The sequence below is a fragment of the Falsiroseomonas ponticola genome (genome assembly GCF_016805305.1).
Taxonomy (GTDB): Bacteria; Pseudomonadota; Alphaproteobacteria; order Acetobacterales; family Acetobacteraceae; genus Falsiroseomonas; species Falsiroseomonas ponticola.
Map to the genome: position 1 here is coordinate 1,049,864 of NZ_JAERQN010000001.1, position 55,288 is coordinate 1,105,151.

The window sequence follows — 55,288 nt, forward strand, 5'->3', positions numbered from 1 at the left end:
CTGCTCGCGACCCTGTTGTCCTTCGCCCTCTACGCCATCGTCCACCAGATCGGCCGGCGCCTCGATTGGCGCGAGGCCGCGACCCGACGCAAGGCATCCCCCAAGGAGAACGCCGCATGAGTGCCGCCATCAAGGTCGAGGCCCCGGCCTCCATCCCCGTCATCGACGTCTCGGGCCTCTATTCGCCGGACATCGCGGAGCGTCGCCGCGTGGCCGATGAGATCGGCCGCGCCTGCGATGAGATCGGCTTCTTCTACGCCGTCGGCCACCATGTGAAGCTGGAGACGATCGAGGCCGCCTGGAAGAAGGCGCTGGAATTCTTCGCCCAGCCCATGGAGGCGAAGCTCGCGGTGGAATGCGACCGCAACAATCGCGGCTATCGCAAGATGGGCGACACCATCCATGCCAGCGGCCTGAAATTCGCGCGCGACAGCTTCGACCTCGGCTTCCCCTGCAAGCCGGACGATCCGGAGGTGCTGGCCGGCACGCCGCTCTACGCCCCCAACAACTGGCCCGCTCTGCCGGGCTTCGAGGAAGCGCTCTCCGCCTACTACCAGGGCAGCCTGGAAGTGGGCACGACCATCCTGAAGGGCTTCGCGCTGTATCTGGGGCAGGAGGAGGATTTCTTCTCCCGCCACTTCACCCGGCCGGTCGCCGACATGGTGATCAACCACTACTACCCCTACGCCACCGCGATCGGCCTCGGCGCGACGGAAACGGCCTCCGGCGCCCATACCGACCACGGCATCATCACCATCCTCTGGCAGGATTATTCCGGCGGGCTGCAGGTGATGGGCAAGGATGGCGTGTATCTCGACGTGCCGCCGATCCCGGGCGGCTATGTCATCAATGTGGGCGAGCTGATGAAGCGTTGGACCAATGGGCGCTTCAAGGCGACGGTGCATCGCGTGATCCACACCAAGAACGCGCCGCGCATCTCCATGCCGCTGTTCTGCAATCCCGACTTCAATACCACCGTCGATCCCGCGCAGCTCGGCGTGGCGGAGCCCGCCTATTCGCCCGTGACGTCCGGCGAATTCCTGATCTCCCGCTTCCAGAAGACCCGCAAGCTCTGGGGCGCCGCGAACAAGGACGCGACCGTGAAGGCGGAGGCGATCGAGGCACCGGTGGAGGCGTGAGGCGCCCTCTGGCATAACGCGCCACGGCCGCGCCATGCGGCCCTATGCGCGGGATGCCTGACGGATGGATGTCGAACTGAAGGTGCTGGATGCGCGGCTCGCGGAGTGGGGCCTGCCGCGCTACCAGAGCGAGATGGCGGCCGCGGTGGATTTGATGGCCTGCCTCGACGCGCCGCTGACCATCATGCCGGGGTCGGCGCCGGTGCTCGTCTCCTCCGGCATCGCGGTGCACATGGCGGATTCGGGCATGGCGGCGCTGGTGCTGCCGCGGTCGGGCATGGGGCACAAGCGCGGCCTGGTGCTCGGCAACCTCGTCGGCCTGATCGACCCCGACTATATGGGCCCCATCATGGTCAGCTGCTGGAACCGCAACGGGCCGGGCAGCGAGCCGATCGTGCTGGAGCCCGGCGAGCGTTTCGCGCAGATGGTCTTCGTGCCGGTGCTGCGGCCGAGTTTCCGCGTGGTGGAGGATTTCTCCAGCGTCTCCGCGCGCGGTGCGGGCGGCTTCGGATCAACGGGCGGGTAGATGCGAAACACCCCCGGGGGTTGCCCCCAGGGGGTTCGCCTGCCGGCCTCGTTCAGGCCCGGGCTTCGACCGTGCCGCGGCCGATCAGCCGGGCCGGGTCGAGGGCGAAGGCCCCGGCACCGAGGCCCGCCTGCACCACCAGCAGCACCGTCCACATGGCCGGGAATTCCCAGCCGCCGCCCGGCGCGTTGAACAGCCAGCCCTGGCCGGCATGCTGGATGGTGGCGCCGATCATGATCGGCAGCGCCGCGATGCTGACCAGGCGGGTCCAGACGCCGGCGATCAGCGCGATGCCCGCGGCCGTTTCCGCGATGGCGACGACGGCGCCCAGGATCGGCGGATACCCGATGGAGCCGAAATAGCCCATCGTGCCGGCCAGGCCGAAGGTCATGATCTTCAGCAGCAGGCCATGGGCCAGGAAGGCCACGCCCAGCGTCACGCGCAGCAGCGCGGCGGCATAGGGGGTGGTGGTGCGGGTGTCGGTGAACATCGTCTTGGTCTCCGGGCGGGGCGCGTCAGGCGCCCCTCTTGGCGCCCTGTATGGTCCCGCAACGGCCCGCCCTTCCAACAGCGGGACGGAACACCCATCATCACCAGGACGAATGATGGGGTGGCGACTTGGCCGATCTGCAGAACCTCGACCTGAACCTGCTGCGCGTCTTCGACGCGGTGGCGCGGGAGAGGCATGTGACGCGCGCGGCGGAGAAGCTGAACCTCTCCCAGCCCGCCGTCTCCAACGCGCTGTCGCGGCTGCGCGCGGCGCTGAAGGATGAGTTGTTCCTGCGCCGTCCCGGCGGCGTGGAGCCCACGGCCCTGGCCCTGTCGCTGGAAGGCCCCGTGGCGCAGGTGCTGGACACGCTGCGCACCACGCTGGCGGACCATGCGCCCTTCGACCCCGCGACGACGGATCGCGTCTTCACCCTGGCGATGAGCGAGTATGCGGAGAGCGTGCTGGTGCCGCCGCTGCTGGAACTGATGGCGAAGGACGCGCCGCGCGCGCTGGTCGCGGTACGGCACGCCGACCGCACCAATGCGATGGAGATCCTGGAGGCCGGCACGGCGGAGATGGCGATCGCCGTGCTGCCGGAACCGCCCGCCCTCTACACCCGCGTGCGCCTGCTGCCGGAGGGCTTTCTCACACTGGTGCGGCCCGGCCATCCGCTGGCGGAAGGGCCGATGACGCTGGAGCGCTTCACCGCCTTCCCGCACCTGCTGCATTCCGCCAACGGCTCGCGCGACGGCGCGCTGGACGGGCCGTTGACGGAGGCCGGGCACCCCCGCCGGCTCGGCGCCGTCGTCGCGCATCTCGGCGCGGTGCCGGACATCCTGATGCGGACGGACATGGTGATGTCGCTGTCGGGCCGCCTCGCGCAGCGTCTGGCGGAGACGCATGGCCTCGTGCTGCGCCCCTGCCCGGTGGAGCTGAACCACACGCGCCTCAGCCTCGTCTTCCACCGCCGCTTCGAGGCCGATCCCGGCCATGCCTGGCTCCGCCGCCTGCTGCTGAGCGTGGCGCGGGAGGTGGGGCCGGTGCCGGGCGTGGGGGCGTGACGCCCCCCCTTTTCGACTTCGTGGTGGTGGGCGCCGGCAGCGCGGGCTGCCTGCTGGCGGACCGGCTTTCGGCGGGGGGCGCTTCGGTCGCGGTGATCGAGGCCGGCGGCCAGGACCGGCATCCCTGGCTGCACATCCCGGCCGGCTATGCCCGCATCCTGACGCATCCAACCCTCACCTGGGGATTCGCCACCGCGCCGGACGCCGCCACGGGCAACCGGGCGCTCGACTACCCGCGCGGGCGGGTGCTCGGCGGGTCCTCCGCCATCAACGGGCTCGGCCATGTCTGGGGCGATCCCTCGGATTACGACCTCTGGGCGCAGAAGGGCTGCACGGGCTGGTCCTGGGCGGACCTCGCGCCCCATTTCGCCGCCTATGAACGGGCGGAGGAGCAGGCGCCGCATCGCGGCCGGGATGGCGCGCTTGCTGTCGAGCACCTCGCGGAAGTGCCGCCGCTGGTGGCGAAGCTGCGGGAGGCCGCCGCCGCCATCGGCCTGCCCACGCCGCGCGACATGAACGGCCCGGTGCGGGAGGGATTTTCCACCTTCCAGCAGACGCGGCGCGGGCGGCGGCGGCATTCCGCCGCCAGCGCCTTCCTGCGGCCGGCGCTGGCGCGCGGTGTCGCGCTGTTCGACAACGCGCTCGCCTTGCGGATCGTGGTGCAGGATGGCCGCGCCACGGGCGTCGCCATCCGGCGCGGCGGCGTGGAAAGCATCGTCGCGGCGCGGCGGGAGGTGATCCTGAGCGCGGGCGCGATCGGCTCGCCCCACCTGCTGATGCTGTCGGGCCTCGGCCCCGCGGAGCATCTGCGGGACCACGGGATCGACGTGCTGCGGGACATCCCCGGCATCGGCCGGAACCTGCAGGACCACTACATCGCCCGCATGACCTGGCGGCTGACCGACCATCGCTGGTCCGCCAACCGCCGCATCGCCTGGCCGCGACTGGCGCTGGAACTCGCCCGCTGGGCGCTGCGCGGCGATGGCGTGCTGACCTGGTCCCCCGGCATGGTCGGCGTCTTCGCCAGGACGCTGCCGGGGCTGGAGGCGCCGGACATCCAGCTGAATGGCGGCCCCGTCTCCTGGGCCGAGGGAAGGATCGGCGTGCCGGACCCGGAGCCCGGGCTGACGCTCGGCGCCTGGCAATGCCGGCCGCTGTCGCGGGGCAGCGTGACGCTCGCCTCGGCCGATCCCGCCCGCGCCCCCGTCATCGCGCCGCGCTTCCTGACGGCGGAGGAGGATCGCGCCGCGGTGGTGCGGGGCATCCGCCTGGCGCGGCGCTGGATGGCGGCGGAACCGCTGCGCGGGATCGTCGCCGGTGAACTCCGCCCCGGCGCCGCCCTGCAATCCGATGAGGAACTGGCCGCCTTCGCCGCGGAGACCGGCGGCACCGTCTATCACCCCTCCTGCACGGTTCGCATGGGGGGCGAGGGCACGGGCGCGCCGCTCGACCCCGCGCTCCGGCTGCGCGGCGTCGACGGGCTGCGGGTGGTGGATGCCTCCGTCTTCCCGGACATCCCGGTCTGCAACATCAACGCGACGGTGCTGGCGGTGGCGCAGAAGGCCTCGGGGATGATCCTGGCAGGTTGAGGGCGATGGCCGGGTGGCGGTCCAATACCGATGTGCGGAAATGCTGGCGCATTTCCGCCCTCAGACGCCGGCGCGGCCATCCGGCCGCTTGGCTTCGCCGCATAAGCGGCGGGCCGCATTCGCGGCCTCGGCCGACGGTGTCGGCCGCAGGTCACGACATATGCTCGGCGGTGTAATGCCCGCCATCCGCGCCATCGCCGCCGGGCCTCAGCCTTCCTCGAAGCGCAGGCCGCGGGCGCGGATCAGCGTGCCCCACTTCTCCGTCTCGCTGCGCTTGTGGGCCTCCGCCCCCGCCATGTCGGTGCCATGCAGCAGGAAGCCCACTTCCGCCGCGCGGGTGCGGACATCGGGCTGCGCCAGGCCGTGCAGCGCGGCGGCGGACAGGCGGCGCGCCACGGGATCCGGCGTGGCGGCGGGAACCCACCACATCACCCAGCTATTGGCCTCGAAGCCCGGCGCCACCGTCTCCGCCATGGTCGGCACATCGGGCAGGGCCGGCACGCGGGACGGCGTGCACACCGCCAGCGCCTGCAGCCCGCCCTGGCGGATCTGGCCGAGCGCGGCCGGCATGTCGGCGAACATGAAGTCCACCACGCCGGCGCGCAGGTCCGTCAGCGCCGGCGCCGTGCCGCGATAGCCCACCAGCGTGAAGTCGCCCCCGCTGGCGCCGCGATAGAGCTCCGCCGCCAGCTGGTGCGGCGTGCCGGACCCGCCGGTGGCGCCGGAGAGGCGGCCGGGATTGGCCTTCAGGTGGCGGTCGAACTCGCCCACATCCGCCCAGCGCCCGCTGCGCACCACCAGCACGAAGGGCGTCGTCGCCAGCCAGGTCAGCGCCTTGAACTCGCCCAGCTCATAGCCGGGCTCCCGCATCATGAAGGGCGCGATGACGGAGGAGATGGGCGCCAGCAGCACCGTGGTGCCATCCGCCGCGGCGCGGGCCACGCTGCGGGTGCCGACGGCGGCGCCGGCGCCCGGGCGGTTCTCCACCACCATGGGCTGGCCGAGGAAGCCCTGCATGTGCGGCGCCATGGCGCGGGCCAGGATGTCCGGGCTGCCGCCGGGGGCGAAGGGGTTGATCAGCCGCACCGGGCCGGGCGGCGTCCAGTCCTGCGCCAGGGCAGGGGTGGCAAGGCCGGCCAGGCTGCCGGCGGCGGCAAGGCGCAGCGCCGCGCGCCGCGAAAGATCGGTCATGGAGGAGGTCCCTGTTCGAGGAGTCGGGCGGCCTTCTGCGGGCTGCCATCGCGGTCGCAGATGGACGTTCCGTCACTGAAAGGCAAGGAATCACTGCGCCGCTGGGGCGCCCGGGGGCGGCCATGCTACAGCCGCGATGGATGGCCCGAATCGCCCGCAAGCCGGAACCGCCTGCCGCCCGGGCCAGCCCCCGGCGCGCCGCCCCGCCGGCGCCCGCGAAGCGCCCGCGCCGCGCCTGGCGCTGGCTGCGCTGGCTGGTGCTGCTGGCGGTCTGGGGCGGCGTGGCGCTGGCGGGCCTGCTGCTGTTCCTCACCTGGGACCTGCCGCGCACCGACCTGGCGCTGACCACGACACGGCGCGCGGGCGTCACGCTGGAAGCGACGGATGGGCGCATCATCGCGACCTCCGGCGACGTGGTCGGCGACATCGTCCGGCTGCGCGATCTGCCGCCGCATCTGCCGGCCGCGGTGATCGCCATCGAGGACCGGCGCTTCCGCGACCATCTCGGCATCGACCCCATCGGCATCGCCCGCGCGGCCTATGTGAACCTCACCACCGGCCGCGTCGCGCAAGGTGGCTCCACCCTGACGCAGCAATTGGCAAAGAACCTGTTCCTGACGCCGGAGCGCAGCTTCCGCCGCAAGGCGCAGGAAGCCGTCATGGCGCTGTGGCTGGAATGGAAGTTTAGCAAGGACGAGCTGCTCGAGATCTACCTGAACCGCGTCTATCTCGGCGCCGGCGCCTATGGGGTGGATGCGGCGGCCAGGCTCTATTTCGGCGTGCCGGCGGCGCGGCTGAACCTCTGGCAATCGGCCATCCTGGCGGGGCTGCCCAAGGCGCCATCTCGCCTCAATCCGCGCAGCGCGCCGGAAGCGGCGGCGGGGCGGGCGGCGGAGGTGCTGGCCGCCATGGCCGATGTCGGCGTCATCACCCCCCGCCAGGCGACCCAGGCGGCGGAGGCCATCCGCATCCCGCCGCGCCCGTCCCGCGACTCGGGCTGGTTCGCGGATTGGGTGATGGATGACCTCGGCAGCCGCTTCCCCGGCAATGCCGACCTCGTGCTGCGCACCACGCTCGATTTGCGGATGCAGGCGGTGGTGGAGGCGCGGCTGGAGGCGCTGCTGGCCGGCCCCGGGCAGCGCGCGCGGGTCGGCCAGGGGGCGGTGGTGGCGATGGAGGCCGCGACCGGCAACATCCGCGCCATGGCCGGCGGGCGCGACTATCGCAGCACGCAGTTCAACCGGGCGACGCAGGCGCGGCGCCAGCCGGGCTCCGCCTTCAAGCCCTTCGTCTTCCTGACGGCGCTGGAGGCGGGGGCGACGCCGCAGGACCCGGTCGCGGACGGCCCGCTGACGCTGGGCGGCTGGTCCCCGGGCAATGGCAGCTGGCGCCCCCGCGGCGAGATCACGCTGGAGGAGGCGCTGGCCCATTCGGTCAACACCTCGGCCGTGCGGGTCCTGCAGCGCGCGGGCGGCGCGCGCGCGGCGATCGAGACGGCGCGCCGCTTCGGCCTGCCCGGCCCCTTCCAGCGCGACGCGACCATCGCGCTCGGCACCGGGGAGGTGACGCTGCTGGACCTGACGGCCGCCTATGCCCCCTTCGCCAATGGCGGGCTGCTGCCGGACCCGCGCGGGCTGGCCGCCGCCCGCGCCGATGGCCGCGCCGTGCCCGTGGCGCCCCCGGCTTCGCGCCGCGTGACAACGCCGGAGGCGGCGCAGGCCATGCGCCGGATGCTGGACGCGGTGGTGGCGCGCGGCACCGGCCGCGCCGCGCAGCCCCCCGGCGCGCGCGCCGTGGCGGGCAAGACGGGCACGACGCAGGATTTCCGCGATGCCTGGTTCATCGGAATCGCGCCCGTTGCGGGCGCGGGACTCGTCATCGGCATATGGCTCGGCAACGATGACGGGTCGCCGATGGTTGATGTGGCTGGCGGCACCCTGCCGGCCCGGCTGTTCCGGGATATCCTGGAGGGACTTGCCCAATCCGAGCCCGTGCCATCCGCCTCGGGCGGCGGCACGGCCGGGGGATGAAGGAGTGTCCGGCCTTGGCTGAAGACTTGACCGCGCAGCGCCATGACCGCCTGCGGCGCATCGCGCCGGCGGTGCAGCATGACATCAACAACGCCATGATGGTGCTGGCGTCGAACCTGGAGCTGCTGGGCCGCAGCGTGGCCGATGGCGCGCCGCGCCGGCAGTTGGATCGCTGCATCGAGGCCTCGAAGCGGCTGGACGCCACCATGCGCGGCTTCCTCGACGCCGCGCGGCGCCCGGTGGAGGAGCCGACCCGCGCTTCCCTGGCCCAGGCGCTGCGGCAGGTGCTGCCGCTGCTGGCCGTGGCGGCCGGCGCGCGGCATGGCGTGGACCTGACTCTGGCGGAGGGGGTACCGGAAGTGGCGCTGGATCGCGCCCGCCTGGACTTGGCGCTGCTGGCGCTGGTGCAGGATGCCGTGCCCGGCCTGCCGCAGGGCGCCCGCATCGGCCTTGCCGTGGAAAAGCGGGCGGAGGCGGTGTCGCTGGCGGTGACGCTGCCGGAGGGCGTCGCACCCTCCGACCGCGCCATGGACCTGCTGGCCGAAGCGGCCCGCGGGGGCGTGCTGGAAGCCGGGCCGGTGCTGACCTGGCCTACCAGACCAGCCTGACGCCATAGGCCGCGAAGGCCGCATCATTGGTGATGATGGGCAGGCCGGTCGCGATGGAGGTCGCGATCAGCATCCGGTCCATGGGGTCCCGGTGATGCGGCGGCAGGGTGGCGGCGCGGGCGGCGATGTCCCAGTCCACGGCCAAGGGCTTGTAGCCGCGTTCGCGCAGGAAGGCCGGGAAGCCAAGGTCGTCGAAGGGCGCGAAAGGCGGCAGCCTACCATCGGCAGCCTTGCGCGTGATCTCCCAGACCGTTTCCGCGATGACGTAGACCTCCCCGCCCTGCATGCCCGCTCGGCCGGCCGCGGACATACCGGCGCCCGCGAGGGCATGGAACACGATCAGGGCACAGGCATCGGCGAGGCAGGCGCCCGGCGGATAGGCCGGCCAGCCTGCCGCGGCCTCCGCGAAGCCTTTGCGGGTCGGGCTCAATCCCAGCCCTCTTCCTTCATCTGCTCATCCGTCAGGGGAGCGAAGATGGCGGGGTCGTAGACGAAGTTCTCCCAGCCCGGCAGTTTCCGCAGGTCGCCGGGCTCCCGCTGCACCTTCGGCGCCACCGCCGTGATGCGCGCCACCGGCACGCCGTTGCGGGCGACAATCACGTCCTGCCCCGCCTCCACCTCCGCCAGGATCTGGGAGAGGTGGGTCTTCGCCTCATAGACGTTCACGGTCCGCATGGCGGGCTCCGTCGGGTTGACCAAGCCTTGACTAACCCGTCGCGCGCAGCCTGGTCAAGGCTTGACCAAGCCCTTGACCAGCAGCAGCCCCCAGGCGGCCATGGTGATCGCGTCCCGGATCTCGCCCTCCCGGATCATGCGGTCGAATTCGGCGCGCGGGATGCGGCGGGCGATGAGGTCCTGTTCCTCCGTCTCCAGCGCCGCCTCGCCTCGCGTCAAGCCGGTGGCGAGCACGATATGCGCGCCCTGGTTCATCGTGCCCGGCGCCTCGAACATCGTGCCGACATGCCGCAACTCTGCCGCGACCAGGCCGGTTTCCTCTCGCAGCTCATGCGCGGCGACCACCAGCGGGTCCGTCCCCGGCGGGCCCCACATGCCCATGGGAAATTCCCAGAGCCGCTCGCCCACGGGGTAGCGGTATTGCTGCACCAGCTCGATCGACCCGTCGGCATGGATCGGCACCACCAGGGTGAAGTCGTCCTTCTCCACCACGCCGTAGATGCCCGGGGAGCCATCCCGCCGGCGGATCGCATCCTCCCGCACCCGCATCCAGCGATTCTCGTAGGCGATGCGGGTCGCGGTCGCGACGATGTCGGGGGTCTGGTCGGTCAAGGTCGGTCTTCCCGGTTCATCCGCGCGATCGGGCATGCAACAGCAGGGCCAGGCCCGACAGGGTCAGCAGCCCGCCGAGGATATCGCTGAGGAACAGCCTTTCCCCCAGCAACGCCCAGCCGAAGACCGCGGCGACGGGCGGCGCCAGCAATTGCAGGGCGGAGGCGGTGGAGGTCGGCACCCGCTTCAGCATGAGGAAATAGAGGGCATAGGCCCCGATCCCCACCACCAGCATGGACCAGAGCAGCGCCGCCAGCGTCGCGGGCCCGGGCAGCCCCGGCGGTCCGCCTTCCAGCATCAGCGCGAGGGTCAGGCAGAGCAGGGCGGAGACGGCGGTCTGGCCGAGGCTCGCGGCCCACATGTCCACGCGCCCCTTGGCGGGGGCGAAGATCAGCAGCCCCACCGCCTGCCCGGCGGCGGCGACGATGGCGAAGCCGAAGCCCGCGGCCTCCGCCCCATCCAGCCCGTCCAGCGCGCGGAGGAAGCCCAGCAGCGCCACCCCAGCCCAGCCCAGCAGCAGCCCGACCCAGGCGAGGCGGGGCAGGGGCCGGCGCAGCACCAGGCTCTCCCCGGCCGCGACCAGCAGCGGCGTCGTGGCGCAGATCAGCGCCACCAGCCCGGTCGGGATGCGCGCCATGGCGAGCCAGGCGCAGGCCAGGTAGCCGCCCATGCCGAAGAGGCCGAGCGCCGCGACCCGCAGCGCATCGCCGGCGGAGGGTACCCGCCCCCGCATCGCCACCGCGATGGCCAGCAGGATCGGCGCCGTCAGCCCGAAGCGGATGCCGAGCGCCCAGAGCGGCGGCCATTCCCGCACCACCACGCCCGCGACCGTGAAGGCCGAGGCCCAGATCGCGACGAAGCTGCCGCCGATCAGCCAGCCGCCCCGTCCCACGGGCTATTTCCTTCGCGCGATCGCCGCGTCCAGCGTGTTCTCGAGCAGGCAGGCAATGGTCATGGGGCCGACGCCACCGGGCACCGGCGTGATCGCCGCCGCCCGCGTCGCGGCCTCCGCATAGGCGACATCGCCAACGAGCTTCCCATCCGGCAGCCGGTTGATGCCGACATCGATGACGGTCGCACCCTCCGCGATCCAGTCGCCACGCACCATTTCGGGCCGCCCGACAGCGGCCACCAGGATCTCCGCCCGGCGGCATTCCGCGGGCAGGTCACGGGTGCGCGAATGGACGATGGTGACCGTGCAATCGGCCGCCAGCAGCAGCTGCGCCATGGGCCGGCCGACGATGTTGGACCGCCCGAGCACCACGGCCCGCGCGCCCGGCAGCACGGCGCCGGAGGCCGCGAGCAGGTGCATCACCCCCTTCGGCGTGCAGGGCACCAGCCCCGCCTGGCCGGACGCCAGGCGCCCGGCATTCAACGGATGGAAACCGTCCGCATCCTTCTCCGGCGCCACGGCGGAGATGACGACATCCGCCCGGATCTGCGGCGGCAGCGGCAACTGCACCAGGATGCCGTCCACCGCCGGGTCGGCATTGAGCTGCGCCACCACGGCCAGCAGCTCGGCCTCCGTCGTCGCGGCGGGCAGGGCGATGGTGGCGCTGTCGAAGCCCACCTCCTTCGCCGCCTTGTCCTTGTTGCGGACATAGACGCCCGAGGCCGGGTCATCCCCCACCCGCACCACGCGCAGCCCGGGGCGGTAGCCGAGGCCGGCCACCCGGGCCGCGATGCGCTGGCGAAGATCGGCGGCGACCGCCTTGCCGTCGATGATCCGGGCCGTCATGCGATGAGCTTTTCCAGTTTCGGGATCAGGTCCGCCGGGTCGCCGGCGATGCGGAACACCTTCTGGCGCGACCCGCCCCCTTGCAGCAAGTCCACGGCGGAAGGCGCGACGCCGAGCGCCTTCGCCAGCGCCTGGCCGATGGCGCGGTTGGCGCGCCCATCCTCCGCCACTTCCGCCACCGCCACGCGGATGGCGCCGCCATCCGGCGACAGTCCGCCCACCATGGGCCGCTTCGCCCGGGGCTGCGCCTTCACCGCCAGGTCCACGCCATCGGCGCGGCAGCGCCAGGGCGTGGCCATGTCAGAAGTAGAGGCCGCCCCGCAGCAGGTAGCCCTGGATCGCGCCCAGCGCGATCTGCGCCGCGGTGATCAGCAGCAGGACGACAAGGGGCGAAAGGTCGATGCCGCCCAGGTTGGGCAGCTTCCCGCGCACCGGCCGCAGTGCGGGTTCCGTCACGCGGTAGAGGAAATCCGCGATCGTCCAGACGATCCGGTTCCGCCCATCGAGCACGTTGAAGGCCAGCAGCGTCTGCACGATGGCGGCCAGGATCACGGCCCACCAGAACAGGTCGAGCGCCGCCCGGAGAAGGAAGAACACGGCATCGAGCAGCATCAGCGCACCCCAGGTGTTGCGGCCGGAACCTAGTGGGCCAAGGGTTACCGAACAAGGCACGGCCCCCCGCTTGACACCTGCCGGTCGCCCGACGATAACGCGCCCCCACGGTGCGGGGGTGTAGCTCAGTTGGTAGAGCGCGTCGTTCGCAATGACGAGGTCAGCGGTTCGATCCCGCTCACCTCCACCACCGTTTCCCCGATCGCAGGCGCCTAGTCCCAGTCGGCACGGCCCATGCCGCGCGGGCCCGCGATGGCGTTCCGCACGCCGTTCCGGCTAGCCTCTGCGGCCCGGCGATGAGCAGCGGCCCTTACCGGTCGCCTACCCCACCTCGCCCTCTCCCGGATCGAGCCCGACGATCTGCAGCAGCAGCATGCTGCGCAGCAGCGCGATCCCCTCCGCCGCAACCGGCCGCGCCGATCGCAGCCATGCGCGGACGGCACCGCTATAGGTCGAGTAGAGCGTCAGGGCGACGAGGTCCGGTGGCCACCGGGTCCCGATGCGGCCCTGCGCCTGTGCCGCCGCGACCAGGCGACCCAGCCCGGCGATGATGAGGCTGCGGTCCGGCAGGTGGTTCCGGCGTGACGGGCTGAACATGTCGAAGGTGATCTCCCGCAGCAGCACGCGCGCCAGCGCGGGGTCACGGGCGAAGACCTCGTAGTTGCCCTGGAAGACATGCAGCAACTGCCCGATGAAGGGCTGCGCCGGATCGAGCGTGCGGAACGGCTCCGTGCTGAGCCGGCTGATATCCTCGGTGTAGAGAAGGAACAGCAGGTCCCGCTTGTCATGCGCATAGGCGAAGATCGTGCCGAAGCCGACACCGGCCAGCGCGGCGATCTGGCGCAGCGTCGTGTCGTCGTAGCCGCGCTCCGAGAATAGCTGCAGGGCGGCGTTCCGGATGCGGTCAAGCTTGTCCCGCTTGTTCCGCGCGCGCCGGCCCGTCGCGGCCGGCTCTCCTGCCGTGCTGTTCACCTGGTCGTCCATGCACCCTCCGGGATGGCGCATCCTACAGGACGGGGCCGTGATGCCCCATGGCCCACGCCCTCCTCCGAAGGCGCTTGCCGTCCGCCCCATTTTCGATCACGATCGAATTTAAGGGAGGCCGCGATGAACCTGGCTGTGCACACCACATGAAGATCTGCCTGTTCGACAACGACCGCCTGGGCGTGGTGGAGGACGACGTCGTGCGGGACGTCACCCCCGTGCTGGACCGCCTGCCCGCCCATCGCGGCATCATGCCCCGCCACGATCCGCTGCTGGCCGCCCTGCCCGACCTGATGCCGGCGATCCGGGACGCCGCGCGGACCGCGCCCGCGAAGCCCGTCTCGGCCGTGCGCTTCCTGCCGCCCGTCGCCAATCCCGGTAAGGTCGTCGCCGCGCCGGTGAACTATCGCAAGCACCTCGACGAGGCGATCGCGGAGCCGGAGACCTTCTCCCGCGCTCATGTCCGCCAGATCCAGGAAAGCGGCCTGTTCCTGAAGGCGACCTCCTCCATCATCGGCACCTCCGACCCCGTGCGGCTTCGCCACACCGACCGGCGGAACGACCACGAGATCGAACTCGTCGCCATCATCGGCAAGGCGGGGACGGACATCGCGGCGGAGGACGCGCTCTCCCACGTCGCGGGCTATACGCTCGGCCTCGACATGACGCTGCGCGGGCCGGAGGAACGCTCCTTCCGCAAATCCGGGGACAGCTACACCGTCCTCGGCCCCTGGATGGTCACGGCCGAGGCGTTCGGCGATCCCGGCGATGTCGATGTCTCCCTCGAGGTGAACGGGGAGCCGCGCCAGCGCGCGAATACGCGCGACCTGATCCTTTCCGTGCGCGACCTGATCGTCTTTGCGTCATCCTTCTACACGCTGCATCCCGGCGACGTGCTGATGACCGGAACGCCCGAAGGCGTGGGCCCCGTCCGGCCCGGCGACGTGATGCGCGCGAGCGTCGGCCGCGTGGCCACGGTGGAGGTCCGCGTCGAGGCTGCCTGACCGCCTTCTTGAACGACAAGCACAACACAATGGGAGGAATGTCATGACCGGAATCACGCGACGCGGGCTGGTGGCCGGCGCCGGGCTGGCGACGCTCGGACCGGCCCTCGCGACGCCCGCCCTGGCACAGGCGGGCTATCCCAGCCGCAACGTCACCATCATCGCGCCGGTCGCCCCGGGCAGCCAGAGCGACATCTTCGCCCGCATCCTCTCCGCCCCGCTCGCCCAGCGCCTGGGCCGCCCGGTGATCGTCGAGAACCGTCCCGGCGGCGGCGGGATCGTCGGCACCCAGGCGGCGGTGCGGGCGGCGCCTGACGGGCACACGCTGATGCTGCATTCCAGCAGCGGGTCGCTGGTCGCGCCGCAGCTTCGCCGCCCGCCGCCCTATGTCACGCCGCGGGACCTGGTGGCCGTGGCCGTCACGCTCAGCGGCCCCTCGGTCATCGTCGTGAACCCTGCCATCCGCGCCACCACCATCCAGGAACTGGTGGCGGAGCTGAAGGCGAATCCGGGCCGCTTCAACCTCGGCAGCCACGGCGTCGGCGCCTTCAGCCACGTCGCCATGGAACTCTTCATGGCGGAGACGGGGACGCAGATGGTGCATTCCCCCTACAATGGCGGCGGACCCTTGGCCGCGGCCTTCGCCGCGGGCGACGTGCATGTCGTGCTGTTCGACATCCTGACGGCGCGGCCCTTCCTCGCCTCCGGCCAGGGGCGGCCGCTGGCGGTGGTGGGGGAACGCCCGGCGACGGCGCTGCCGGAGGTGCCGCTGGTGTCGGAGACGGTCGCCCCGGCGGTGAACATGGACTACTGGTTCGGCGTCTTCGCGCCGGCCGGCACGCCGGAGCCGATCGTCGAGCGGCTGAACGCGGAGATCGCCGCCATCATGGGCACGCCCGAATACCAGGCGCGCGCGACCGAGGCCTCCATGCTCACCACGCCGCAGCCCCTGCCCGCCATCCGCGCGCGGGTGGAGAAGGAGTGGGACGACTGGGCCCGCGTCATCCGCGAACGCAACATCGTCTCCCAATAGGCCGTCGCCATGGCCCGGATCCCGCTGCCGCGCCGGGAGGACATGCCGGCGGAATGGCACGACACCTATGACCGCATGCAGCGGGAGAGGGGAAACCCGACCTCCCACGTCTTCCTCGCACTCGCGAACCTGCCCAACCTGATGGATGCGCTGCTGTCCTTCACCGGGGAGATGAAGCGGGGATCGGTGCTGAGCCAGCGGCACCGCGAGCTCGGCATCATGATGACGGCGCTGGCCGCCAGCTCCGCCTATGAGTTCGACCACCACTGGAACCACGCGATCCGCGCCGGCGTGCCGCGGGCGCAGCTGGAGGCGCTGGACCAGTGGGAGACATCGCCCCTCTTCGACGACCGCGAAAGGGCCCTGCTGCGCTACGCGGTGGAAGCCACGCAGCGCATCCAGGTGGCGGACGAGACCTGGGAGGCGCTGACCCGCGCCTTCCCGCTGCGGGAGGTCATGGACCTCGTCATGGCGGTCGCCTGGTACAACGCGGTGGCGCGGATCAACGGGCCGCTGAGGATCGAGAACGAGCCGTGGTTCAAGCGGCTCTGAGAGAGGACGCGGCATGATCCCGCAGACGAATTTCGACCCGCCCTTCAACGTGACGCGGGCCAGCCACATCGTCCTGACGACGCGCGACCTGGCCGCCAGCAAGGCCTTCTATACCGGCGTCGTCGGGCTCGTGGTCACGGCGGAGGCGGATGGCGTCGCCTATCTCCGCGGCGTGGAGGAAAGCGCGCACCACTCGCTCGTGCTGCGCCAGGCGCAGGACGAGCCGGTCTGCGAGCGCATCGGGCTGCGCGTCCTGCAGGACCGGGACCTCGACCAGGCGAAGGCGTATTTCGACGCGCAGGGTATCCCCGCGCGCTTCGTGGACGTGCCGTTCCAGGGAAAGACGCTGCATGTCAGCGACCCCGAAGGCGTGCCACTGGAATTCTGCGCGCGGATGCCACCCCAGCCGCGGCTGCATGACCAGTTCCAGCTGCACAAGGGCGCGGCGGCGCTGCGGCTGGACCACTTCCAGCTGCTCGTGCCCGACGTCGTCGCCGCCAGCCGCTTCTACACCGATCTCGGCTTCCGCATCTCCGACTACTTCGTGGACCGGCCGGAGGATGAGCGGCCGCTCGGCATCTTCCTCTACCGCAAGAGCAACCCGCATGACGTGGTGTTCCTGACGCGGCCGGGGCCGGTGATGCACCATTTCGGCTATATCGTCGCCGATCTGCAGGCGATGTTCCGCGCGCTGGATACGGCGCACAACATCGGCTTCAGCCGCTGCCTCGAACGGGGTCCGGGCCGGCACGGGCAGGGCCACGTCCTCTACACCTATCTGCGCGACCCCGACGGGCACCGGGTGGAGATCCTGCCGGCCGCGATCCAGATGGGCGACATCGAGGACGAGCCCGTGCGATGGCATCGCGGCAACCGCCATGCCTGGGAATTGCCGCCGCCCAAAAGCTGGCTCTACGAGGCGACGCGGTTCAAGGACGTGGCGGTGCGGGAAGGCGCCATGGGCCATGGGCTGAAGTCGCTGGAGGATTTTCTCGAGTCTCAGCCGCGGCGCGGCTTCTCGGTCGAGACGACGCCTGCGCCCGCCGGCAAGGGATGACGGGAGTGCCCCGGTGCATCCGAGCACCATCAACGGCCTGCTGACCTTCCTCGCCGTCGCGCAGCACGGCAGCATCAACCGCGCCGCCGTCGCGCTGAACCTCTCGCAGCCCGCGCTGACGCGCACGCTGCAGCAGCTGGAAAGCCGGCTCGGCGCGACGCTGCTGACGCGCAGTTCGCGCGGCGTGGAGCTGACCGATTTCGGGCGCATGCTCGCCGACCGGGCCGCGGCCATCCAGCATGAGATCCGCGCGGCGGAGCAGGACATCCGTTCCTACCACAGCGAGGCCGATACGGCGCTGCATGTCGGCGTGGTCATGGTCCATCCGCTGCTGCCCTTCTGCCGCGCCCTGGTGGAGACGGTCGGCGCCGTGCCGGACCGCCACATCCGCCTCACCTTTGGCACGGCGGCGGAGATGATGGACCTGCTGCGCGCCGGGCAGGTGGAGGTCGTGCTGGGGCATCTGCTCGAGGGGCATGAGGCGAGCGACTTCGTGCAGGACCGGCTTGCGCTCGACGAGGTCGCGATCTTCGCCCGCCCCGGTCATCCGCTCGCGCGGCAATCCAGCATGACACTCGCCGAGCTGGGCGGGCAGCGCTGGGCGCTGGGCCCGCGCGAGGATGCCCTGGGCGGTGCCGTGTACCGGCTGTTCGAGACCGGCGGCGTCAAGGGCCCCGACGTCGCCATCGAGACCGACCTCACGCCGCTCCGCCGCGCGCTGGTGATGGAATCGGACCTGATCTCCGTGTTCCAGCTGCATCACGTGGCGGGGGAGGTCGCGGCCGGGCGCCTGGTCCGGCTGGCGCATGATCTCGACATCGCCCGGCAGCCCATCGGCATGCTGCGCATCGGCCGGCATTCGCGCATGTCGGCCGCCTTCCTCGCGGCACTCACGCGCCGCTACCGGGACGCGGATGTGTAGCGCGCGTCAGGGCCCTCGCTACGGCGGCTGGTGCCCCGTCACCACCGAGGCGATGGCGGCCGGGTCGGCGAAGCCGTCGCCGCGCCAGGCGACGTGCCCATCCGGCCTGACCAGCAGGTGGCGCGCCTCGTAGTCGCGCATCCCGGCGGCATCCAGCGGCAGCAGAAGGGTCTCCGCGCCGATGGCGGCCATGGCGGCGGCCAGCGGTGCCGCGTCCTCCGGTTCCGCGGTCAGCAGGGTGAAGTCCAGCCCGAGCCGGTCGAGGATCGACACCCCATCCGCCAGCCAGCGGTGCGGCAGGCGCGCGCCTGGCCGCGCCAGGGCGTGGTAGCGCAGCGCGCTGCGCGGCGGCTCCGGCGTGCCGTCGGGAACGACGATCGCCGAGGTTCCGTAGTCATCGCCGAGATACACGCCGACGCCGTCGAAATGCTTGTCATGCAGCGGCAGCAGCTCCGCGAACCGCGCCAGGGATTGCGCCCCTGCCTCGCCGGGATCCTCGATATGGGCGGCGGCGTGCATCGTCCTGTGCATGATGACGCGGTTCTCGGCGGATTCCTCGCTGTTGCGGATCGCCACCGGCCGGCGTTCGGCGGTGTAGCTCTCCAGCAGCCCGGGCCCGCCCCAGCCCCGCAGCACCGCGGCCAGCTTCCAGGCCAGGTTCACCGCATCGCCGACGCCGGTATTGAGCCCGAAGCCGCCGCTCGGCGGCATCAGATGCGCGGCATCGCCGGCAAGGAAGACGCGGCCCGACTGGAAGCTGTCGGCCACCAGCTGCTTGGGCACCCAGTGCCAGTGGTCGATCACCACCGCGCCCACATCCAGGCCGATCGCGCCGCGCAGCGCGGCGACCGGGTCGAAATCCTGGAAGCTCTCCCCGGCGACGAGGTAGCGCTGGAAGACCCAGAGTTCCCGCCCATCGATGGCGAGGAAGGACCCGGTCGCACCCGGCGCGAAGCTCCAGAGCAGGAAGCCCGGCGCCTTGCCCAGCGCGGGTATCAGCCCGGGCGCGCGGAAGAAGATGTTGACGGACTGGCCGACATCGCCGCTGCCGGACATGCGGGTGCCGAGCAGGCGCCGCACCTCGCTGCGTCCGCCATCGCAGGCGGCCAGGTAGCGCGCCCGCACCGTCGCCTCACCATCCGCGCCCTGGATCGTGGCCGTTACCCCCTCCTCGTCGGCCGCGAAGCCGAGGAGCTTCGTCCCGCGCCGCTCCGCCACCGAGGGGTATCGCGCGAGGCAGGCATGGATCACGGGCTCCAGCGCCTGCTGGCCGATGATCGTCTTGGTATAGGGAGACCAGGCGAGCGGCGGATAGGCGGCCAGCGTTGCCGCGCTGCGCGCCTGCACCGCGCCCTGGCTCGGGTAGCTCAGCCGTCCGAGTTCGCGCTGCGTCAGCCGGTTCGTGAAGACCACGTCGATCGGGAAGTCGAAGGGCAGCCCGGCCGCCAGCACCTGGTCCGCGATGCCCCAGCGGCGGAAGAACTCGACCGTGCGGGGACCGACCACGGCCGCGCGGGGCCGGTCATGGAAGCCGGGCTTGTCGTCAACCAGCAGGCAGTCGATCCCGCGCCGCCCGAGCTCGCAGGCCAGCGCCATGCCGACCGGCCCGCCCCCCGCGATCAGCACCTCGGTCTCCGTCGCCGCCTGCCCTGCCGTCATGCCGCTTCCCCCGCCTGGCGGCGAAGGTGCGGCAGCGCCCGGCGGCGTGGTAATGCCGGTTTGGGATAGCGGTATCAGGCCGGCGGCCGGCGCGCCTGCCACGCGCCCGCATAGCCCTATCGCAAACCGGCATTACCCAGGGCGGCGCGGCCGCCGCAGCCTGCGGGCAAGGGCGGGTTCGCCCGCCGCGCCAGGCGGACGGGCCGGCAAGAACACCTCGGAGGGAACATGAACCGGATTTCCAGGCGCGGGGCTGTCCTCGGCGCGCTCGGCCTCGGCGCCACGGCGTCCCCCGGCGCGGCCTCGGCGCAGGCGCCCGCGGCCGCGCCACGCGGCTTTCCCGACCGGCCGCTGCGCTTCGTCGTGCCCTTCGCCGCGGGTGGCGGCAACGACATCCTCGCCCGCCTCTACGGCCAGCGCCTGTCGCAGCAGCTGGGCCAGCCCGTGGTGGTGGAGAACCGGCCCGGCGGCTTCGGCTCCATCGGCGCCGATGTCGTCATGCGGTCCCGCCCCGATGGCTATACCTGGATGGTGCATCCGAGCGGCCCGATCCTCTCCGACCCCGGCGCGGAGCGGCCGCCCTATGACCTGACGCGGGATTTCGTCCCCGTCGCGATGCTCGGCACCTTCCCGGCCGTGATCGTGGTCGGCGCGAACAGCCCGCACCGCGGCATGGCCGACCTCTTCGCCTGGCTGGGCGCCAATCCCGGCCGCGGGACCTTCGGCACCGGCGCCATCGCCTTCCGCCTGATGGCGGAGATGATGGCACGCCAGCGCGGCACCACGGCGGAATACCTCGCCTTCCGCAGCAACTCGGAAGCCGTGACATCGGCCGCGGCGAATGAGGTCACCTTCGCCTTCACGGATATGGGCCCGGCGGTGCCGGCCCTGGATGGCGGGCGCGTCCGTGCCCTGGCCGTCGCGGCGCCGGCGCGGCTGCCGGGCCTTCCCGCCGTGCCGACCCTGGCCGAACTCGGCATCGCCGACATGGACCGCGTATCCTGGATCGGCCTTTTCGCGCCGGCCGGGACGCCGCCCGAGATCGTGGACCGCATCGCCGCCCTTGTCGCCGAGGCCGGCGGGCTGCCGGAGATCCAGCAGCGGCTCACGCCGATGGCCATCCAGCCCGACCGCCGCCCGCCGGAGGCGTTCCGCCAGGTGATCGCCGCCGATGACCGCTTCTGGCGGGACTCGGCGGCACGAGCGGGGATCGCGCTGACGCGCTGAGCGGCACGGCCATGCGCGTGGCGGCGCGCTTCCCGCCGGTGGCGTCGCTACTCCCCGCCGAACCGGTATCCGACGCCGGGCTCGGTCCGGATCAGCCCCGCGGCTGGGCCGAGCTTCTGGCGCAGATGGCCGACATAGACGCGCAGATACTGCGCATCCTCGACATGCGCCGGCCCCCAGACCGCCATCAGCAATTGCCGCTGCGTCACCACGCGGCCTTCCCCGCCGCGGACCAGCGCGGCCAGCAGGTCCCATTCCCGCGGCGTCAGCTTCAGCGGCTCGCCGCCCTCCACCCGCGCCAGCCGCCGGCCGAAATCCACCTCCAGCGGCCCGCTGCGCAGGATGCTGGCCTGCGGCTGCCGCGCCGCGGCCCCCGCCCGCCGCAGCGCGGCGCGCATCCGCGCCAGCAATTCGCCGAGCGCGAAGGGCTTCTCGATGTAGTCATCCGCCCCGGCATCCAGCGCGGCCACCTTCTCCGCCTCCGCATCCCGGGCGGAGAGCACGATCACCGGCGCATCGGTGAAGCCGCGCAGGCGCGGGATGGCGATCTTGCCGTCGCCATCGGGCAGGCCGAGGTCGAGCAGCACCAGCGCCGGCGCCTGCTCGGCCGCCAGGCGCAGCCCCTCCGCCATGGTCATCGCGCGCCGGGGCGCATAGCCCGCGGCCTCCAGCGCCGGGCCCAGGAAGCGGTGGATCTGCGGCTCGTCATCGATGACGAGGATGCGGGGCGCGCCGCCGTCGTTCATGTGGCGGGGAACCGCAGGGTCACGCGCGTGCCGCGTCCCGTGGCCAGGATCGGGCTCTCGGCCGCGATGCGCCCGCCCATCGCCTGCACCAGCCCGCGACAGATCGCGAGGCCGAGGCCCGTGCCCGCCGCGATGCGGTCGCTGCGGGTGGCGCGGAAGAAGGGATCGAAGATGCGCGGCAGCTCCTCCGGCGGAATGCCCGGCCCGTCATCCTCCACGATGATCACGACCTCCGGCCCCTCCCGCCTCGCGCCCGCGCGAACCTGCCCGCCGGGCGCCGAGAACTTCAAGGCGTTGTCGAGCAGGTTCGCCAGCACCTGGTCCAGCAGCGCGGGATCCAGCCGCGGGCCGGCCGGGCGCGCGCCCGGCGGTAGCGGGTCCAGCAGGATGGCCCGCCCATGCGCCCGGCCGGCGCGCCCGGCCGCCGTCTCCACCGCCTCCGCCAGGTCCACCTCCTCGCGCCGCGGTTCGATCTGGCGGTTCTCGATCCGCACCAGGTCCAGGATGTTGGCGATCCATCGCGACAGCCGCTCCGTCTCCTCCTCCGCCGCCGCCAGCAGGTCCGCGCGCGTCGCTTCCGGCAGCGCGCTCCCGGCGGTGCGGAGGGTCGAGATCGCGCCCCGGATGGAGGTCAGCGGCGTCCGCAGGTCATGGCCGAGCGAGGTCAGCAGCGCGGTGCGCAGCGCCTCCGTCTCCGACCGCGCCTCGACATGGGCGCGCTCCTCCATCAGCTCGGCGCGTTCCAGTGCCACGGCCGCCTGGTCCAGCAGCGCCTGCAGGGCCTTGTCGTCCTCGCCCCCGGGCGGCGCGCCCCCTGGCGGCGGGCGCAGCCCCACCAGGCCCGCCAGGCCGCGGGCGGTGCGCATGGGCCGGAACTGCCAGGCCGCGGCGGGCAGGGTATCGGTGCCGCGCCCGGCCGGCCGGCCATTCGCCGCGGCCCATCGCGCCGCCGCCATGCTGGCCTCGTCCGGTTCGGCGTCGAGCGGCATGCAGGCGCGCAGCACCGGCTCGGGCGCGGCCTCCCCCGGCAGGGGCGGCAGCAGCAGCAGCACGCAGGAAGGCCCGCCGGCGATGCGCGACGCCTCCTCCGCGATCGCCTGCATCAGGTCCCCCTTGTCCCCGGGCGCGCCCAGCCGCCGGCTGAACTCGACCAGGCGGCGCAGCCCCAGCACCCGCGCCCGCGCGCTGCGGACCGACCAGCCGAGCCCCCCCGTCGAGCCCGCCAGCAGCAGCGCCACCAGCGCGAAGACGACCACGCCGACGACATCCTGCGGCCCGGCGATCGCCAGCGTGTAGCGCGGCGGCAGGAACAGGAAGTTCCAGGCCAGGAAGGACAGCAGCGCGGCGATGCCCCCCTGCAGCGGCCCGAACCCCACCGCCGCCGCCACGATCGGCAGCAGGTAGATCATGCCCATCGCCCCGTCCGGCACGATGCCGTCCAGGCCGAGGCCGACCAGGGTGGCCAGCGCGACGAGGCCCCCCGTCATCCCCCAGCCGAGCCAGGCCGGCGGCACCGGGCGCTCCGGCCGCAGGGGCCGCGGCACTGCGGCCGGGTCGGGCACCAGGTGCAGCGTGAAATCCGTGGCCTGCCGCAGCAGGGCCGCCGGCAGGCCGCGGCCCGCCAGCCGCCGCCACCAGGCCGGCCGGCCGCGCCCCATGACGAGATGCGTCGCATTCCGCGCCCGTGCCTCCCGCATGATGGCGGCGGGCAGGTCCGCGGCGACGACCGTCTCCGTCAGCGCGCCGAGCTGCCCGGCCAGCTTCAGCGCCGGGCCGGGATCGGGGCCCGGCGCGGCGCTCGGCTGTTCCACATGCAGCGCCACCAGCGGCGCCTTCAGCGCATCCGCGATGCGCCGGGCGTGCCGCACCACCGTCTCCGCCGCCGCATCGGCGCCGACCAGCGCCATGACGCGGTCGCCCGAAGGCCAGGGGCCGGCGATGGCATTGGCGCGCATGTAGCCGGTGACGTCGGCATCGACGCGGTCCGCCACGCGGCGCAGCGCCATCTCCCGCAGCGCCGCCAGGTTGCCCTCGCGGAAGAAGCCGCGCAGCGCGCGGCCGGCCTGGTCCGGCCGGTAGATGCGACCCTGGCGCATCCGCTCGATCAACTCGGCCGGCGGGATGTCCACCAGCTCCACCGCATCGGCTTCGGCCAGCACGCGGTCGGGCACCGTCTCCGCCACCCGCACGCCGGTGATCCGCGCCACCGCCTCCGACAGGCTTTCCAGGTGCTGGACGTTCATCGTGGTCCAGACCTCGATGCCGGCCTCGCGCAGCTCCTCCACATCCTGCCAGCGCTTCGGATGCCGGCTGCCGGGCGCGTTGCTGTGCGCCAGCTCATCCAGCAGCAGGATCCGCGGGCGGCGGGCCAGCGCGGCGTCCAGGTCGAACTCCTCCAGCACCTGGCCGCGATAGGGGATGCGCGCGCGGGGCAGCAGGGGCAGGCCGTCGGTCGCCGCCTGGGTCTCCGCCCGGCCATGCGTCTCCACGATCCCGGCCAGGACATCGGTGCCGCCGGCCCTGAGCCGCCGCGCCTCCGCCAGCATCTCCATCGTCTTGCCGACGCCCGGCGCGGCGCCGAGGAACACCTTGAGCCGCCCGCGCCCCTCCCGCCGCGCGAGGGCGAGCAGGGCATCGGGATCGGGGCGGGCGGGCTCCTCGGTCATGCCGTGGCGATAGCAGGCCGGGCGCCGCGCCGCCCGCATCTTTGCGCGTTCTTTATGCGGCGGCCCCCGATCCCGCATGGAGCCTTTACGCGGGCCGGGCCTAGGCATGGGCGGCATGTCCGAGGGGAACCCGCGATGCCCGACCTTCTGCTGCTGGCGCTGGGCGCCGGCCTGTTCGGCCTGATGGCCGCCTACGCGATCGGCTGCGGCCGGATCTGACCGCCATGGCCGAACTCGTCCTGGGCTGCGTCGTGGCCGCCTGCCTCCTCCTCTACCTGCTATGGGCGCTGCTGCGCCCCGAGGACCTGTGATCCCATGACCCTCCTCGGCTGGGCGCAGATCGCGCTCGTCCTCCTGGCCATCCTGGCGGCGGCCATCCCGCTTGCGCGCTACATCGCCGCCGTCGCGGCCGGGCGCGTCACCTTCCTGGCGCCCGTCGAGCGTGCCTTCCACGCGGCCGCGGGCACCGACCCGTCGCGCGGCATGGGCTGGCGCGGCTACACGCTGGCCATGCTGGCGGCGAATGCGGCGGGCTTCGTGCTGCTCTACGCGCTGCTGCGGCTGCAGGGCGTGCTGCCCTTCAACCCGCAGGGCTTCGGCGGCATCCCGCCCTGGCTCGCCTTCAACACCGCGATCAGCTTCGTCACCAACACGAACTGGCAGGCCTATGCCGGGGAGGCGACGATGAGCAACCTCAGCCAGATGGCCGGGCTTGCGGTGCAGAACTTCCTCTCGGCCGCGACGGGCATGGCGCTGGCGCTGGCGCTGTGCCGCGCCTTCGCCGCCGGCGGGCTGCAGCAGCTCGGGAATTTCTGGGCCGACCTCCTGCGCGTCACGCTCTACGTGCTGCTGCCGCTGGCCATCCTGGTGGGCCTTGCCTTCGTCGCCACGGGCATTCCGCAGACGCTCTCGCCCCATGTCGAGGCGACGACGCTGGAAGGCGGCACCCAGGCCATCCCGCTCGGCCCCGTCGCCTTCCAGGTCGCCATCAAGCACCTGGGCACCAATGGCGGCGGCTTCTACGGCGCCAATTCCGCCCATCCCTTCGAGGGCCCCTCGGCGCTGGCCACGGCGCTGCAGATCTGGTCGCACCAGGTGATCCCCTTCGCGATGGCGCTGGCCTTCGGCCACATCGTCGGCGACCGCCGGCAGGGCTGGGCGCTGGCGGCGGTGATGCTGGGCTTCGTCGTCGCCGGCACCGCCGCGGTCTATGCGGCGGAAGCCGCGGGCAACCCGCTGCACCTCGCCCTCGGCATCGATCCCGCGCAGGGCAACATGGAGGGCAAGGAACTGCGCTTCGGCCAGGCGCTGGTCGCGCTGTTCACGGCGACGACGACGGGCGCTTCCAACGGCGCCGTGAACGCGATGTTCGACAGCTTCACCCCGCTCGGCGGCCTCGTGCCCCTGTTCCTGATCCAGCTGGGGGAGGTGCTGCCGGGCGGCGCCGGATCGGGCCTCTACGGCATGCTCGTCTTCGTGCTGCTCGCGGTCTTCGTGGCCGGGCTGATGGTGGGGCGCACGCCCGAATACCTCGGCAAGAAGGTGCAGGCGCGGGAGGTGAAGCTGGCCATGCTGGCGGTGCTGGTGCTGCCCGTCGTCATCCTCGGCTTCACCGCGGTCGCGCTGGTGCTGCCGGTGGCGGCGGCGTCGGTCCAGGACCCGGGGCCGCATGGCCTGACGGAGATGCTCTTCGCCTACAGCTCCGCCACCGGCAACAACGGCTCCGCCTTCGGCGGGCTTTCGGCCGATACGCCCTGGATGAACGTGACGCTCGGCATCGCCATGGCGCTCGGCCGCTTCGCCTATGTCGTGCCGGTGATGGCGATCGCGGGCTCCATCGCGGCGAAGCCGAAGCTTGCCGCCTCCGCCGGCACCTTCCCGACCCATGGGCCGCTCTTCGCCGGGCTGCTGGCCGGCGTGATCCTGATCCTGGGCGGGCTGCAATTCATGCCCGCCCTCGCCCTCGGCCCCATCGCCGAGCATTTTCTCCTGTTCGCCGGCAAGACCTTCTGAAGGCCACGCAACCATGGCAACCAACATCCGCCGCGCGGCGATGCTTGACCGCGCCCTCCTGCTCCGCGCGACGCTGGACGCGCTGCGCAAGCTCGATCCGCGGCGGCTCGTCCGCAACCCCGTGATCTTCGTGACGGAGATCGTCGCCATCCTCGTCACGCTGCTCGCCGCCCGCGCGGCGCTGCTGGGCGAACCCTCCGGCTTCCAGGGCGGCATCGCGCTCTGGCTCTGGCTCACCGTCCTCTTCGCCACCTTCGCGGAAGCGGTGGCGGAGGGGAGGGGCCGTGCCCAGGCCGACAGCCTGCGGCGGACGCGCAGCGACACGCCGGCGAAGCGGCTGCTGCGCGCCGATGACCGCGCGCTGTGGCAGCCCCGCGCCGCGACGGACCTCCACCCCGGCGACACCGTGCTGGTGGAGGCCGGCGACCTCATCCCCTCCGATGGCGAGGTGGTGGAGGGCATCGCCTCGGTGAACGAGGCCGCCGTCACCGGTGAGAGCGCGCCCGTGATCCGCGAGAGCGGCGGCGACCGCAGCGCCGTCACCGGCGGCACGCTCGTCGTCTCCGACTGGATCGTGGTGCGCATCACGGCGGCGCCGGGGTCCACCTTCCTCGACCGCATGATCGGCCTGGTGGAGGGTGCCAACCGGCAGAAGACGCCGAACGAGATCGCGCTCGACATCCTGCTGGCGGGCATGACGATCATCTTCCTCGTCGCCGTCGCGACGCTGGTGGGCTTCGCCGCCTGGAACGGCCGGCCGCCCTCCGTCGCCGTGCTGGCGGCGCTGCTCGTCACGCTGATCCCGACGACGATCGGCGGCCTGCTGTCGGCCATCGGCATCGCCGGCATGGACCGCCTGGTGCGCTTCAACGTGCTGGCGACCAGCGGCCGCGCGGTGGAGGCCGCCGGCGATGTCGATGTGCTGCTGCTGGACAAGACCGGCACGATCACCCTCGGCAACCGCCAGGCCGCCGGCTTCATCCCCGTCCCCGGCGTGACGGAGCGGGAGGTGGCGGAAGCCGCTGTCCTGTCGAGCCTGGCGGACGAGACGCCGGAGGGCCGCTCCATCCTCGCCTTCGCGCGGGACCGCTACGGCATCGCCGCGCCCGCGCTCCCCGACGGCGCGCGCATTATCCCCTTCACCGCGCAGACGCGCCTCTCGGGCCTCGACCTGCCCGGCGGCGCCTATCGCAAGGGCGCGGTGGATGCGCTGCTGCGCGCCCTGGGCGGGGAGGCACCGGCCGCGCTGCGCCTGGCGGTGGACCGCATCGCGCGCGCCGGCGGCACGCCGCTGGCGGTCGCGCGGAACGGCAGGCTGCTCGGCGCGATCGAGCTGAAGGACATCGTGAAGACCGGCATGCGCGACCGCTTCGACGCGCTGCGCCGCATGGGCATCCGCACCGTCATGGTCACCGGCGACAACCGCCTGACCGCCGCCGCCATCGCCGCGGAGGCCGGGGTCGATGACTTCATCGCGGAGGCGACGCCGGAGGACAAGTTCGCCTACATCCGGCGGGCGCAGGCGGAAGGGCGCCTCGTCGCCATGGCCGGGGATGGCACCAACGATGCGCCGGCCCTGGCCCAGGCCGATGTCGGCCTCGCCATGCAGACCGGCACCCAGGCGGCGCGGGAGGCCGGGAACATGGTGGACCTCGACAGCGATCCGACCAAGCTGATCGAGGTGGTGGAGATCGGCAAGCAGTTGCTGATCACCCGCGGCGCGCTGACTACCTTCTCCATCGCCAACGACGTGGCGAAGTACTTCGCGGTTCTGCCGGCGATCTTCGTGGCCAGCTACCCGGAACTCGGCGCGCTGAACGTGATGGCGCTGGCCTCGCCGGAAAGCGCGATCCTGTCCGCGGTGATCTTCAACGCGCTGATCATCGTGGCGCTGGTGCCGCTGGCGCTGCGCGGCGTGCGCTACGTGCCCATGGGGGCGGCGGCGCTGTTGCGGCGGAACCTGCTGGCCTACGGGCTGGGCGGCATCCTCGCGCCCTTCCTCGGCATCAAGATCATCGACGTCATCCTCACCCTGCTGGGGCTTGCCTGACCATGAACGCCATTCTCCGCCCGGCCATCACGATGGTCGTGCTGTCCACGCTGCTGCTTGGCCTGGCCGTGCCGCTGGCCTTCACCGGGGTGGCGGGCGTGGTCCTGCCCCATCAGGCCGGCGGCAGCCTGCTGGTGCGGGATGGCAAGGTCGTCGGCTCCGCGCTGATCGGCCAGGACTTCACCAGCGCGCGCTACTTCCACCCGCGCCCCTCCGCCACCACGGAGCCCGATCCGGAGAAGGAGGGAAGCATGCGTGCCGCGCCCTACAACGCCGCCGCCTCCGCCGCCTCCCAGCTCGGCCCGACCTCCGCCGCGCTGCGGGACACGGTGGCGGCGCGCATCGCGGCGCTTGGCGGGGGGCCGGTGCCGGCGGATGCCGTCACCGCCTCGGGCTCCGGCCTCGACCCCCATATCAGCCCGGAGAATGCGGCGCGCCAGCTGCGCCGCGTGGCGCAGGCGCGCGGCCTGCCGGAAGCCCGCGTGGCGGCGCTGGTCGCGCGCCACAGCAGCGGGCCCGAATTCGGCCTGCTGGGCGAAAGGCGGGTCGATGTGCTCCGCCTCAACCTCGCCCTCGATGCCCTGCGCTGATCGCTACTGCCAGGGCGTGCGTTCCCAGATGCGCTGGTAGCGGGCGAGCTGGGCGGGCATCTGCGCCTCCCACTCGCCCCCACGCAGGAAGGCCATGGCCAGTTCCAGCTGGCGCACCTTCTCCGCCCATTCGGGCGTCGCGATCACCTTCGCGATCGCATCCTCCAGCCGCTTCGCGATCTCGTCCGGGATGCCGCGCGGCGCGCCGAGCCCGCGCTCGCTGCTCATCAGCACGTCATAGCCTTCCTCCCGGAAGGTCGGCACGTCAGGCATCAGCTCCCAGCGCCGCTCGCCCATGCCGGCGATGGGGCGCAGCAGCGGCGTCTCCTGCCCCAGCATGCCGATCTCGCCGAGGTTGATGCCCGCGACGTCGATCTGGCGGCCGAGGACCGCGTTGCGCACGGGGCCCGCGCCGGCGAAGGGGGCGTGGATGAACTCCGTGCCCGACGCCGCCTCGAACAGGGTCAGGCCGAGATGGTCGTCGGTGCCGATGCCGGAGGAGCCGACGCTGATCGTGCCGGGCCGGCGCTTCGCCGCCTCCACCAGGTCCTTCAGCGTGCGATAGGGGGAGTCGCGGTGCACGACGAAGGCGCTGGGGTCGTCCACGATGCGCGCGATCAGGCGGATCTGCGCGCGGTCGTAGCGCACGCGGCGCTGGACGCCGAGCGAGAGGTAGCCCGGCGTGTTGATGGTGCCGAGCGTATAGCCATCCGGCCGCGCGCCCTGCAGCGCGACATAGGCCGTCTCCCCGCCCGCGCCGGGGCGGTTGGAGACGACGAAATTGGCCCCCGGCAGTTCCGCCGCCAGGAACTGCGCCATGGCGCGCACCATCACGTCGGTGCCGCCGCCGGGGGCGAAGCCCACGATGACCTCGATCGGCCGCGCGGCGGGCCAGGAAGGCTGCGCCAGGGCGGGCGCCGCCAGCGTCGCGGCCCCGGCGGCGAGAAGCGCGCGCCGTGTCGGGCCCTGGGTGATGCTCATGCTGTTCCTCCCGTTGATGATGATGGCCGCGCCGCGTCAGGCCGCCGCGCGCAAGCCGCCCGCGACGACGACGGCGCCCGGTAGCGCCGGCAGCCGCCCGGCCAGCACGGCGACGATGCTCTCCGCCGCGCCGGTGGACATGCCGACCGCGCCGCGCGGGGTATTGGCGGCGAGGTGCGGCGTCGGCAGCACCCGCGGATGGGTGCGCAGCGCGCTGTCCTCCGCCAGCGGTTCCTTCGCGAAGACATCGATGCCCGCCCAGGCCAAATGCCCGGAATCGAGCGCGGCGAGCAGCGCGGCTTCATCGACGATGCCGCCACGCGCGGTGTGGATCAGGATGGCGCCGCGAGGCAGCGCGGCGAGTTCGGCCTGCCCGATCATGCCGCGCGTCGCGGCCTCCAGCGGGCAATGCAGCGACAGCACCTCCGACCGCGCCAGCAGGGCAGGCAGGTCCGTGATGCGCTCCCCGGGGCCCGGCAGCGGGCCCGGCGGCAGCAGCGGGTCATAGGCCGCGACGCGCATGCCGAAGGCCTCGGCCAGGCGCGCGACCTTCGACCCGATGGCGCCATAGCCGACGATGCCGAGCGCCACGCCATCGATGTCGCGCGTCATGCGCGCCGTCTTCTCCCACCTGCCGTCGCGCATGCCCTGCGTGACCGCGGGCAAATCCTTCAGCGCGGCCAGCATCAGCGCCATGGCGTGTTCGGCGACGGAGCGCGAATTGGCGCCGGCCGCGCGCGTCACGGTCAGGCCGCGCGCTTCCGCCGCCGCCAGGTCGATGCCGTCCACCCCCGCGCCGTGGCGCGCGATGACGCGGAGCGCCGGCGCCGCCGCATCCATCACCGTGCCGTTGATCAGGCCCTGGCGGTGCAGCAGCGCGACGGGGCGGTGCCGGGCGATGGCGGCCAGCAGCTCACCCTCCGACGGATAGGCGGAGGTGCAGGGCACGGCGTAGCCGGCGGCTTCCAGGATCGCGACCGCCTCCGGCGCGAGGGAAGCGGCAGTGACGAGGACGACGGGCTTGGCGGCGGGCATGGGGAGGATCCTTGATGGGGGGAACGGTCAGGCGTCGAAACCAGGTTTCATTCTTTCCAGGGGCGCCGGGCCCAGAGGGCCTTCAGCGCCGCCTCCCCGCCCAGCGCGGCGTCGCGATAGGCGGCGCCGACCAGGGGCTTCAGCGGCAGGCCCGCCCGTGCGGCGGCCTCCACCCAGGCGGGATCGGCGAAGATGGTCGTGAAGGCCTCCTCCATCGCGCCCCGGATCGCCTCCGGCAGGCCTGCCGGGCCGAAGATCCCCCGGCCGGCGGAGAAGACGACATCGACACCGGCCTCGCGATAGGTCGGGATGTCCGGCGCGGTCGCGTCCCGCGCCTCGCTGGCCAGCGCCAGGCCGCGGATGGCGCCGTCCCGCAGCAGGGGCAGGGCCTCGCTGATGTTGAAGGCGCCGACCTCCAGCTGCCCGCCCAGCAGCGGCACCAGCAGCTGGGAGGTGCCGTTGAACGGGATGTGGTTCAGCCGCACCCCCGCCGCTTCCTCCAGCAGCAGGGCGGCGATGTGGTCGTCCCCGCCGATGCCCGCCGTGCCATAGGCGACATCGCCCGGCCGGGCCCGCGCCGCGGCCAGCAGCCCCGGCAGGCCGCGCAGCGGGCTGTCGGCGCGGACGAACAGGCCGCAGGGGTCTTCCACCACCTGCGCCAGGTAGGTCAGCTCCGCCGGGCGCCAGCGCACCGGGCGTTCGATCGGCTGGCTGAGCACGGTGGGGGTGGCGCAGGCGCCGAGCACGAAGCCATCCGGCGCCGCATTGGCCACCGCCTCCGTCCCCACCTGCCCGCCGGCGCCGGCGCGGTTGGAGACCAGCACCCGCGCCCCCGGCAGCCTGGCCGCCAGGAAGGGCGCGACGGTGCGCGCCATGGCATCCATGCCGCCGCCCGGGGCGAAGGGGACGATGATCTCGATCGGCCGCCCGGCCGGCCAGCCGCGCTGGGCCAGGGCCGGGGTCGCCAGGGCAAGGCCCGCGGCCAGCGCGGCGCGACGGCCGAAGCGGATTGGCGGCATGGTGGCGGTCTCCTTCCCCTCAATCTTATTGACAAGCGTCTTGGCAGGAGGCTCATAGCGAAACGCCATTTCAAAATGCAAGCCCTGATCGATCAGGGCGCAGCCAGGGAAGGAACCCGATCCATGCTCACCCGCCGCCGGATCCTGCACGCCGCCCTCGCCGCCGCGCCGCTGGCCCTGCCGCGCGCCGCTTTCGCCCAGGCCGAGGCCTGGCCGTCCCGCCCCATCCGCCTGGTCGTGGCCTGGGCGCCCGGCGGCGCCGTGGACACCATCGCGCGACGGCTCGCCCCCAAGCTCTCGGAAAGCCTCGGCCGGCCGGTGGTGGTGGAGAACAAGTCGGGGGCCACGGGCACGATCGGCGCCGCCGATGTCGCCCGCGCCGCGCCGGATGGCCACACGCTGCTCGCGATGGACAACACCTATGCGATGCTGCCCTACCTGTTCCAGCGCCTGCCCTTCGACCACGCCACCGCCTTCCGCCCCGTGACGGTCAGCGCCTTCTCCCCCGTGATGATCGCCGTGCACCGGGACGCGCCCTGGCGCGACCTCGCCAGCCTGGTCGCCGCGGCGAAGCGGGAGCCGGAGCGGATCACCTACGGCACCGGCGGCATCGGCAGCGCGCCCCATTTCGCCACCGCCGCCTTCGCCCAGGCCGCCGGCATCCGCATGCTGCACGTGCCCTTCCGCGGCGCCGGCGATGCGGTGACGGCGGTGATCGCGCGGCAGGTCGATCTCGTCATGGTCTCGCTCGGCTCCGCGCTCGGCCACGTCCAGGGCGGCGCGCTGCGCGTGCTGGCGCTGAGCGGCGCGCGCCGCAGCCCGGCCTTCCCGGATGTGCCGACCTTCCCCGAAGCCGGGCTGCCGAATCTCGGCCCGAACGGGGAGGGCGTGGTGAACTGGTCGGGCCTGGCCGCGCCGGCCGGTACGCCGGATGCCATCGTGGCCCGGCTGCAGGCCGATGTCGCGAAGGCGCTGCAGGCGGACGACATGCGCGACTTCCTCGCCTCCATTGCCTCGGTGCCCGGCGGCATGCCGCCCGCCGCCTTCGCCGCCCTGCTGGCGGAGGAGACGCAGCGCTGGCGCGGCGTGGCGGAGACCAGCGGCATCGAGCGGCAGTAGCGCCATGGGCTATTTCGCGCCGCCGCCGCGCCTCGGCACGGAAGTCTTCACCCGCCTGCCCGACCGCTTCCGCCAGCCGCGCCCGACCGCCTGGGCGCGCTGGAACCGCGGGGGGCGGGCAATCGACAGCTTCCTCGAAGGCCCCTGCTTCGATGAACAAGGCCGGCTCTACGTCACCGACATCCCCTTCGGCCGCATCTTCCGCATCGCCCCCGATGGCGAATGGACGCTGGTCGCGGACTATGATGGCTGGCCGAACGGGCTGAAGGTGGCGCCTGACGGCACGCTGCTCGTCACGGACTACAAGCGCGGCCTGCTGCGCATCGATCCCGGCAGCGGGGCTGTCACGCCGCTGCTGGAGGATGCGCGGAGCGAAGGCTTCAAGGGCCTGAACGATCTCTACCTCGCTTCCGATGGCAGCATCTTCTTCACCGACCAGGGCCAGACCGGCCTGCATGATCCGACAGGCCGCGTCTATCGCCTCTGGCCGGATGGGCGGCTCGACCGGCTGATCGGCACGGTGCCGAGCCCGAACGGCATCGTCGTCGCGCCGGACCTCTCGCATTGCCTGGTGGCCGTGACGCGCGCCAACCAGGTCTGGCGCCTGCAGCTGCATGGCGATGGCGCGGTGACCAAGGCCGGCATCTTCATCCACCTGCATGGCGGCCCCGGCGGGCCGGATGGCCTGGCCTTCGCGCCCGATGGCCAGCTGCTGGTGGCGCATACCGGCATCGGCACGGTCTGGCGCTTCAACGCCAGGGCGGAGCCGACCCTCGCCCTCACCTCCTGCGCCGGCGCCTCCACCACCAATCTCTGCCTGGGCGGCCCCGGGGGCCGCGACCTCTTCATCACGGAAAGCGAGACAGGCTGCGTGCTGCGCGCCCGGCTCGATCTGGGCTAGACAGGGGGCGGGGCAGCCGGAGGCAGGCATGGCGGAGAAGGCGAAGCGGCGACCGGCGCTGGAGGGCGTGGCCTCGGCGGACCGCGCCCTCACGCTGCTCTCCGCCTTCCGCAAGGGCGACCGCGACCTCTCCCTGGCCGAGCTGGCGGAGCGGACGGGTCTGGTGAAGAGCACCATCATGCGCCTCGCCATCTCGCTGGAGGAGCATGGCTACCTCGCCCGCGCGGCGGATGGGTCCTACCGGCTGGATGCGGAGGTGCTGCGCCTCGGCACCATCTACACCCAGTCCTTCCGCATGGAGGCGCATGTGATGCCGGTGCTGGAGGAGCTGGTCGCCCGCACCGGGGAGACCGCGGCCTTCTACGTCCGGCGCGGGGAACAGCGGCTCTGCCTGTTCCGCGTGGACAGCCCGCATCTGCTGCGCCTGCATGTGCGCGTCGGCGATGCGCTGCCGCTGGACAGTTCCGCCATCGCCCAGGTGCTGCGCGCCTTCACGCCGCGGCCCCTGCCGGATTACGCCGCGGCGATCGACCTGCCGATCGTCACCATGGGCGCCACGGATCCGCATACCGGCTCCATGGCCGTGCCCGTCTTCGGGCCGGGCGATGCGCTCGCCGGCGCGCTGGCGCTCTCCGCCCCCGTCATCCGCTGGACGCCGGAAGCGGTCGCTTCGGCACGGCCGATCCTGACGGAGGCCGCCATCGCGCTGACGCGCCGCATCGGCGGCGAAAGGCCGCACCCGCTGCCGGCCGCGGCGGAATAGCCCCGCGGCCGCCGGGGCGTCACAGGGACGCGGTGGCGAAGCCGCAGGCCTGCAGGTCGCGGCGCAGGCGCACCGCTTCCGTGCCCTCCCCGAAGATCGTGGGCTCGCCTCGCAGCGTGGTGCGGGACGCGGTAGGCGCGGCGGCGATGGTCGTCACCTCGAATTTCGGCCGCTCCTCCACCGTGCGGCGTCCGGTGCGATGGCGGTCGAAGACGGTGATCGTCGCGCGACGCTCCGCTTCCATCACGTTCACCACCGGCACCATGTCGCGGCGGACGAAGTGATCGACGATGCAGGCATTGACGGCGTGGTACTCCGCCTGCGTCTCGATCATCGCCAGCGGGTCGCTGGCGCGGAGGCGATCCACCGCCGAGTGGCCGGCGCAGCCCGCCAGCGCCAGGGCCGCGCCGAGCACCGTGATGCGCGAGGCCTGCGCGAAGGGGAACAGGGTCATGGCGACGCCTCCTCAGGGCCGTGCCCGCCTGCTGCGGGCATCCGCGATCCCTTCGATAGCGCCGGCAACTTACACCGCGCTTACGGTCCCGCCGGCGGCGGTGCCGCCTCCTCGGCCGCGGCCTCCAGCCGGTAGCCCAGGCCGCGCACGGTCTGCACCACCACCCCGGCATCGACGGAAGCCAGCCGCGCGCGCAGGCGATGCACATAGACCTCCACCGCGTTGGGCTGCACCGCCTTGTCGAGGCCCGCGAGCCGCGCTTCCAGCGTCTCCTTCGAGACGGCGCGCGGCGCGGCGCGCAGCAGCTCCTCGAGCAGCGTGCGTTCCCGCCGCGGCGGATCGAAATTCTGGTCCCGCACCGTCATGTTGCGCGACAGCCGGTCCAGCGCCAGCGCGCCGAGCGTCAGCACCGATGGCGTGCGCCCGCCGCGCCGCAGCGCGACATTGAGGCGCGAGACGAGTTCCTGCAGCGAGATCGGCTTGACCATGTAGTCGTCGGCGCCGAGGTCGAGGCCCTCGCAGATCTCCGCCACCTCGCCGCGCGCGGTCATCACCAGCGCGGCGGGCGCATCGGCGCGGTGGCGCAGGCGGCGCACCAGGTCCAGCCCATCCCCATCCGGCAGGCCGCGATCCACCACGGCCACGTCGAAGTCGAGGCTGTCGAGCGACGCCTGCGCATCCGCGAGCGTGCCGACCGTCTCCACCTCCCACCCCGCGCGGCGCAGCCCCTCCTTGAACAGCGCCGCCAGGCGCGCATGATCCTCGACGAGCAGGACACGCATCGTCATGCTCCGCTCCGTGATCCGGCAGGGATCGCGCCGTGAACGCCATCGCGGCGCCGTTCGCTGGAAGGGACCATGCTCATGGCACGCTCATACAGCCTCATCGCCCGTCTCGCCCTCTGGCATGCGGCAATCGGTCTCGTCTCGCTCGGCATCGGCGGCATCCTGCTGCACCGGATCGTCAACGAGGTGGTCTGGAACGAACATCGCCGGTCCATCATGGCCTCGGCCAGCGAGATCACCGAAAGGCTGCAGCGCGACGGTGTCAAGGGCCTCGGCCAGCCCTTCTCGCTGGAGACCGCGCGCCGCTTCAACTCGACCTCCGGCTCGCTGATGTATGTGGTGCTGGACCCCGCCGGCCGCCAGATCGGCGCCTCGCCCGGCTCGCAGGATGCGCTGCCGCGCTTCGAGGGGGATGACGCCCCGGCGCATGACTTCCGCACCGGCCGCGACGGATCGCATGTCTGGGGAGCCACGGAGGTGCTGAACACGCCGGATGGCCCGTTGACCTTCCAGGTCGCGCAGGACATGGGCCGCAGCTACGTCGTGCTGGACGATGTGCCGACGGCCGCGCTGCGCCCGGTGATGACCGTGCTGGGCGCCGGCGCGCTGCTGCTCTTCCTCGCCAATGTGGGGCTGCTGCTGCTGACGCTGCGCCCGCTGCGCGCCGCGGCGCGGGAGGCGGAGCGGATCGGCCATGGCGGGCCGCCCCGCCTCAGCCGCGACCGGCTGTCGGTGGAGGTGGCGCCGTTGATCGATGCCGTGAACGGCGCGCTCGACCGGCTGGATGACGCGCTGGAATGGCAGCGCGGCTTCTCCGCGGAAGTCGCGCATGAACTCCGCACGCCGCTCGCCGTGCTGCATGCCGAACTCGACCTTCTCGGCAGCGACGAGGTGACGGCGCGGCTGAAGCGTGATGTGGAGGGGTTGGCCCAGCTCGTCTCCGAATTGCTGGAAGCCGCCATCACCGCGCGCGACCTGCCGATGCGCGACGACATCTTCGATATCGCCACCCTGGCGGAGGAAGCGAGCCGCCGCATCGCCGCCGTGCTGGGCGCGGAAGGCCATGACATCCGCGTCCTCGCCTCCTCCGGCCCGGTATCCATCCGCGGCCATGCGGAGGCGATCGGCCGCGCGCTGCGCAACCTCATCGAGAATGCCGTGGCGCATTCGCCGGCGGGCGCGCCGGTGGAACTGCGCATCCTGCCGCCCCGCCGCGGCGTCGTGACCATCGAGGTGGCGGATCGCGGCAGCGGCGTGCGGGAGGAGGACATGGCGACGATCTTCCGCCGCCACTGGCGGTCGGGCGATACGCATCGCCGCGGCCTCGGCCTCGGCCTCTGGATCACCGAACGCGTGGTGCTGGCGCATGGCGGCACCATCGCCGTCCGGAACGAAAGGCCGGGCGGCGCGGTGTTCAGCATCCGGCTGCCGGTCGCGCGTACCGCCTAGCGCGTTGCGTCAATCCTGCGCGGCGCGGTCGATGAACAGCGCGCCGCCGGTCACCACGCGGGCCCCGGGGCGCAGCCCCTCCGTCACCTGCACGAAGCCATCGGCCTGCAGCCCCGTGCGGACCTGGCGCAGCACGAAGCGATCCTCGCCCAGCGCCTCCCACAGCGTCACCGCATGGCCGTGGCGGATCAGCGCCCCGGCCGGCACCGCCAGCGCATCCGGCGCATCGCCCAGCGCGATGCGGAAGGTGGCGAACATCTCCGGCTTCAGGGCCTGGTCCGTGTCGCGGACCGAAGCGCGCACCGTCAGGCGGCGCGTCACCGGATCGATCGCGCTGGCGACATGGCCGATCACGCCGGGGAAGCTGCGGCCGGGCAGGGCATCGACCGTGACCTCCACGGCCTGGCCCTGCCGCATCGCCGGCGCATCCAGCTCCCGCACCTGCGCCACCATCCACATCTCCGACAGGTCGGCGATGGTGAAGACGGGATCGCCGCCGCCGGCCGTCAGCCACTGGTTCGGGCCGAGCCGCCGCTGCACCACCGTGCCGGCCAGCGGCGCCACCACGGCGACGGTCGCATCCACCCGCCGCGTGCGCTCGATCTGCGCCACCGCATCGGCATCCCGGCCCAGCACGCGCAGCCGGTCCCGCGCCGCGGCCAGCACCGCTTCCGCCGTGCGTTCATCGGCCAGCGCATTGGTCAGCTCCGCCTGCGCCTGTTCCAGGTCCCGCCGTGCCGCGGCGCGGGCGGCGAAGAGGTCCCGCTGCCGCGCCTCGTTCCGCCGCGTCAGCTCCACCTGTGCCCGCGCCTTGCCCAGCCCATCCACCGCGGCGAGGAGATCATTCGCCGCCTGGCTGAGATCCGTCGTCTCGATCTCGAACAGCACGTCGCCCGCCTGCACCTGCTGGCCCTGCTGGACGAGCACGCGGCGCACACGGCCGGAATAGGGGGCGAAGACCGGCGTCGCGCGATCCTCGTTATACGCGATGCGCCCCTCGGCCACGCGTTCCTCCCGGAAGGCGCGCAGCGCCACGGGCTGCACGCGCAGCAGCCGCGCCTCCGCGGGCGAGAGGCGGAAGGAGCCATCGGCCATGCGGCTGCTCGTCGCCGCCTGCGCCGGCCGCACGACGGCGACGCTGCCGCCCGTCATCTCGTGGTAGCCGAAGCCGGCGATGGCGGCCGCCAGCACCACGCCGCCGCCCAGCCACAGTGCCAAGCGCCGCCGCGGCGCCGTGGCCGGCGGGGAAACGCCCTCCGTCATCACGCTTTCCGTGAGGCCGGCAGCCTGAGGCGGCGTCATCATGTTCATGGTCGGTGGTCGTCCTGGCCAGGCGCTGTCGCCGAGCGAAGCGCATCCGCGATCCTCCGGCCATTCTCCTCTAGCGCGGGCGGCTTACACCCAGCTTACGGGTGCGGCGGCGCCCTTCCGGAAGCGCCGGCGAGCGGGCAATCAATCCCCGGCGACGCGTCGGATGACCGCCAGCCGATCCCGTATCCGGAGTGCCAGCCTTGCGCTTCCTTGTCGCCGTGTCGCTGGAGCGACGGCCGCTGCTGCTGCTCTTCTTCGTCGTCTTCCTCGTGGTCGGCGTGCTCGGCTTCCGGCAGCTGAACATCGAGGCCTATCCGGACCCCGTGCCGCCCACCGTCGTCGTCATCACCCAGAATGCCGGCCAGAGCGCGGAGGAGATCGAGCGCTACATCACCGTGCCGATCGAGGTCGCGATGTCCGGCCTGCCGAACCTGACGACGGTGCGCTCCACCTCCCTCTTCGGCCTCTCCGACGTCCGCGTGCAGTTCAACTTCAACTACACCTATGAGGAAGCGGTGCAGCAGGTGCTGAACCGCCTCGGCCAGATCGGCGACCTGCCGAATGGCGCGCAGCCCGGCATCTCCCCGGCCTCCCCGATCGGGGAGATCATGCGCTACCGCCTGGTGGGGCCGCCCGGCTATCCGCTGGAGGATCTGAAGACCCTGCAGGAATGGGTGCTGGACCGGCGCTTCAAGCGCGTGCCGGGCGTGATCGACGTCACCTCCTTCGGCGGGCTGTCCAAGACCTATTCGGTGCAGGTGGATCTCGCCCGGCTCTCCGCCTACGGCATCGCGCTGCCCGCGGTGGTGGAGGCGATCCGCGGCGGCTCCGTCAATGTCGGCGCCGGCACGCTGAATGTGGGACCGCAATCCTTCGTCGTGCAGGGCATCGGCCTGATCCGCGGCGTGGAGGATATCGGCCATGTCGTCATCGGCGTGCGGGACGGCAATCCGGTGCTCGTCTCCGATGTCGCGACGGTGGAGATCGGCAACCTGCCGCGCCTCGGCATCGCGGGGCATGAGAATGACGACGATGTCATGCTCGGCACGGTGCTGATGCGCCGTGGCGAGCAGACGCTGCCGACCATCCATGGCGTGCAGCGGGAGGTGGAGCGCATAAATGCCGGCGGCGTGCTGCCGCCCGGCGTGCGCATCGTGCCGCTCTATGACCGGGAAGACCTGGTCTCCACCACCACGCAGAAGGTGGTGAAGAACATCCTGGAAGGCGTGGCGCTGATCCTGGTGATCCAGTGGCTGTTCCTGGGCGACCTGCGCGGCGCCATCGTGATCGCCGCCACCATCCCCTTCGCCTTCTTCTTCGCCGTGCTGATGATGCTGGGCCGGGGCGAGAGCGCCAACCTGCTCTCGCTCGGCGCGCTCGATTTCGGCCTGCTGGTGGATGCGACCGTCATCATGGTGGAGAACATCTTCCGCCACCTCCACCTGGCGCGCCATTCGCACCCCGGCCAGCCGCCACGGCCCGTGCCGATGACGGTGCTGCGCGCGGCCGGCGAGGTGGACAAGGCAATCTTCTTCTCCATCCTCATCATCATGGCGGCCTTCATCCCCCTCTTTGCCATGGGGGGAATCGAGGGCCGCATCTTCGGCCCCATGGCCAAGACCTACGCCTATGCCATCGCCGGCGCGCTGCTCGCGACCTTCACCATCACGCCCGCCCTGTCCGCTACGCTGTTCAAGCCGGAGACGGAGGAACGCGACACCTTCGTCATGAAGGGCATCAAGTGGGGCTTCGTGCGGCTCTTCGCCGCCGGGCTGCGGCGCCGTGCCGTGACGCTCGGCTTCGCCGCGCTGATGCTGCTGGGCAGCGGCGGCGTGCTGTCGCGGCTCGGCGCGGAATTCCTGCCGACGCTGGAGGAAGGCAGCATCTGGCTGCGCGCCACCATGCCCGCCACCATCGCGCTGGAGGAAGGCAACCCGATCGCCAACCGCATCCGCCGCGTGCTGATGGAGTTCCCGGAGGTGATCACCGTCACCTCCCAGCAGGGGCGGCCGGATGACGGCACGGACAGCGCCGGCTTCTTCAACGCGGAGTTCTTCGTCCCCCTTGTGCCGCAGGCGCAGTGGAAGACGGCGCATGAGCGCGAGGGCCTGGTCGCGGCCGTGGCGCGGCGGCTGGAGGCGGAGTTCGTCGGTGTCGAGTTCTCCTTCTCCCAGACCATCTCGGACAACGTGCAGGAAGCCGCCAGCGGGGTGAAGGGCGCCAATGCCGTGAAGGTGGTGGGGCCGGATGTGGAGGTGGCCTCCCGCCTCGCCGACCAGATCCGGCGTGAGATGGCGCAGGTGCCAGGCGTGGCCGATCTCGGCGTGCTGCTCAGCACCGGCCAGCAGACCGTGACCATCACGGTGGACCGCGCCCGCGCGGCGCGGCGCGGCCTCAGCGTGAGCGACGTGAACACCGCCCTGTCCGCCGCCATCGGCGGGCAGGCCGCGGGCGCGGTGTATGAAGCCGGCGGCGACCGCAACTTCCCCATCATCGTCCGCCTGGCGCCCCGCTACCGCGACGGGATCGAGGCGATCGGCCGCGTGCCGGTCGGCGGCAATGCGGTGCTGGCCGATGTCGCGACCATTGAGCTGACCTCCGGCCCTTCCTACATCTACCGCGAGAATTCCGAACGCTACGTCCCGGTGCGCTTTTCCGTCCGCGGGCGCGATCCCGCCAGCACGGTGGCGGAGGCGCAGAGCCGCGTGGCCTCCGCCGTCCAGCTGCCGAACGGCTATCGCCTGGAATGGGTCGGCGAATTCCGCAACCTGCAGATGGCGATCGCGCGGCTGATGGTGGTGGTGCCGATCACGCTCGTCATCATCGCGGTACTTCTCTACGTCTCCTTCGGCCGGTTGCGGGAAACCGCGATGGTCTTCGCCATGCTGCCGCTCTCCATCTCCGGCGGCGTCTTCGCCCTCGCCCTGGCAGGGCTGAACTTCTCCGTCCCCGCCGCCATCGGCTTCCTGGCGCTGCTCGGCATCACGGTGATGGAGGCGATCATCTTCCTCTCCTACTTCAACCAGCTGCGGGAACAGGAAGGGCTCGACTGGACGGCGGCGCTGAACCGCGCCGGGGCGGACCGGCTGCGGCCGGTGATGATGACCTGCTTCGCCTCCTTCTGCGGGCTGCTGCCGATGGCGCTCGCCTCCGGCATCGGCGCCGACGTCACCAAGCCGCTGGCGGTGGTGGTGGTGGGCGGCATCGGGCTGGTGCCGGTCTTCATCCTCGTCGTGCTGCCCGCCGCGGTGGACCTGTTCGGCCGCCGCCTGGCGGCGCGCGACGATGCCGCGGAGGCCGCCGCCGCCGCGAAGCAGCCCCGCCCCGCGTGACATGACCCGATGCAGCCCGGATTCCCGCCCATGAAGCCCGCCGCCGCCCTCTGCCTCGCGATCCTCGCCGCCTGGCCCGCCGCCCGGCCCCTGGCCGCCGAAACCCGCGCCACCGCCCCCGCCAGTGGCGGGCTGACGCTGGCCGACGCGCAGGCGATGCTGCTGGAGCGCAACCTGGCGCTGGCCGCCGCGCGGCGCGGCGTGGAGATCGCCCGCGCCCAGCGCCTGGTGGCGGATACCGCGCCGGCGGGATCCATCACCTATGGCCAGACGGCCGCGCAGATGAGCGAGGAGCGCCGCCTCTCCGGCTTCTACGGCAACCGCGCCGTCTCGCCGCTCAACAATGCCAGCTTCACCCTCAACGTGGTGGTGGAACGCGGCGGCAAGCGGGAATTGCGCACGCTCGTCGCCGCCGAACAGGTGAGCGTCGCGGAGGCACAGTTGCTGGATGCGATGCGCGACCAGCTCTTCCAGCTCCGCCAGGCCTTCATCAATGCCCTGCAGGCACGCGCCGACCTGCGCGTGGCGCTCGACAACCGCAACAGCCTGAACCAGACGGAGGCGCTGCTGGCGCGGCAGGTGCGCCAGGGCGGCATCGCGGAATCGGAACTGCTGCGCTTCCAGGCCAGCCGCCTGCCCTTCGAACAGCAGGTCGCCGCCGCCATCCAGGCGCAGGCGGCGGCGGTGGCGCGGGTGGCGGCGCTGCTCGGGCAGGATGCGGTGGCGCGTGGCGCGACGCTCGAACTCGGCGGCAGCCTGGCGAACCAGGCGCCGCTCGGGCTGACCCAGGCCGCGCTGGCGGCCGCGATCGGGGAGCGTCCGGACGTGCTGGCGGCGGAACGCGGCGTGGCGGCGGCGGATGCCTCCACGCGCCTCGCGGAGGCGGGGCGGTCGCGCGACCTCTCCATCGGCGGCAGCCTCAGCCGCACGGAACTCAGCCAGGACCTGCCTTCCGCCAGCCGCGGGCTGCGCGCCAACAACGCGGTCGGCATCACGCTGTCCGTGCCCATCTTCACGCAGCGCATCACGGAAGGCGGCATCGCGGTGGCCATGGCGCAGCGCGCGCAGGCGCGGGCGCAGGCGGATGGCGTGCGCGCCAATGCGCTGGCGGACCTCGCCGCCGCCTGGGCGGGCTACGAACAGGCGCGCACGCTGATGGCGCTGACCAGCGGCGCGGTGTTGCGCCGGGCGGAGGAAGCCTACCGCGCGACGGAAGCCGCCTACCTCGCCGGCGGGCGCAGCCTGCTGGACGTGCTGGATGCGCTGCGCACGCTGAACGCCACGCGCCAGGCCGCCAATGCCGCCCAGGCCGCGCATGCGCTGGCGCTGGCGACGCTGGAACAGGCCAGCGGGGTCGGCGGGATCATGCCGCGGCTGTAGGGGCCCCGCCCGCGAAGGCCGGGTCGTGGCGGCGGCAGATTTCCGCTGCCGGGACCGCGCGCATCTCCGCGATCCCCGCCGCCAGGCGATCGCGCGGCCAGTCCCACCAGGCGATGCGCAGCAGGCTGTCGCGCACCGCCTCGGGAAAGCGGAAGCGCAGCACGCGGCCGGGATTGCCGACGACGATGGCGAAGGGGGCCACATCCTTCGTCACCACCGCCCCGGCGCCGATCGCCGCCCCCGTGCCGATGGTCACGCCGGGCAGCACGATGACGCCATGGCCGAGCCAGACATCATGGCCGAGCGTGACGCGCTTGCCCCGCCGCCAGTCGAAGAAGCCGGCCTCGTCCTCACCGAGTCCGTAGGCGCTGGCGCGATAGGTCACATGGCTCAGCGCCACGCGGTCCAGCGGGTGGTTGCCGGGGTTGATGCGCACATGGCTGGCGATGGAACAGAAGCGGCCGATGGTCGCGTAGATGATCTGGCTGTCATGGACGACATAGGAGTAGTCGCCGAACTCCGTTTCCGCGACCGTGCTGCGCGCGCCCACTTCCGTGTAGATGCCGAAGCGGCAGTCGCGCACCTTCGCCGTCGGATCGATGAACGGGTCGAGGCCGAGGCGCTTGGTCGCGCTCCCCGGATCCTGGTAGGCGGTCACGCGCGGATCAGTCTCAGCCTCAGCCATCGGCTGGCTCCATCGATGAGGGCGACGGTGGCCAGGACCATCAGCAGGATGAAGGCGGCCTCGTCCCAGTTGTTGATGCGGATGCGGTCGGACAGCGCCAGCCCGATGCCCCCGGCGCCGACCACGCCGAGGATGGTGGCGGAGCGCGTGTTGCTCTCGAAGACGTAGAGCACCTGCGAGAGCATGACAGGCAGCGCCTGCGGCAGCAGCCCGTAGCGGATCACCAGCAGGCGGGAAGCGCCGGCGCCGCGCACGCCCTCCACCTGCCGCCGTTCCGTCGCCTCCAGCGCCTCCGAGAAGGTCTTCGCCAATGTCCCGATATCGGGCAGGGCGAGGGCCAGGATGCCGGCGAAGGGGCCCATGCCGACGGCGGAGACGAAGATCAGCGCCCAGACCAGGCTATCGATGGCGCGCAGCCCGTCGAAACCGCGGCGGATGGTGAAGCGCGCCCAGGCATTGGCGACCACCGTCCCGGCGCCGAGGAAGGCGAGGGGCAGCGCCACGAGCGCGGCCAACAGCGTGCCGAGGAAGGCCATGGCCAGCGTCTCCGCCAGCGCGCGCAGCAGGTCCGGCAGGGCGCCACCGGGCGATGGCGGCAGCATCAGCACGACCAGCCAGCCGAGTTTCCCTAATCCCTCCCACACACGGTGGGGCGAGGCATCGACGCGCCACAGTGCCAGCAGCAGCAGCGTGAATCCCAGCGTGACGATCAGGCTGGTGCGACGCGTGATCATGCGCCCGCCGCCGCGCCCGGCCCGATGATGCGGTGGCGCAGCCGCCCGCAGGCCAGGTCGATCGCCGTCACCGTCAGCAGGATGAGCAGCAGGATGGCGGAGATGTCGGGATAGCTGAACTGGCGGACGGAGAGATACAGCTCCTCCCCGATGCCCCCCGCGCCGACGATGCCCAGCACCGAGGCCTCCCGCACATTGATCTCGAAGCGCAGCAGGCCGAAGGAGAGCATGTCCGGCAGGGATTGCGGCAGCACGCCGAAGCGCATCGCCTGCGGCCAGGTGCCACCCGCGGCGCGCACCGCCTCCACCGGGCGGAGGTCCGCATTCTCATGCACCTCCGCGAACTGCTTGCCGAGCGCGCCCCAGCTGTGCAGCGCCAGCGCCAGCACGCCCGCGAAGGGGCCGAGGCCGAAGGCGTAGACGAAGATCAGCGCGAAGACGAGCGTCGGCACCGTGCGCGCCAGTTCCAGCACGCGGCGCGAGAGGGACACCGCCCAGCGCGGGGCGAGCGTCGCCGCCGCGGGAAAGGAGAAGAGCAGCGCGGCAACAGCGCCGAGCAGCGTGCCGGCATAGGCGATCAGCAGCGTGTCGAGCAGCAGCACGACCCAATGATCGAGCCCCCAGAACCACTCCGCGAGGTCATCGCCCAGCCTGTCCCAGCGCAGCACGGGGATGGTGCGCCAGACATAGTCGGCGGCCATGGGCAGGCCGCGCGCCAGGCGGGCGAGATCGACCTCCCCGACCCAACTGGCCACCAGGATGGCGGCCAGGAAGGACAGCCCCCAGCCAGCCCAGGCGCCGCGCCGGCGGCGGCGCGCCTGCTGCCAGGCGGCCTCCGCGGCCTGGATGGTGATGGCGCTCACGTACCGCGGTTGCGACGGCGCGCGAGGTTCTCCTCCACCACGGCGATCACGTCGGCATAATCCTCATGTCGCGTCGGCGCGACGCCGCTGGCATTGGAGGCGGCGACGCGGAAGGCGGCGGGGTCACGTTCCGGCATGGCGAAGACGGCATCGCGCCAGTCGCGGCGAAGCCCCTCCGGCAGGTCGGCGCGCATCACCCAGGGGGAGTTCGGGATCATGGGGCTGGTCCAGACGATGCGCGTGGCGCCGGGCGGGACCATGCCCTTCTCCGTCATGCGCTGGATGTTGCCGTGGCGGTCGTTGGACCAGAAGGTCGCGGCGGCGTCGTAGGTGCCGTTGAGCACGGCGATGACGCTCTGCTCATGGCTGCCGGAGAAGCCGGTGCGGCCGAAGAACTGCTCCGGCACGAAGCCCTGGCGGCGCAGGAAATAGGCCGGAAAGGCGAAGCCGCTGGCGGAGTTGGGATCCGCGAAGGCGAAGCTGCGGCCGCGCAGATCCTCCATCCGCTGGAAGGGGCTGTCCGCCTTCACGAAGGCGACGGAGTGATAGCCCGTGGCCCCCTCATTGTCGCGGTCGCGGGCGAAGGGGATGACGCGGTCGCCCATCACGCGCCGGGCTAGCGCGTAGTTGGCCGGCCCGATGCGGGCGAATTCGATGTTGGAACTCCGCATCGCTTCCACGACACCGGCATAGTCGGTGGCGCGGAAGACGCGCAGCGGCACGCCGAGCGTGCGCTGGATGTAGTCCTGGAAGGGCTGCTGCCGCGCCACCGCATCCCGCTCATTCTCCGCGGAGGAGATGCCGAGCCGAAGCTCGCGGAACTGGCTGCGCCAATCCGCCTGGGCCAGGGACGGCGCCGCCAGCAGGCTGGCGGCACCGGAGAGCAGGATGCGACGACGATGCATGGTGCCAGTCCTTCCGCGTCAGCGCGCGCGCAGCAATTCGGGCACGCGCAGCAGGATCAGCTCATTCGCATCGGCCTGGAAGAAGTGGCGTCCGGCGCTGAAGGGCAGGTTGTTGTCGTTGCCGACGATGATGTGGTCTTCATCCACCATCGCCACATCCTCGATGGTGAAGAAGGGGAAGGTGAAGCGGTCGCGCGGCGCATTCGCGGGCAGGTCGCCGCGGATGCGCGCCAGGCCTTCGCTGTCGCGGATGGCCATCAGGTCGATATGCCCGATCTTGCGCACGAAGCCCTCGGCATCCGTCTGCGCCATGTCCACCAGCGTGATGCGCTTGACGCGCGCGGGCAGCGGGAAGCAGGGGGCGGCGCGCGTCGGCTGCTGGCCCTGGCCGCAGGCGAGGCCGGGGTCGCCCTCCCCGTTGTCGCGCTCGATCACCAAGGCGCGCGTGGCATCGATGAAGTTGAAGTCGCCGATCGCGGTGGCTCCCGGCGTCAGGCGGAAGCGCGCGGTGCGGCCGGTCCATTCCCCGCGCGGCACGCTGTATTCCAGCACGCGCAGGAACTGGCCTTCCGGCTGGTCGGAATTGGGCGCGAAGAGCGGCTGTTCCAGCATGGCCCAGATCGTCTGCCCATCCGGCGTCAGCGCCATGCCCTCATAGCCCCCGGAGCGCCGGACGCGGTAGGCAACGCCGGCCGTGGGCGTGGCGGCGACCTGCAGCGCGGGATTGTCCGGGCCCATCAGCACCTGGTTGTCCATCCGAGTCTCGACCACGCGCAGCACGCGGCCCGCGGCATCGACATGGACAAGGAAGGGGCCGAATTCCTCGCCGATCATGAAGCTGCCATCGGGCAGGGGCTGGATGCTCTCCGGATCGAAATCGGCGCCGGTGAGGTAGCGCGCATCGGTGCCCTCATGCGCGATGCGGAAGGGGATGCGGCGCAGCGGGTCGGAGAGGAAGACCGTGCGCAGCAGTTCCACCTGGCCGCTCTGCCAGTCGGGGCGCACCTTGTGGAACATCAGCAGCGTGTCGCCGCTGTTGCGGCGGTTGCCGAAGCCGTTGTCGGTCAGCACCCAGTAGTTGCCGGGCTCGCCCGCCACGGGCTTGATGCCGGAGAAGCCCTGCACGGGCTGGCCGATGAAGGGGAAGGCGATGCCGGTGGGGCGGTTGCCGTGCAGCGGCCCCGTATCGCCCATCACCGCGCCCGGCCGGTCGATGCGAAGGTTGCCGGGCCCCGCGAACTTGCCGGAGACCAGCGCATCCCGCGGCGCATCGGCCGGCGGCAGCGCCATGGTGAAGGCGGGCAGGATGGCATGGCCGGCCAGGGTCGCTTCGAAGCGCTGGTCGGCGATGGCGGCGTGAGACAGGCCGATCAGGGCCGTGGCGGCAAGCAGCAGGCGTCGCATCGCGATATGTCCATCCCCCGGTTGATGGGCCGGGCTTTAGACAGGGCGCGTTGCCGCTGCTTGACGGTGATGTGACGTTGTCGTGGCGGCGGTCACGGCTGGCCCTGCCAGGGCGGGCCATCCAGCAGGCGGTCGATCCAGGCGCGCGCCTCCGCCATCAACGCGGCGCGGCCCTGCGGCACGTTGTTGCGCAGCTGGATGGGCGGCCGCGCCGGCACCGGCGCCACGGGGATGATGCGCACGGCCCAGCCGCGCCGGCGGCGCGACACGCGGATGCAGTGCCCGCGATGGAAACTGGCACCCGCCCCGCATCCCTCGGCCACGCGTCATCCGCCCCTGTCATCGGCAGGAGCCTCGCCTCGCCGCCGCCCGCGGGCAAGGCCGGCCATGCGGCCGGGCGATGACGCTTCCATGAAGTATCGATGACATCCCCGCGCGCCGCGTCGCGCTCCGCGCATTCCGCCGGGGAGAAGGGGGCGCCGGCCGCGGCGCCCCCTTCGCCGTCAGCGCCGGCTGACGTTCCAATAGACCGGAGCGGGCGGGTTCAGCAGGCCCGTCAGGTTCGCCCGGTGCGCGCGCAGCTGGTACTGCACGCCGATCGGGATGTAGGGCACCGTCTGCAGCGCGCGCGCCTGGATCTGGGCGGCGATCTCCCGCTTGCGCGCCTCGTCCGGCGTATCGGCGAAGGCGGCGCGCAGGCGCTCGATCTCCTCGTCGCAGGGCCAGCCGAACCAGGCGCGGTCGCAGTTGGACCGCAGGCCGAGGTGGCTGACCGGCTCCATCATGTCGAGCCCGCCGGGGCCGGAGATGAAGACGCTCCAGCCGCCGCGCGCCACCGGCTCCCGCGACTGCCGCCGTGCCACCACCGTCGCCCAGTCCATCGCCTGCACATCGGTGCGCAGCCCGATGCTGCGGAACAGCTGGTCGGCCACCAGCGTGAAGGCGTTGATGTTGGTGTTCTCCGCGGCATTGAGGAACACCACCGGCGTCCCGTCATACCCGCTCTCCCGCACCAGCTGCCGCGCGCGGTCGAGGTTCACCGAAGGCCAGCCCGCCGTCGAATGATAGGGGGAGGAGCAGACATAGAAGCTGTTGCACACACGCCCCTGGGACGGGTCCGTTGTGACGGCGCTGAGAAAATCCTGGCCGTTCACGGCATGCAGCAGCGCCTGGCGCAGCACCGGGTTGTTGAAGGGCGGCTGCGTCGTGTTCAGGCGGATCTGCTGCGCGACGCCCAGATCATCCTGGTTGGCGACGGTGATGTTGCGGTCGCGGCGCAGGACGGAGAGCAGGTCCGCCGGGATGTCCTCCGCGATGTCGATCTCGCCCTTGCGCAGCGCGTCGATCGCCGTCTGCTGGTCCGGCATGATCAGCCATTCCACGCGGTCGAAGCGCGCGACGCGCCCGCCCGAAAGCCCGGCCGCGGCCTCGCCACGCGGGCGGTAGCCGGCATGGCGCGCGAAGACCAGCCGGTCGCCCGCGCGCCATTCATTCGCGACGAAGCGATAGGGCCCGCTGCCCAGCACTTCCGGCACCGGGCGGTTCGCGGGCGTCTGCGCCAGGCGTTCCGGCATGATGAAGGGCACCGGCGCGGCGGGCTTGCCCAGCGCCTCCAGCACCATGCCCCAGGGCGTGTTGAGCGTGAGGGTGAAGGCATTCGCGCCCTCCGCCTCGAACACCGCGCCGCGGGCGATCAGCTGCTGGCCGAGCCCGTCATTCTGCGCCCAGCGGCGGAGCGAGGCGACGACATCCGCCGCGGTGACCGGGGAGCCATCCTGGAACACCAGCCCTTCGCGCAGGCGGAAGCGCCAGACGCGGCCGCCTTCCAGCACCTCATGGCTTTCCGCCATCTGCGGGCGGATGCGCAGCTGGTCATCCACGGCGAAGAGCGTGTCATAGACCATGTAGCCCATGTTCCGGGCCATGCTGTCCGACCCCAGATGCGGGTCCGTGATGCGCACATCGCCGGAGGGCTTCACGCGCAGCGTGGATTGCGCGGCGACCGGGAGGGCGGTGGCGGCGAGCAACGCCAACGCCAGGGTGACGGATCTTTTCATCTGCGTTCCTCTCTGATGGGGTCAGCCGGCAAGCCTGGCCGGCGGCGTTTCATCCTGCGGTGCCAGCCCGCCCTGGCGGATCAGGGCGTGCACGGCGAAGGCCAGGGCGGCGGCGGGTTCCTGGCCGATGGCGGGGGCGATGAAGCGGATCGCCTGGCGGGCGCCGCCGAACAGGCTGCGGTCCATCCCCTCGGTCACCGCCTCGCGCATCGCCTCGGGTAGCGCGGCCGGCCAGCCGCAAAGCACGACGCGTGCCGCCGGCATCAGGTTCAGCGCATTGCCGATGACGAGGCCGGTGCGGAACAGGGCCAGGCGGATCGCGGCTTCCCGCCGCGGCGTCATGCGCACCAGGGTCGGCCATCCCGCGCCGGCCGCCGCCAGCGCCGCCTCCTCCACCCCGCAGAGCAGCGCGAGCGTGACGGTGGAGGCACTGGCCTCCAGGCAGCCGCGATGGCCGCAGCGGCAGGGATCGCCGGCGGGGTCGAGCACGACGTGGCCGATCTCGATCGGCTGGATGGGGTCGGCGGCCGTCACCGCATCCACCCAGGCGCCGCCGACGCCATGGCCGAGATAGACGAAGAGGTGCCGTTCCTCGACCGGTGCCGCGCCCCGCCCATGCAGGTGCACGGCGGCCAGCGCCGCGACGCTGTTGGCGATGGCGACGGGCACGCCGGGGAAGGCGGCGCCGAGTGCCGCTTCCAGCCCGGCGGGATCGACGGGCAGGATCGGGTTCGGGCTGGCGCCATGGCCGGGGATGGAGACGGCGATCTGCCGCGGTGGCGCGCCGGCGCGGGCGCACCAGCCGCGCAGCTCCGCAATGGCCTCGCCGATCGCGGCCGCCACCGCCCCGGGCGGGCTGCCGGCGGGCAGGGCCAGGCGCGCGCTGCCATCGACCTCCCCCCCCAGCGTGGCGAGGCCGACGCCCAGCCGGTCATTGGCGAATTCCAGCCCGGCCACGCGCTGATCCTTGCGCAGCGTAACCATGGCGGAGGGGCCGCCGGGATAGGGGGCGGGGCGGCGCACCTCCTCCACCAGATTGTCCTGTCGCAGCTCCGCCAGGATGCGGGAGATGCTGGCCTCCGTCAGGCGGCATTCCGCGGCCAGGCGTGGCCGGAACAGGCCATCGCTGGCCAGCAGCCGGCCGAGGATGGCGGCGCGCGTCTGGCGGCGGGAACGCGGTGGCTCGGACATCATCCTTCCCTTGCCCGGCGCCAGGCCGGGCTGATTCATACTTAGGGTAAGGATCAGCCGAAATTCAGGGCGGCGTCAACGCCGCCCTTTCCGCTCAGCCCCCTTTACGATCAGCCTTGGGCGTCCACGCCTTCCCGGTCCACCCGATAGGCATCGGCGGGGTCCGCATTGGCGGCCAGCCAGGCCGGCCCGCCCTTGGCGATCCAGCACCCCGCCGCGATGCGCGACGCCGCGACGATGATGGAGAGATCGACCGGCCGCATGGTGTGGCGCGCCTGTGCCGCCATGATCAGCTGCCCGTGGAACTCTCCCTCCCACATGATGGGCGCGAAGATGGTGGAGCCCATGCGGGACGTCTTCAAATACTGCCGGAAGGTCCCGTGCTCATCCGTGTTCTCCAGCAGCAGCTTGGAGCGGTTGGCATAGACCCAGCCGGGATGGCCGCCATCGATCGGCACCATCAGCCGTCGCTGTTCCGGCGGGAAGCCGAGGCTGCCGACCAGCATGTGGTAGCGCTTGTCAGGCAGCACGAAGAAGGCGCCGGCCACGAAATACTGGCGCTCGCCCGGCTTCAGCGCCCCGGGCCGGAGATGCGCCTCCCGGTCGCCCAGCAGGTCGAAGCAGCCGCGGGCCAGGGCCTGCATCGCCTCCTCCGGCCCCGGCGCATCCAGCGCCTCGGCGCCGGCCTTCTCCAGCATCGCCAGGCCGGCCTGCGGCAGTTCCATGCTCACAGCGCCTGGATCCGGCGCACCAGCGCGCGGCCGTCATTGCCCGCGCGTTCGCAGCGCTGGTACCAGTTCTCGAACACCGCCTCGACATTCGCGGGCGCGAACATCTTCGCCAGTTCCGCCTCCGGCGCGACATAGTGGTTCATGCCGGAAGCGACGAGCCGCTGGATCGCGGCCGCGCTGAAGGGCGCATGGTTGGCGAAGTGCTCATCCTCGATCTTGCGGAACTCGGCCTGCACCACGGGCTTCAGCGCCTCCGGCAGCCGCCCCCAGACCTGCGCATTCACCACCAGCGACCAGGGCACGATGGTGCCGATGCGCCAGGTGGAGAAATCCCTGGTCACGTTGTGGAAGCCGAAGCCGCCCGCGGTGCCGACGCTGGTCATCACGAGGTCCACGATGCCGCGCTGCAGCGCGGGCACGATCTCCCCGAAGGGCACCGGCGTCGGCGCCGCGCCGATCTTCTGCATCAGCGCGCCGGCTTCCGTGTTGTGCACGCGCACCTTCTTGCCGGCGAAATCCGCCACCGTCCGCAGCGGCGCGCGGGAGATGATGCACTGGTCCTCGAAGACGCCGGTGGCGAGCTGCACGGACCGGTAGCGGTCCCGCCAGACCTTCGCCATCTCGTCGCGCAGCAGCGGGTCGAGCATGCGCTGGTAGCGCGCGACATCGGTGATGAGGCCTGGGAGGTGGCCGAAATTGATGTAGGGCGCCTCCGCGGACAACCACGGGGAGACGGCGAAGCTGCCATCCAGCCGCCCGTCCCGCACCGCCGCCGGCTGCTCCGGCCCCGCCACCAGCGTGTCGTAGAGCTCGATCGTCAGCCGCCCGCCGGTCGCCTGCGCGATGCGCCCGGCGGAGGGGCGCAGCGTCTCCACATAGGAGGAGCCGGTCGCGTTCACGAAGCCGATGTTCCAGCGGATCGGCGCCTGCGCCAGGGCCGGTGCCGCCAGCCCCGCCGCGATGGTGGACCCCAGCAAGCCGCGTCGCGTGACCATCATCGCCCCCTTGTCTTTGTCCGGACAAATCTTCACGCTGCCGCTTTGTCGCTGTCAAGCGCGGGGAATGATGCAGGATCACGGTGCGACCGAAGCGGATTCGGCAACACTCGGCGGGCGCATCGCCCGCGCCCTCTGCCAGGTGATGCTCTGGCTGGCGGTGGCCGGCGTGGTCGCCATGGCGCTCTCCACCACCTATGACGTCGGCGTCCGCTACGCCTTCAACGCGCCGACGGTCTGGGCGACGGAGCTCAGCACCTATTTCCTCATCGCCACCATCTTCCTCGGCGCCGGCGCCACGCATCTCGCGGGCGCCAATGTCCGCGTGGAGTTCCTGCCGAACCTGCTGCAGGGCGCGGTGCGGCGGGACCTGGAGATCGCCTGCGCCTGGGTCGGGCTGCTGATCACCCTGCTGGCTGCCTGGCAGTCGGCGCTGATGGTGGCCTCGGATTATGTGAACGAGGCGCGGATCTTCTCCCTGCTGCTGACGCCGACCTGGATGCCGAAGCTGCCGATCGCCATCGGCCTGGCCGGGCTCGCGCTGGCGCTGCTGGTGGAGGTCGAGACGCTCTCCGCGCATCTCCCGCGCTGGCGGCGGACGCTGCCCTATGCGCTGGTGCTGGTCCTGGCGCTGCTGCTGCTGTCCTTCGGGCGGGACGTGCCGATGAGCGGCATCGGGCGCATCGACCTCGGCAGCGTGCTGGTGCTGGCGGCGGTGCTGTCGGGCAGCTTCGTCGCGGGGCTGCGGCCGGGGCTGATGGCGGCGGGCGGGCTGCTCGGCTGCATCGCGCTCTTCGCCGTGGCGAAGGATTGGGGCGCGGGCACGCTGGCCCTGCTGCTCTTCGCCGGCATCGCGGGCTTCCTGGCCACGGGGCTCCGCATCGCCTTCGCCCTCGCTTTGGTCGGGTTGCTGGCGATCTACTTCCTGCTGCCCATGCCCTTCCCGATGACGATCGCGGAGCGTGCCTGGTCCGGCGTCAACAGCTTCTCCCTCACCGCCGTGCCGCTCTACGTCCTGATGGGCGCGCTGCTGGTGCGCAGCCGGCTGTCGGACGAGCTGTTCGTGGTGATGGCCCGCGTGCTGGCGCCGCTGCCGGGGGGCCTCGCCCATGCCGCGACGGCGGGATGCGGCATCTTCGCCGCCGTCTCCGGATCCTCCGTCGCCACCGCCGCGACGGTCGGCTCTGTCGCCTGCCCGGAGATGACGCGCCGCCGCTACAGCCCGGCGCTGGCCTATGGCAGCGTCGCCGCGGGCGGCACGCTCGGCATCCTCATCCCGCCCAGCGTGCCGATGATCATCTACGCGACCACGGTCGGCGTTTCCGTGGTGGAGCTTTTCCTGGCCGGCATCCTGCCGGGCATCCTGATGATGCTGCTCTTCATGGGCGTCATCCTGGGCTGGGTCTGGCTGAGGCCGCAGGATGCGCCTTCCATCCGCCGTGGAGAGGGTCCGCCCCTGTCCCGCGACAGCCTGGTGGATAGCGGGCTGGTGCTGCTGCTGATCCTGATGGTGATCGGCTCGCTCTATGGCGGGCTCGCCACGGCGTCGGAGACGGGCGCCATCGGCGCGGCCGCCGCCTTCCTCTTCGCGCTGGCCCGCGGGCGCCTTTCCCGCGCCATGCTCTGGGCCTGCCTGGAGGAGACGGTCGTCGTCACTTCCTTCATCTTCATCATCGTCGTCGGCGCCAACATCCTCTCCTACGGCTTCGACTTCCTGAAGGTGTCGCAGCAGGTGATGAGCCTCGCGACCGGCGGCGGGCTTGATCGCTGGACGGTGTTCCTGGCGATCATCCTGGTCTATGTGATCCTCGGCATGTTCCTCGACAGCATCTCCATGCTGGTGCTGACCCTGCCGGTGGTGTTTCCCGTCAGCCAGGCGCTGGGCTTCGATGCCATCTGGATGGGCGTCATCCTGGTGATCATGGCGGAGGTCGGGCTGATCACGCCACCGGTCGGCATGAACCTCTTCGTGCTGCAGGGCATCGGCAAGGATGTATCCCTGCGCACCATCGCGCTGGGCGCACTGCCCTTCCTGGGCGCGATGATGCTGACGGTGCTGCTGCTGTGCCTGCTGCCCTCCATCGCGCTGGTGCTGCCGGCGATGATGAAGTGAGTCCCTTCAATCCTCGATCACCGCGATCGCCTCCATCTCGATCATGAAGTCGGGATGGGTCAGGCGCTGCACCTGCACGCCGGTGCTGGCCGGGGGATGCGCGCCGAAGAATTCCTCCCGCACCGCCCAGGCTTCCGGCGCGCGCGCCATGTCGGTCATGAAGGCCGTCAGCTTCACGATGTGGCGAAGATCGCCGCCGGCCGCGCGAATGATCGCTTGCAGGTTCGCGATCACCTGCCGCGTCTGCGCCGCCATGTCGCCCTTTCCGATGATCGTGCCCGCGGCATCGCGCGCCAACTGCCCGGAG

54 protein-coding genes and 1 tRNA gene (2 of these 55 cut by a window edge) are annotated in these 55,288 nt (G+C 72.0%); 25 read left to right on the forward strand and 30 right to left on the reverse strand.

Features of this window, described 5'->3' with window-relative positions; translation table 11 throughout:
• From JJI54_RS05070 to dut, 3 genes are all read left to right on the forward strand, one after another.
• On the forward strand, positions 1-120 hold the 3' portion of the coding sequence (locus tag JJI54_RS05070) for an ABC transporter permease (RefSeq protein ID WP_203071529.1). It extends 738 nt beyond the left edge of the window; 120 of the gene's 858 nt are visible here — the last part of the coding sequence; its start codon lies beyond the left edge, outside the window; it ends in the stop codon at positions 118-120.
• The gene (locus tag JJI54_RS05075) at positions 117-1,139 is read left to right on the forward strand and encodes an isopenicillin N synthase family dioxygenase (protein ID WP_203071531.1); all 1,023 of its coding nucleotides are present in this window, start codon (positions 117-119) and stop codon (positions 1,137-1,139) included. The genes JJI54_RS05070 and JJI54_RS05075 overlap by 4 nt, the downstream gene beginning before the upstream one ends.
• Positions 1,140-1,203: 64 nt before the next feature.
• Positions 1,204-1,665: a dUTP diphosphatase gene (dut, locus tag JJI54_RS05080; RefSeq protein ID WP_203071533.1), complete on the forward strand. Its 462-nt coding sequence runs from the start codon at positions 1,204-1,206 to the stop codon at positions 1,663-1,665.
• 52 nt (positions 1,666-1,717) lie between these two features.
• Here the strand turns inward: dut and JJI54_RS05085 are convergent, their stop codons facing one another.
• Positions 1,718-2,155, reverse strand: a complete 438-nt coding sequence (locus tag JJI54_RS05085) for a DoxX family protein (RefSeq protein WP_203071535.1) — start codon at positions 2,153-2,155, stop codon at positions 1,718-1,720.
• Between the two features lie 128 nt (positions 2,156-2,283).
• Between JJI54_RS05085 and JJI54_RS05090 the strand changes: the two genes are divergently transcribed.
• Both JJI54_RS05090 and JJI54_RS05095 read left to right on the forward strand, forming a co-directional pair.
• On the forward strand, positions 2,284-3,216 hold the full coding sequence (locus JJI54_RS05090) for a LysR family transcriptional regulator (RefSeq protein WP_203071537.1): 933 nt from the start codon (positions 2,284-2,286) through the stop codon (positions 3,214-3,216).
• Complete coding sequence (locus tag JJI54_RS05095; protein ID WP_203071539.1) at positions 3,213-4,805, forward strand: GMC family oxidoreductase; 1,593 nt, start codon at positions 3,213-3,215, stop codon at positions 4,803-4,805. The genes JJI54_RS05090 and JJI54_RS05095 overlap by 4 nt, the downstream gene beginning before the upstream one ends.
• Before the next feature lie 207 nt (positions 4,806-5,012).
• Here JJI54_RS05095 and JJI54_RS05100 read toward each other — a convergent pair whose 3' ends face one another.
• Positions 5,013-5,996, reverse strand: a complete 984-nt coding sequence (locus JJI54_RS05100) for a Bug family tripartite tricarboxylate transporter substrate binding protein (RefSeq protein ID WP_203071541.1) — start codon at positions 5,994-5,996, stop codon at positions 5,013-5,015.
• A 140-nt stretch (positions 5,997-6,136) separates the two neighbouring features.
• Between JJI54_RS05100 and JJI54_RS05105 the strand changes: the two genes are divergently transcribed.
• Positions 6,137-8,026: a transglycosylase domain-containing protein gene (locus JJI54_RS05105; RefSeq protein ID WP_203071543.1), complete on the forward strand. Its 1,890-nt coding sequence runs from the start codon at positions 6,137-6,139 to the stop codon at positions 8,024-8,026.
• A 14-nt stretch (positions 8,027-8,040) separates the two neighbouring features.
• The gene (locus tag JJI54_RS05110; RefSeq protein WP_203071545.1) at positions 8,041-8,634 is read left to right on the forward strand and encodes a HAMP domain-containing histidine kinase; all 594 of its coding nucleotides are present in this window, start codon (positions 8,041-8,043) and stop codon (positions 8,632-8,634) included.
• Here JJI54_RS05110 and JJI54_RS05115 read toward each other — a convergent pair.
• Genes JJI54_RS05115 through JJI54_RS05145 form a run of 7 tightly spaced genes read right to left on the reverse strand, consistent with a single transcriptional unit; the run spans position 8,618 to position 12,271 of the window.
• Positions 8,618-9,064: a type II toxin-antitoxin system VapC family toxin gene (locus tag JJI54_RS05115; RefSeq protein ID WP_203071547.1), complete on the reverse strand. Its 447-nt coding sequence runs from the start codon at positions 9,062-9,064 to the stop codon at positions 8,618-8,620. The two genes, JJI54_RS05110 and JJI54_RS05115, sit on opposite strands and share 17 nt — an antisense overlap.
• Entirely contained in the window at positions 9,061-9,309 is a 249-nt protein-coding gene (locus JJI54_RS05120; protein ID WP_203071548.1) for a type II toxin-antitoxin system Phd/YefM family antitoxin, read from the reverse strand. Before JJI54_RS05120 ends, JJI54_RS05115 begins: the two co-directional genes overlap by 4 nt.
• Before the next feature lie 54 nt (positions 9,310-9,363).
• Positions 9,364-9,921: an NUDIX domain-containing protein gene (locus JJI54_RS05125; protein ID WP_226381375.1), complete on the reverse strand. Its 558-nt coding sequence runs from the start codon at positions 9,919-9,921 to the stop codon at positions 9,364-9,366.
• A 16-nt stretch (positions 9,922-9,937) separates the two neighbouring features.
• Positions 9,938-10,813, reverse strand: coding sequence for a DMT family transporter (locus tag JJI54_RS05130; RefSeq protein WP_203071552.1), 876 nt, complete (start codon positions 10,811-10,813; stop codon positions 9,938-9,940).
• A 3-nt stretch (positions 10,814-10,816) separates the two neighbouring features.
• Entirely contained in the window at positions 10,817-11,659 is an 843-nt protein-coding gene (gene folD, locus JJI54_RS05135) for a bifunctional methylenetetrahydrofolate dehydrogenase/methenyltetrahydrofolate cyclohydrolase FolD (RefSeq protein ID WP_203071554.1), read from the reverse strand.
• Positions 11,656-11,958 carry a DUF167 domain-containing protein gene (locus JJI54_RS05140; protein WP_203071556.1) on the reverse strand — a complete coding sequence of 101 codons (303 nt, stop codon included), beginning with the start codon at positions 11,956-11,958 and terminating at the stop codon, positions 11,656-11,658. The genes folD and JJI54_RS05140 overlap by 4 nt, the downstream gene beginning before the upstream one ends.
• 1 nt (position 11,959) lies before the next feature.
• Positions 11,960-12,271 (reverse strand): YggT family protein, encoded by a 312-nt coding sequence (locus tag JJI54_RS05145; protein ID WP_203071558.1) that lies wholly within the window; start codon positions 12,269-12,271, stop codon positions 11,960-11,962.
• Between the two features lie 114 nt (positions 12,272-12,385).
• Between JJI54_RS05145 and JJI54_RS05150 the strand changes: the two genes are divergently transcribed.
• A tRNA-Ala gene (locus tag JJI54_RS05150) sits at positions 12,386-12,461 on the forward strand.
• 131 nt (positions 12,462-12,592) lie between these two features.
• Here JJI54_RS05150 and JJI54_RS05155 read toward each other — a convergent pair.
• Positions 12,593-13,255: a TetR/AcrR family transcriptional regulator gene (locus JJI54_RS05155; RefSeq protein WP_203071560.1), complete on the reverse strand. Its 663-nt coding sequence runs from the start codon at positions 13,253-13,255 to the stop codon at positions 12,593-12,595.
• A gap of 146 nt (positions 13,256-13,401) precedes the next feature.
• On the opposite strand from JJI54_RS05155, the gene JJI54_RS05160 reads away from it, so the two are divergent.
• From JJI54_RS05160 to JJI54_RS31870, 5 genes are read left to right on the forward strand one after another with little or no spacing between them, the layout of a single operon-like run.
• Positions 13,402-14,259 (forward strand): fumarylacetoacetate hydrolase family protein, encoded by an 858-nt coding sequence (locus tag JJI54_RS05160; RefSeq protein ID WP_203071562.1) that lies wholly within the window; start codon positions 13,402-13,404, stop codon positions 14,257-14,259.
• A gap of 43 nt (positions 14,260-14,302) precedes the next feature.
• Positions 14,303-15,292 carry a Bug family tripartite tricarboxylate transporter substrate binding protein gene (locus tag JJI54_RS05165; protein ID WP_203071564.1) on the forward strand — a complete coding sequence of 330 codons (990 nt, stop codon included), beginning with the start codon at positions 14,303-14,305 and terminating at the stop codon, positions 15,290-15,292.
• Positions 15,293-15,301: 9 nt separating this feature from the next.
• A complete protein-coding gene (locus JJI54_RS05170; RefSeq protein WP_203071566.1) occupies positions 15,302-15,844 on the forward strand; it encodes a carboxymuconolactone decarboxylase family protein in 543 nt (180 codons plus the stop codon).
• A gap of 13 nt (positions 15,845-15,857) precedes the next feature.
• Complete coding sequence (locus tag JJI54_RS05175) at positions 15,858-16,901, forward strand: VOC family protein (RefSeq protein ID WP_203071568.1); 1,044 nt, start codon at positions 15,858-15,860, stop codon at positions 16,899-16,901.
• Positions 16,902-16,914: 13 nt separating this feature from the next.
• On the forward strand, positions 16,915-17,823 hold the full coding sequence (locus tag JJI54_RS31870; RefSeq protein ID WP_318987446.1) for a LysR family transcriptional regulator: 909 nt from the start codon (positions 16,915-16,917) through the stop codon (positions 17,821-17,823).
• An 18-nt stretch (positions 17,824-17,841) separates the two neighbouring features.
• Here JJI54_RS31870 and JJI54_RS05185 read toward each other — a convergent pair whose 3' ends face one another.
• Positions 17,842-19,482, reverse strand: coding sequence for an FAD-dependent monooxygenase (locus tag JJI54_RS05185; protein ID WP_203071570.1), 1,641 nt, complete (start codon positions 19,480-19,482; stop codon positions 17,842-17,844).
• Positions 19,483-19,710: 228 nt separating this feature from the next.
• On the opposite strand from JJI54_RS05185, the gene JJI54_RS05190 reads away from it, so the two are divergent.
• Positions 19,711-20,709: a tripartite tricarboxylate transporter substrate binding protein gene (locus JJI54_RS05190; protein ID WP_203071572.1), complete on the forward strand. Its 999-nt coding sequence runs from the start codon at positions 19,711-19,713 to the stop codon at positions 20,707-20,709.
• A 47-nt stretch (positions 20,710-20,756) separates the two neighbouring features.
• On the opposite strand, the gene JJI54_RS05195 is transcribed toward JJI54_RS05190, so the two are convergent.
• The gene (locus tag JJI54_RS05195; protein WP_203071574.1) at positions 20,757-21,455 is read right to left on the reverse strand and encodes a response regulator; all 699 of its coding nucleotides are present in this window, start codon (positions 21,453-21,455) and stop codon (positions 20,757-20,759) included.
• Positions 21,452-24,121, reverse strand: coding sequence for a sensor histidine kinase (locus JJI54_RS05200; RefSeq protein WP_203071576.1), 2,670 nt, complete (start codon positions 24,119-24,121; stop codon positions 21,452-21,454). The genes JJI54_RS05195 and JJI54_RS05200 overlap by 4 nt, the downstream gene beginning before the upstream one ends.
• 224 nt (positions 24,122-24,345) lie before the next feature.
• Between JJI54_RS05200 and kdpF the strand changes: the two genes are divergently transcribed.
• The 4 genes from kdpF to kdpC are packed head-to-tail and all read left to right on the forward strand — an operon-like array spanning position 24,346 to position 28,774.
• Positions 24,346-24,432 (forward strand): K(+)-transporting ATPase subunit F, encoded by an 87-nt coding sequence (gene kdpF / locus JJI54_RS33105; protein WP_203072329.1) that lies wholly within the window; start codon positions 24,346-24,348, stop codon positions 24,430-24,432.
• A gap of 4 nt (positions 24,433-24,436) precedes the next feature.
• Complete coding sequence (kdpA, locus tag JJI54_RS05210; RefSeq protein ID WP_203071578.1) at positions 24,437-26,134, forward strand: potassium-transporting ATPase subunit KdpA; 1,698 nt, start codon at positions 24,437-24,439, stop codon at positions 26,132-26,134.
• A gap of 13 nt (positions 26,135-26,147) precedes the next feature.
• Positions 26,148-28,184 (forward strand): potassium-transporting ATPase subunit KdpB, encoded by a 2,037-nt coding sequence (gene kdpB, locus JJI54_RS05215; RefSeq protein ID WP_226381376.1) that lies wholly within the window; start codon positions 26,148-26,150, stop codon positions 28,182-28,184.
• Between the two features lie 2 nt (positions 28,185-28,186).
• Positions 28,187-28,774, forward strand: coding sequence for a potassium-transporting ATPase subunit KdpC (gene kdpC / locus JJI54_RS05220; RefSeq protein WP_203071580.1), 588 nt, complete (start codon positions 28,187-28,189; stop codon positions 28,772-28,774).
• 3 nt (positions 28,775-28,777) lie between these two features.
• On the opposite strand, the gene JJI54_RS05225 is transcribed toward kdpC, so the two are convergent.
• Genes JJI54_RS05225 through JJI54_RS05235 form a run of 3 tightly spaced genes read right to left on the reverse strand, consistent with a single transcriptional unit; the run spans position 28,778 to position 31,809 of the window.
• Entirely contained in the window at positions 28,778-29,755 is a 978-nt protein-coding gene (locus JJI54_RS05225) for a tripartite tricarboxylate transporter substrate binding protein (protein WP_203071581.1), read from the reverse strand.
• A 36-nt stretch (positions 29,756-29,791) separates the two neighbouring features.
• Positions 29,792-30,790 (reverse strand): hydroxyacid dehydrogenase, encoded by a 999-nt coding sequence (locus JJI54_RS05230; RefSeq protein WP_203071583.1) that lies wholly within the window; start codon positions 30,788-30,790, stop codon positions 29,792-29,794.
• 47 nt (positions 30,791-30,837) lie between these two features.
• Positions 30,838-31,809, reverse strand: a complete 972-nt coding sequence (locus tag JJI54_RS05235) for a tripartite tricarboxylate transporter substrate binding protein (protein ID WP_203071585.1) — start codon at positions 31,807-31,809, stop codon at positions 30,838-30,840.
• A 123-nt stretch (positions 31,810-31,932) separates the two neighbouring features.
• Here JJI54_RS05235 and JJI54_RS05240 point away from each other — a divergent pair, with 123 nt between their 5' ends.
• From JJI54_RS05240 to JJI54_RS05250, 3 genes are read left to right on the forward strand one after another with little or no spacing between them, the layout of a single operon-like run.
• Entirely contained in the window at positions 31,933-32,928 is a 996-nt protein-coding gene (locus JJI54_RS05240) for a Bug family tripartite tricarboxylate transporter substrate binding protein (protein ID WP_203071587.1), read from the forward strand.
• A gap of 4 nt (positions 32,929-32,932) precedes the next feature.
• Entirely contained in the window at positions 32,933-33,829 is an 897-nt protein-coding gene (locus JJI54_RS05245) for an SMP-30/gluconolactonase/LRE family protein (RefSeq protein ID WP_203071589.1), read from the forward strand.
• A gap of 28 nt (positions 33,830-33,857) precedes the next feature.
• Positions 33,858-34,592 carry an IclR family transcriptional regulator gene (locus JJI54_RS05250; protein WP_203071591.1) on the forward strand — a complete coding sequence of 245 codons (735 nt, stop codon included), beginning with the start codon at positions 33,858-33,860 and terminating at the stop codon, positions 34,590-34,592.
• Positions 34,593-34,611: 19 nt separating this feature from the next.
• On the opposite strand, the gene JJI54_RS05255 is transcribed toward JJI54_RS05250, so the two are convergent.
• A complete protein-coding gene (locus JJI54_RS05255; RefSeq protein ID WP_203071593.1) occupies positions 34,612-35,046 on the reverse strand; it encodes a hypothetical protein in 435 nt (144 codons plus the stop codon).
• Positions 35,047-35,126: 80 nt separating this feature from the next.
• A complete protein-coding gene (locus JJI54_RS05260; protein WP_203071595.1) occupies positions 35,127-35,834 on the reverse strand; it encodes a response regulator transcription factor in 708 nt (235 codons plus the stop codon).
• Positions 35,835-35,909: 75 nt separating this feature from the next.
• On the opposite strand from JJI54_RS05260, the gene JJI54_RS05265 reads away from it, so the two are divergent.
• On the forward strand, positions 35,910-37,280 hold the full coding sequence (locus JJI54_RS05265) for a sensor histidine kinase (RefSeq protein WP_203071597.1): 1,371 nt from the start codon (positions 35,910-35,912) through the stop codon (positions 37,278-37,280).
• Positions 37,281-37,289: 9 nt separating this feature from the next.
• Here the strand turns inward: JJI54_RS05265 and JJI54_RS05270 are convergent, their stop codons facing one another.
• Positions 37,290-38,591, reverse strand: coding sequence for an efflux RND transporter periplasmic adaptor subunit (locus JJI54_RS05270; RefSeq protein ID WP_203071599.1), 1,302 nt, complete (start codon positions 38,589-38,591; stop codon positions 37,290-37,292).
• Between the two features lie 200 nt (positions 38,592-38,791).
• On the opposite strand from JJI54_RS05270, the gene JJI54_RS05275 reads away from it, so the two are divergent.
• Both JJI54_RS05275 and JJI54_RS05280 read left to right on the forward strand, forming a co-directional pair.
• The gene (locus JJI54_RS05275) at positions 38,792-41,923 is read left to right on the forward strand and encodes an efflux RND transporter permease subunit (protein WP_203071601.1); all 3,132 of its coding nucleotides are present in this window, start codon (positions 38,792-38,794) and stop codon (positions 41,921-41,923) included.
• Positions 41,924-41,953: 30 nt separating this feature from the next.
• Complete coding sequence (locus JJI54_RS05280; protein ID WP_203071603.1) at positions 41,954-43,303, forward strand: TolC family protein; 1,350 nt, start codon at positions 41,954-41,956, stop codon at positions 43,301-43,303.
• Here JJI54_RS05280 and JJI54_RS05285 read toward each other — a convergent pair.
• From JJI54_RS05285 to JJI54_RS05330, 10 genes are all read right to left on the reverse strand, one after another.
• Positions 43,287-43,988, reverse strand: a complete 702-nt coding sequence (locus JJI54_RS05285) for an LbetaH domain-containing protein (RefSeq protein WP_203071605.1) — start codon at positions 43,986-43,988, stop codon at positions 43,287-43,289. The two genes, JJI54_RS05280 and JJI54_RS05285, sit on opposite strands and share 17 nt — an antisense overlap.
• Complete coding sequence (gene phnE, locus JJI54_RS05290; RefSeq protein WP_203071607.1) at positions 43,958-44,722, reverse strand: phosphonate ABC transporter, permease protein PhnE; 765 nt, start codon at positions 44,720-44,722, stop codon at positions 43,958-43,960. The genes JJI54_RS05285 and phnE (JJI54_RS05290) overlap by 31 nt, the downstream gene beginning before the upstream one ends.
• Positions 44,719-45,585 (reverse strand): phosphonate ABC transporter, permease protein PhnE, encoded by an 867-nt coding sequence (phnE, locus tag JJI54_RS05295; RefSeq protein ID WP_203071609.1) that lies wholly within the window; start codon positions 45,583-45,585, stop codon positions 44,719-44,721. The genes phnE (JJI54_RS05290) and phnE (JJI54_RS05295) overlap by 4 nt, the downstream gene beginning before the upstream one ends.
• Positions 45,582-46,490 carry a phosphate/phosphite/phosphonate ABC transporter substrate-binding protein gene (gene phnD, locus JJI54_RS05300; protein WP_203071615.1) on the reverse strand — a complete coding sequence of 303 codons (909 nt, stop codon included), beginning with the start codon at positions 46,488-46,490 and terminating at the stop codon, positions 45,582-45,584. The genes phnE (JJI54_RS05295) and phnD overlap by 4 nt, the downstream gene beginning before the upstream one ends.
• Before the next feature lie 18 nt (positions 46,491-46,508).
• Positions 46,509-47,894: an esterase-like activity of phytase family protein gene (locus JJI54_RS05305; RefSeq protein ID WP_203071617.1), complete on the reverse strand. Its 1,386-nt coding sequence runs from the start codon at positions 47,892-47,894 to the stop codon at positions 46,509-46,511.
• Between the two features lie 92 nt (positions 47,895-47,986).
• Positions 47,987-48,163, reverse strand: coding sequence for a hypothetical protein (locus JJI54_RS05310; RefSeq protein WP_203071619.1), 177 nt, complete (start codon positions 48,161-48,163; stop codon positions 47,987-47,989).
• A 234-nt stretch (positions 48,164-48,397) separates the two neighbouring features.
• Complete coding sequence (locus tag JJI54_RS05315; RefSeq protein ID WP_203071621.1) at positions 48,398-49,951, reverse strand: ABC transporter substrate-binding protein; 1,554 nt, start codon at positions 49,949-49,951, stop codon at positions 48,398-48,400.
• Positions 49,952-49,972: 21 nt separating this feature from the next.
• The gene (locus JJI54_RS05320) at positions 49,973-51,142 is read right to left on the reverse strand and encodes an ROK family transcriptional regulator (RefSeq protein WP_203071622.1); all 1,170 of its coding nucleotides are present in this window, start codon (positions 51,140-51,142) and stop codon (positions 49,973-49,975) included.
• Positions 51,143-51,252: 110 nt separating this feature from the next.
• Entirely contained in the window at positions 51,253-51,867 is a 615-nt protein-coding gene (locus JJI54_RS05325) for a GAF domain-containing protein (RefSeq protein ID WP_203071624.1), read from the reverse strand.
• A 2-nt stretch (positions 51,868-51,869) separates the two neighbouring features.
• Complete coding sequence (locus tag JJI54_RS05330; RefSeq protein ID WP_203071626.1) at positions 51,870-52,868, reverse strand: TRAP transporter substrate-binding protein; 999 nt, start codon at positions 52,866-52,868, stop codon at positions 51,870-51,872.
• A gap of 67 nt (positions 52,869-52,935) precedes the next feature.
• Between JJI54_RS05330 and JJI54_RS05335 the strand changes: the two genes are divergently transcribed.
• A complete protein-coding gene (locus tag JJI54_RS05335; RefSeq protein ID WP_203071628.1) occupies positions 52,936-54,981 on the forward strand; it encodes a TRAP transporter large permease in 2,046 nt (681 codons plus the stop codon).
• 6 nt (positions 54,982-54,987) lie between these two features.
• Here the strand turns inward: JJI54_RS05335 and JJI54_RS05340 are convergent, their stop codons facing one another.
• Positions 54,988-55,288, reverse strand: the 3' portion of a protein-coding gene (locus tag JJI54_RS05340) for a RidA family protein (protein WP_203071630.1). It continues 89 nt past the right edge of the window; only the last 301 of its 390 coding nucleotides appear in the window; the start codon falls outside the window, past its right edge; its stop codon occupies positions 54,988-54,990.

Coding starts and splice junctions, on each gene's coding strand:
- JJI54_RS05075 (WP_203071531.1), top strand. CDS start 117: ATGAGTGCCGCCATCAAGGTCGAGGCCCCGGCCTCCATCCCCGTCATC.
- dut (WP_203071533.1), top strand. CDS start 1,204: ATGGATGTCGAACTGAAGGTGCTGGATGCGCGGCTCGCGGAGTGGGGC.
- JJI54_RS05085 (WP_203071535.1), bottom strand. CDS start 2,155: ATGTTCACCGACACCCGCACCACCACCCCCTATGCCGCCGCGCTGCTG.
- JJI54_RS05100 (WP_203071541.1), bottom strand. CDS start 5,996: ATGACCGATCTTTCGCGGCGCGCGGCGCTGCGCCTTGCCGCCGCCGGC.
- JJI54_RS05105 (WP_203071543.1), top strand. CDS start 6,137: ATGGCCCGAATCGCCCGCAAGCCGGAACCGCCTGCCGCCCGGGCCAGC.
- JJI54_RS05120 (WP_203071548.1), bottom strand. CDS start 9,309: ATGCGGACCGTGAACGTCTATGAGGCGAAGACCCACCTCTCCCAGATC.
- folD (WP_203071554.1), bottom strand. CDS start 11,659: ATGACGGCCCGGATCATCGACGGCAAGGCGGTCGCCGCCGATCTTCGC.
- JJI54_RS05140 (WP_203071556.1), bottom strand. CDS start 11,958: ATGGCCACGCCCTGGCGCTGCCGCGCCGATGGCGTGGACCTGGCGGTG.
- JJI54_RS05145 (WP_203071558.1), bottom strand. CDS start 12,271: ATGCTGCTCGATGCCGTGTTCTTCCTTCTCCGGGCGGCGCTCGACCTG.
- JJI54_RS05155 (WP_203071560.1), bottom strand. CDS start 13,255: ATGGACGACCAGGTGAACAGCACGGCAGGAGAGCCGGCCGCGACGGGC.
- JJI54_RS05160 (WP_203071562.1), top strand. CDS start 13,402: ATGAAGATCTGCCTGTTCGACAACGACCGCCTGGGCGTGGTGGAGGAC.
- JJI54_RS05165 (WP_203071564.1), top strand. CDS start 14,303: ATGACCGGAATCACGCGACGCGGGCTGGTGGCCGGCGCCGGGCTGGCG.
- JJI54_RS05170 (WP_203071566.1), top strand. CDS start 15,302: ATGGCCCGGATCCCGCTGCCGCGCCGGGAGGACATGCCGGCGGAATGG.
- JJI54_RS05175 (WP_203071568.1), top strand. CDS start 15,858: ATGATCCCGCAGACGAATTTCGACCCGCCCTTCAACGTGACGCGGGCC.
- JJI54_RS05185 (WP_203071570.1), bottom strand. CDS start 19,482: ATGACGGCAGGGCAGGCGGCGACGGAGACCGAGGTGCTGATCGCGGGG.
- JJI54_RS05190 (WP_203071572.1), top strand. CDS start 19,711: ATGAACCGGATTTCCAGGCGCGGGGCTGTCCTCGGCGCGCTCGGCCTC.
- JJI54_RS05195 (WP_203071574.1), bottom strand. CDS start 21,455: ATGAACGACGGCGGCGCGCCCCGCATCCTCGTCATCGATGACGAGCCG.
- JJI54_RS05200 (WP_203071576.1), bottom strand. CDS start 24,121: ATGACCGAGGAGCCCGCCCGCCCCGATCCCGATGCCCTGCTCGCCCTC.
- kdpF (WP_203072329.1), top strand. CDS start 24,346: ATGGCCGAACTCGTCCTGGGCTGCGTCGTGGCCGCCTGCCTCCTCCTC.
- kdpA (WP_203071578.1), top strand. CDS start 24,437: ATGACCCTCCTCGGCTGGGCGCAGATCGCGCTCGTCCTCCTGGCCATC.
- kdpB (WP_226381376.1), top strand. CDS start 26,148: ATGGCAACCAACATCCGCCGCGCGGCGATGCTTGACCGCGCCCTCCTG.
- kdpC (WP_203071580.1), top strand. CDS start 28,187: ATGAACGCCATTCTCCGCCCGGCCATCACGATGGTCGTGCTGTCCACG.
- JJI54_RS05225 (WP_203071581.1), bottom strand. CDS start 29,755: ATGAGCATCACCCAGGGCCCGACACGGCGCGCGCTTCTCGCCGCCGGG.
- JJI54_RS05230 (WP_203071583.1), bottom strand. CDS start 30,790: ATGCCCGCCGCCAAGCCCGTCGTCCTCGTCACTGCCGCTTCCCTCGCG.
- JJI54_RS05235 (WP_203071585.1), bottom strand. CDS start 31,809: ATGCCGCCAATCCGCTTCGGCCGTCGCGCCGCGCTGGCCGCGGGCCTT.
- JJI54_RS05240 (WP_203071587.1), top strand. CDS start 31,933: ATGCTCACCCGCCGCCGGATCCTGCACGCCGCCCTCGCCGCCGCGCCG.
- JJI54_RS05245 (WP_203071589.1), top strand. CDS start 32,933: ATGGGCTATTTCGCGCCGCCGCCGCGCCTCGGCACGGAAGTCTTCACC.
- JJI54_RS05250 (WP_203071591.1), top strand. CDS start 33,858: ATGGCGGAGAAGGCGAAGCGGCGACCGGCGCTGGAGGGCGTGGCCTCG.
- JJI54_RS05255 (WP_203071593.1), bottom strand. CDS start 35,046: ATGACCCTGTTCCCCTTCGCGCAGGCCTCGCGCATCACGGTGCTCGGC.
- JJI54_RS05260 (WP_203071595.1), bottom strand. CDS start 35,834: ATGACGATGCGTGTCCTGCTCGTCGAGGATCATGCGCGCCTGGCGGCG.
- JJI54_RS05265 (WP_203071597.1), top strand. CDS start 35,910: ATGGCACGCTCATACAGCCTCATCGCCCGTCTCGCCCTCTGGCATGCG.
- JJI54_RS05270 (WP_203071599.1), bottom strand. CDS start 38,591: ATGAACATGATGACGCCGCCTCAGGCTGCCGGCCTCACGGAAAGCGTG.
- JJI54_RS05280 (WP_203071603.1), top strand. CDS start 41,954: ATGAAGCCCGCCGCCGCCCTCTGCCTCGCGATCCTCGCCGCCTGGCCC.
- JJI54_RS05285 (WP_203071605.1), bottom strand. CDS start 43,988: ATGGCTGAGGCTGAGACTGATCCGCGCGTGACCGCCTACCAGGATCCG.
- phnE (WP_203071607.1), bottom strand. CDS start 44,722: ATGATCACGCGTCGCACCAGCCTGATCGTCACGCTGGGATTCACGCTG.
- phnD (WP_203071615.1), bottom strand. CDS start 46,490: ATGCATCGTCGTCGCATCCTGCTCTCCGGTGCCGCCAGCCTGCTGGCG.
- JJI54_RS05305 (WP_203071617.1), bottom strand. CDS start 47,894: ATGCGACGCCTGCTGCTTGCCGCCACGGCCCTGATCGGCCTGTCTCAC.
- JJI54_RS05315 (WP_203071621.1), bottom strand. CDS start 49,951: ATGAAAAGATCCGTCACCCTGGCGTTGGCGTTGCTCGCCGCCACCGCC.
- JJI54_RS05320 (WP_203071622.1), bottom strand. CDS start 51,142: ATGTCCGAGCCACCGCGTTCCCGCCGCCAGACGCGCGCCGCCATCCTC.
- JJI54_RS05325 (WP_203071624.1), bottom strand. CDS start 51,867: ATGGAACTGCCGCAGGCCGGCCTGGCGATGCTGGAGAAGGCCGGCGCC.
- JJI54_RS05330 (WP_203071626.1), bottom strand. CDS start 52,868: ATGGTCACGCGACGCGGCTTGCTGGGGTCCACCATCGCGGCGGGGCTG.
- JJI54_RS05335 (WP_203071628.1), top strand. CDS start 52,936: ATGATGCAGGATCACGGTGCGACCGAAGCGGATTCGGCAACACTCGGC.